The sequence below is a fragment of the Puniceicoccus vermicola genome, from assembly GCF_014230055.1.
Classification (GTDB): Bacteria; Verrucomicrobiota; Verrucomicrobiia; order Opitutales; family Puniceicoccaceae; genus Puniceicoccus; species Puniceicoccus vermicola.
This window is the reverse complement of record NZ_JACHVA010000080.1, coordinates 57,672-115,342: the sequence shown is the minus strand read 5'-3', so window position 1 is coordinate 115,342 and position 57,671 is coordinate 57,672. Positions and strand designations below refer to the sequence as shown.

At 56.5% G+C, this 57,671-nt stretch carries 44 protein-coding genes (1 of these 44 only partly in view); 21 read left to right on the top strand and 23 right to left on the bottom strand.

Going from position 1 to position 57,671, the window contains the following annotated elements; all coding sequences use genetic code 11:
• Positions 1 to 56 precede the first annotated feature (56 nt).
• The gene (locus tag H5P30_RS22465; protein ID WP_185692677.1) at positions 57 to 1,775 is read right to left on the bottom strand and encodes a mechanosensitive ion channel domain-containing protein; all 1,719 of its coding nucleotides are present in this window, start codon (positions 1,773 to 1,775) and stop codon (positions 57 to 59) included.
• 434 nt (positions 1,776 to 2,209) lie between these two features.
• Between H5P30_RS22465 and H5P30_RS09315 the strand changes: the two genes are divergently transcribed.
• The 3 genes from H5P30_RS09315 to H5P30_RS09305 all read left to right on the top strand — a co-directional run bounded on the left by H5P30_RS09315 (position 2,210) and on the right by H5P30_RS09305 (position 4,963).
• A complete protein-coding gene (locus H5P30_RS09315; protein ID WP_185692676.1) occupies positions 2,210 to 3,625 on the top strand; it encodes an SHD1 domain-containing protein in 1,416 nt (471 codons plus the stop codon).
• A gap of 274 nt (positions 3,626 to 3,899) precedes the next feature.
• Positions 3,900 to 4,427, top strand: coding sequence for a peroxiredoxin (locus H5P30_RS09310; RefSeq protein ID WP_185692675.1), 528 nt, complete (start codon positions 3,900 to 3,902; stop codon positions 4,425 to 4,427).
• Between the two features lie 5 nt (positions 4,428 to 4,432).
• Entirely contained in the window at positions 4,433 to 4,963 is a 531-nt protein-coding gene (locus H5P30_RS09305; protein ID WP_185692674.1) for a carboxymuconolactone decarboxylase family protein, read from the top strand.
• 668 nt (positions 4,964 to 5,631) lie between these two features.
• On the opposite strand, the gene H5P30_RS09300 is transcribed toward H5P30_RS09305, so the two are convergent.
• Positions 5,632 to 5,784, bottom strand: coding sequence for a hypothetical protein (locus H5P30_RS09300; protein WP_185692673.1), 153 nt, complete (start codon positions 5,782 to 5,784; stop codon positions 5,632 to 5,634).
• A gap of 38 nt (positions 5,785 to 5,822) precedes the next feature.
• On the bottom strand, positions 5,823 to 5,975 hold the full coding sequence (locus H5P30_RS09295) for a hypothetical protein (protein ID WP_185692672.1): 153 nt from the start codon (positions 5,973 to 5,975) through the stop codon (positions 5,823 to 5,825).
• A 621-nt stretch (positions 5,976 to 6,596) separates the two neighbouring features.
• On the opposite strand from H5P30_RS09295, the gene H5P30_RS09290 reads away from it, so the two are divergent.
• Positions 6,597 to 7,550 (top strand): cation diffusion facilitator family transporter, encoded by a 954-nt coding sequence (locus H5P30_RS09290; RefSeq protein WP_185692671.1) that lies wholly within the window; start codon positions 6,597 to 6,599, stop codon positions 7,548 to 7,550.
• A gap of 181 nt (positions 7,551 to 7,731) precedes the next feature.
• On the opposite strand, the gene pheT is transcribed toward H5P30_RS09290, so the two are convergent.
• The 4 genes from pheT to rpmI all read right to left on the bottom strand — a co-directional run bounded on the left by pheT (position 7,732) and on the right by rpmI (position 11,982).
• Positions 7,732 to 10,170 (bottom strand): phenylalanine--tRNA ligase subunit beta, encoded by a 2,439-nt coding sequence (gene pheT / locus H5P30_RS09285; protein WP_185692670.1) that lies wholly within the window; start codon positions 10,168 to 10,170, stop codon positions 7,732 to 7,734.
• A complete protein-coding gene (gene pheS, locus H5P30_RS09280; RefSeq protein ID WP_185692669.1) occupies positions 10,167 to 11,210 on the bottom strand; it encodes a phenylalanine--tRNA ligase subunit alpha in 1,044 nt (347 codons plus the stop codon). The genes pheT and pheS overlap by 4 nt, the downstream gene beginning before the upstream one ends.
• A gap of 136 nt (positions 11,211 to 11,346) precedes the next feature.
• Positions 11,347 to 11,718: a 50S ribosomal protein L20 gene (rplT, locus tag H5P30_RS09275; RefSeq protein ID WP_185692668.1), complete on the bottom strand. Its 372-nt coding sequence runs from the start codon at positions 11,716 to 11,718 to the stop codon at positions 11,347 to 11,349.
• 78 nt (positions 11,719 to 11,796) lie between these two features.
• Positions 11,797 to 11,982, bottom strand: a complete 186-nt coding sequence (gene rpmI / locus H5P30_RS09270; RefSeq protein WP_185692690.1) for a 50S ribosomal protein L35 — start codon at positions 11,980 to 11,982, stop codon at positions 11,797 to 11,799.
• Between the two features lie 1,142 nt (positions 11,983 to 13,124).
• On the opposite strand from rpmI, the gene H5P30_RS09265 reads away from it, so the two are divergent.
• The 5 genes from H5P30_RS09265 (at position 13,125) to H5P30_RS09245 (ending at position 18,504) form a co-directional block, all read left to right on the top strand.
• Positions 13,125 to 14,054: a cytochrome ubiquinol oxidase subunit II family protein gene (locus H5P30_RS09265; protein ID WP_185692667.1), complete on the top strand. Its 930-nt coding sequence runs from the start codon at positions 13,125 to 13,127 to the stop codon at positions 14,052 to 14,054.
• A gap of 1 nt (position 14,055) precedes the next feature.
• The gene (locus tag H5P30_RS09260) at positions 14,056 to 16,134 is read left to right on the top strand and encodes a cbb3-type cytochrome c oxidase subunit I (protein ID WP_185692666.1); all 2,079 of its coding nucleotides are present in this window, start codon (positions 14,056 to 14,058) and stop codon (positions 16,132 to 16,134) included.
• Positions 16,131 to 16,775, top strand: coding sequence for a cytochrome c oxidase subunit 3 (locus tag H5P30_RS09255; RefSeq protein ID WP_185692665.1), 645 nt, complete (start codon positions 16,131 to 16,133; stop codon positions 16,773 to 16,775). Before H5P30_RS09260 ends, H5P30_RS09255 begins: the two co-directional genes overlap by 4 nt.
• On the top strand, positions 16,775 to 17,065 hold the full coding sequence (gene cyoD, locus H5P30_RS09250) for a cytochrome o ubiquinol oxidase subunit IV (RefSeq protein ID WP_185692664.1): 291 nt from the start codon (positions 16,775 to 16,777) through the stop codon (positions 17,063 to 17,065). The genes H5P30_RS09255 and cyoD overlap by 1 nt, the downstream gene beginning before the upstream one ends.
• A 173-nt stretch (positions 17,066 to 17,238) precedes the next feature.
• Positions 17,239 to 18,504 carry an MFS transporter gene (locus H5P30_RS09245; protein ID WP_185692663.1) on the top strand — a complete coding sequence of 422 codons (1,266 nt, stop codon included), beginning with the start codon at positions 17,239 to 17,241 and terminating at the stop codon, positions 18,502 to 18,504.
• An 81-nt stretch (positions 18,505 to 18,585) separates the two neighbouring features.
• On the opposite strand, the gene H5P30_RS09240 is transcribed toward H5P30_RS09245, so the two are convergent.
• The 12 genes from H5P30_RS09240 to H5P30_RS09185 form a co-directional block, all read right to left on the bottom strand.
• Positions 18,586 to 19,323: a phosphatase PAP2 family protein gene (locus H5P30_RS09240; protein ID WP_185692662.1), complete on the bottom strand. Its 738-nt coding sequence runs from the start codon at positions 19,321 to 19,323 to the stop codon at positions 18,586 to 18,588.
• Between the two features lie 158 nt (positions 19,324 to 19,481).
• Entirely contained in the window at positions 19,482 to 21,110 is a 1,629-nt protein-coding gene (locus H5P30_RS09235) for an FAD-dependent oxidoreductase (RefSeq protein ID WP_185692661.1), read from the bottom strand.
• Positions 21,111 to 21,495: 385 nt separating this feature from the next.
• Positions 21,496 to 28,017 (bottom strand): SdrD B-like domain-containing protein, encoded by a 6,522-nt coding sequence (locus H5P30_RS09230; protein ID WP_185692660.1) that lies wholly within the window; start codon positions 28,015 to 28,017, stop codon positions 21,496 to 21,498.
• Between the two features lie 215 nt (positions 28,018 to 28,232).
• Complete coding sequence (locus tag H5P30_RS09225; RefSeq protein ID WP_185692659.1) at positions 28,233 to 28,751, bottom strand: hypothetical protein; 519 nt, start codon at positions 28,749 to 28,751, stop codon at positions 28,233 to 28,235.
• Positions 28,752 to 28,895: 144 nt separating this feature from the next.
• Positions 28,896 to 30,554 carry a 30S ribosomal protein S1 gene (rpsA, locus tag H5P30_RS09220; protein ID WP_185692658.1) on the bottom strand — a complete coding sequence of 553 codons (1,659 nt, stop codon included), beginning with the start codon at positions 30,552 to 30,554 and terminating at the stop codon, positions 28,896 to 28,898.
• A 357-nt stretch (positions 30,555 to 30,911) separates the two neighbouring features.
• Positions 30,912 to 32,924 carry a thioredoxin domain-containing protein gene (locus H5P30_RS09215; protein ID WP_185692657.1) on the bottom strand — a complete coding sequence of 671 codons (2,013 nt, stop codon included), beginning with the start codon at positions 32,922 to 32,924 and terminating at the stop codon, positions 30,912 to 30,914.
• Between the two features lie 112 nt (positions 32,925 to 33,036).
• Positions 33,037 to 34,128 (bottom strand): hypothetical protein, encoded by a 1,092-nt coding sequence (locus H5P30_RS09210; RefSeq protein ID WP_185692656.1) that lies wholly within the window; start codon positions 34,126 to 34,128, stop codon positions 33,037 to 33,039.
• A gap of 266 nt (positions 34,129 to 34,394) precedes the next feature.
• Positions 34,395 to 34,847, bottom strand: a complete 453-nt coding sequence (locus H5P30_RS09205) for a flavodoxin domain-containing protein (protein ID WP_185692655.1) — start codon at positions 34,845 to 34,847, stop codon at positions 34,395 to 34,397.
• A 60-nt stretch (positions 34,848 to 34,907) separates the two neighbouring features.
• Positions 34,908 to 35,450: a DUF5069 domain-containing protein gene (locus H5P30_RS09200; protein WP_185692654.1), complete on the bottom strand. Its 543-nt coding sequence runs from the start codon at positions 35,448 to 35,450 to the stop codon at positions 34,908 to 34,910.
• Between the two features lie 75 nt (positions 35,451 to 35,525).
• Positions 35,526 to 37,847 (bottom strand): carboxy terminal-processing peptidase, encoded by a 2,322-nt coding sequence (locus H5P30_RS09195; RefSeq protein WP_185692653.1) that lies wholly within the window; start codon positions 37,845 to 37,847, stop codon positions 35,526 to 35,528.
• A gap of 157 nt (positions 37,848 to 38,004) precedes the next feature.
• The gene (hisS, locus tag H5P30_RS09190; protein WP_185692652.1) at positions 38,005 to 39,333 is read right to left on the bottom strand and encodes a histidine--tRNA ligase; all 1,329 of its coding nucleotides are present in this window, start codon (positions 39,331 to 39,333) and stop codon (positions 38,005 to 38,007) included.
• Positions 39,333 to 39,662 (bottom strand): HU family DNA-binding protein, encoded by a 330-nt coding sequence (locus H5P30_RS09185; RefSeq protein ID WP_185692651.1) that lies wholly within the window; start codon positions 39,660 to 39,662, stop codon positions 39,333 to 39,335. The genes hisS and H5P30_RS09185 overlap by 1 nt, the downstream gene beginning before the upstream one ends.
• Before the next feature lie 242 nt (positions 39,663 to 39,904).
• Between H5P30_RS09185 and H5P30_RS09180 the strand changes: the two genes are divergently transcribed.
• From H5P30_RS09180 to ubiE, 3 genes are all read left to right on the top strand, one after another.
• On the top strand, positions 39,905 to 41,494 hold the full coding sequence (locus tag H5P30_RS09180) for an APC family permease (protein WP_221774332.1): 1,590 nt from the start codon (positions 39,905 to 39,907) through the stop codon (positions 41,492 to 41,494).
• 229 nt (positions 41,495 to 41,723) lie between these two features.
• Positions 41,724 to 43,337 carry an ATP-dependent Clp protease ATP-binding subunit ClpX gene (gene clpX / locus H5P30_RS09175; protein ID WP_185692650.1) on the top strand — a complete coding sequence of 538 codons (1,614 nt, stop codon included), beginning with the start codon at positions 41,724 to 41,726 and terminating at the stop codon, positions 43,335 to 43,337.
• A gap of 12 nt (positions 43,338 to 43,349) precedes the next feature.
• Entirely contained in the window at positions 43,350 to 44,069 is a 720-nt protein-coding gene (gene ubiE, locus H5P30_RS09170; protein ID WP_185692649.1) for a bifunctional demethylmenaquinone methyltransferase/2-methoxy-6-polyprenyl-1,4-benzoquinol methylase UbiE, read from the top strand.
• Between the two features lie 397 nt (positions 44,070 to 44,466).
• Here ubiE and priA read toward each other — a convergent pair whose 3' ends face one another.
• Positions 44,467 to 46,692: a replication restart helicase PriA gene (gene priA / locus H5P30_RS09165; protein ID WP_185692648.1), complete on the bottom strand. Its 2,226-nt coding sequence runs from the start codon at positions 46,690 to 46,692 to the stop codon at positions 44,467 to 44,469.
• A 223-nt stretch (positions 46,693 to 46,915) separates the two neighbouring features.
• Here priA and H5P30_RS09160 point away from each other — a divergent pair, with 223 nt between their 5' ends.
• From H5P30_RS09160 to H5P30_RS09140, 5 genes are read left to right on the top strand one after another with little or no spacing between them, the layout of a single operon-like run.
• Positions 46,916 to 47,434: a Fur family transcriptional regulator gene (locus tag H5P30_RS09160; RefSeq protein WP_185692647.1), complete on the top strand. Its 519-nt coding sequence runs from the start codon at positions 46,916 to 46,918 to the stop codon at positions 47,432 to 47,434.
• 9 nt (positions 47,435 to 47,443) lie between these two features.
• A complete protein-coding gene (locus H5P30_RS09155) occupies positions 47,444 to 47,854 on the top strand; it encodes a tetratricopeptide repeat protein (protein WP_185692646.1) in 411 nt (136 codons plus the stop codon).
• Complete coding sequence (locus tag H5P30_RS09150; RefSeq protein ID WP_185692645.1) at positions 47,829 to 48,845, top strand: lipoate--protein ligase family protein; 1,017 nt, start codon at positions 47,829 to 47,831, stop codon at positions 48,843 to 48,845. Before H5P30_RS09155 ends, H5P30_RS09150 begins: the two co-directional genes overlap by 26 nt.
• A gap of 13 nt (positions 48,846 to 48,858) precedes the next feature.
• Positions 48,859 to 49,686, top strand: coding sequence for an ABC transporter ATP-binding protein (locus H5P30_RS09145; protein WP_185692644.1), 828 nt, complete (start codon positions 48,859 to 48,861; stop codon positions 49,684 to 49,686).
• Positions 49,683 to 50,471 carry an ATP-binding cassette domain-containing protein gene (locus tag H5P30_RS09140; protein WP_185692643.1) on the top strand — a complete coding sequence of 263 codons (789 nt, stop codon included), beginning with the start codon at positions 49,683 to 49,685 and terminating at the stop codon, positions 50,469 to 50,471. The genes H5P30_RS09145 and H5P30_RS09140 overlap by 4 nt, the downstream gene beginning before the upstream one ends.
• A 13-nt stretch (positions 50,472 to 50,484) precedes the next feature.
• Here the strand turns inward: H5P30_RS09140 and H5P30_RS09135 are convergent, their stop codons facing one another.
• Both H5P30_RS09135 and H5P30_RS09130 read right to left on the bottom strand, forming a co-directional pair.
• A complete protein-coding gene (locus H5P30_RS09135) occupies positions 50,485 to 51,561 on the bottom strand; it encodes a substrate-binding domain-containing protein (protein WP_185692642.1) in 1,077 nt (358 codons plus the stop codon).
• Positions 51,562 to 51,583: 22 nt separating this feature from the next.
• A complete protein-coding gene (locus tag H5P30_RS09130; protein WP_185692641.1) occupies positions 51,584 to 52,309 on the bottom strand; it encodes a class II aldolase/adducin family protein in 726 nt (241 codons plus the stop codon).
• Between H5P30_RS09130 and H5P30_RS09125 the strand changes: the two genes are divergently transcribed.
• Entirely contained in the window at positions 52,308 to 53,273 is a 966-nt protein-coding gene (locus H5P30_RS09125) for an amidohydrolase family protein (RefSeq protein WP_185692640.1), read from the top strand. The genes H5P30_RS09130 and H5P30_RS09125 overlap by 2 nt on opposite strands.
• A gap of 16 nt (positions 53,274 to 53,289) precedes the next feature.
• Here the strand turns inward: H5P30_RS09125 and xerD are convergent, their stop codons facing one another.
• Positions 53,290 to 54,216 (bottom strand): site-specific tyrosine recombinase XerD, encoded by a 927-nt coding sequence (gene xerD, locus H5P30_RS09120; RefSeq protein ID WP_185692639.1) that lies wholly within the window; start codon positions 54,214 to 54,216, stop codon positions 53,290 to 53,292.
• Between the two features lie 165 nt (positions 54,217 to 54,381).
• On the opposite strand from xerD, the gene H5P30_RS09115 reads away from it, so the two are divergent.
• The 3 genes in view from H5P30_RS09115 to H5P30_RS09105 are tightly spaced (at most 47 nt apart) and all read left to right on the top strand, a layout consistent with a single transcriptional unit that may run on beyond the window.
• Complete coding sequence (locus H5P30_RS09115) at positions 54,382 to 55,212, top strand: NAD(+)/NADH kinase (protein ID WP_185692638.1); 831 nt, start codon at positions 54,382 to 54,384, stop codon at positions 55,210 to 55,212.
• A 13-nt stretch (positions 55,213 to 55,225) separates the two neighbouring features.
• Entirely contained in the window at positions 55,226 to 56,407 is a 1,182-nt protein-coding gene (locus H5P30_RS09110) for a DUF4339 domain-containing protein (RefSeq protein ID WP_185692637.1), read from the top strand.
• Between the two features lie 47 nt (positions 56,408 to 56,454).
• Positions 56,455 to 57,671, top strand: partial view of a YihY/virulence factor BrkB family protein gene (locus tag H5P30_RS09105; RefSeq protein ID WP_185692636.1) — the 5' portion only. The gene runs 313 nt beyond the window's last position; only the first 1,217 of its 1,530 coding nucleotides appear in the window; the start codon lies at positions 56,455 to 56,457; its stop codon lies off the right edge, out of view.

Genomic DNA, 57,671 nt, shown 5'->3' with positions numbered 1-57,671 from the left:
CTGCAGTTCTTTTTCGATTGGCTAATTATGCAATGACATTGGGCTGAAGCCCTCGCCTACTTCTCCTCGCCCTCGATCTGGGGAAAGGGCGTCGCCTTCGTCCCGGCGATGTGGACCGTCCGGGTCGGGAAGGCGAATTCGATCTCCTCTTCGCGGAACTTCTCCAAGATCTCCTCATTGATCCGTTGGCTGAATTCGAGGAAATTCCAGTACTCCGGCGGGTGGTACCAATAGATCATCAAGATATTGAGCGAATCCCGGTTGAACTCATTGAAAAAGACCCGCGGGGGGAAATCCGCGTAGTTGATCGGCGCGTTTGGGTCGTCCGAAGCATGAATGCCCCCCTCCGAAACTTCATGCGGCTCGAGAAGTTTCCGAATGATCTCCACCGCCCGATTCACTTTCTCGATCGGCATTCCGTGAGCCAGATGAATGCTCGAAACCCGGCGAATGTAGGGCCGCAGCCCCACGTTCTCAATCTCGGCATCGGCCATCCGCTCGTTCGGGATGCTGGTGACATGCCCATTGAGGAGGCGGATGCGCGTCGACCGCAGGCCGATTTCCTCGACCGTCCCGTCGTGACCACTGACGATAATCCGCTGACCAACCCGGAAGGGTCGGTCGATGAGGATCATCAAGCTTCCGAAAATGTTCCGCAACGTGCTCTGGGCCGCCAGAGCGACCGCCAAACCGGTTACCCCGGCCCCGGCGATCACCGTCGCCAGCGAAAATCCGATCTGCTGCAACCCCTGGATCAATACGCCCAAGCAAACGATGATACTTCCGATCCGGATCCCGATTCGTGCCAGATGGGAGTCGAAAGTCCTCCCCTCGAACCGCTCGGAGCGCGTCACCAAATCACAAATCACCGTCCCCAGCACAAACGTAACGATAATGCCACTGGCGAGAAGCACCAAATATAAGAGATAGGTCACCACCTGGAAGACCTCACCCGTAATGAAGATCTTATCGTCGATCAGATTGTAGCCCAAGAGGCTCACCCCGATCGCAGAAGAGGGCACGATGAGCATGCACAGATGGCGGAAAAGAGCCGATCGCTCCCGGGAAATCCGCTTCAACACCTTTCTCAGCAACCAAACGGAAAAGGCCGCGATCAAAATGACCGCGAACATGGAGAACCACTGCCAGACGGTCTGCTCGTAAAAATCTCTCAACATCCAATCGGGCAGAGCATCGATCCATTCGGCAGGGATGATCGGGTTCGGAGTCAGGAAGAAATAATAGTAGAAGTCTTTGGCGGCCTCACTGACGTAGGGCATCTCTCGCACGCGCTGGAAGACGGCCTTCGCCTCGAGAAGCGTATTCTCCGTAAACAGATACCGGCCCTCCTCCGGACCACTGTTCACCCGGGCGATCTCAAAGGGCAGACCTGGAATCTGCCAACGAGCCGGCTGCCCCTCGGCGATCGCGGCCCGCATCGCGATTTCCCCGGGAATGTGATCGAGATCCGGCAGTCCGACCCGGTCAATGATCTCCCTCAGGTAAATACCAGCGGCCGACGCATAATCCGCCCGCAACGAAGGCGGCACGTTCCTCATGTCAAAGAAGTCTTGGATCTCGCCAAAAAGATGCATCACCTCGATCCGGTCCTCCGGCGAATAATCCTCGGAGGAGATGAGGTCATGAAACCGCTGGGTGAGCTTGATGAAACTCACGATCGTATCCCGGGGGCTGCTCGTGTTCGCCGGGTGAAGAAGATAGCGCTCGTCCTCCTCCAGTTCGTGAGAGGCCAATTCGTCTAAGATTCCCTGCACCTCTTCCGGATCCTCCGATGGTGTGATTAGGTCTCCAGGATTTTCGATAGCACCCCATAAAAAAGATGACCCGAGGAAAAATGAGTAAAAGAGTGCAAACAAACGCATGGCTTCCTTAGAGGAGATTCTCAGTGAATCGATATCGAGAGAGGATTGGAAGCACTCAGTTCCAGATCCGATTCGCCCCTTTCCTCTATCATAGTCGCCCCCCTACTATCAAACTGGCCAATCCGCTCCAATTTTGCAGAATCCCACTCTTACTCGTTTAGAAACCCCAGCCTCTAAACCCTAGAGCTCACCCAGAATGCCAGACTGAAAAAGAATTTCACCTACCAATCCCCGATAGCCACGAATAGCCCGACTCGGATCCATTCGCACCGGATCCCTCCTGTATCATTCCGCACTCTCAAAGTAGCTCTCTCTTGCGAAAAACCATGAGCATCAGATCGTTTCGCTTTTTCATACTTCCTCTCGTTTTGGTGAGTATGCATCCGCCGACGCTGGATGCTCGCACCTTTACAGACACCCAGAACCGCACGCTCGAGGCTGAGGTGGTCTCCGTCCAGGAAAGATCAATCACAATTCGGCGAAGCGACGGACGTCGGTTCACAATCCCGATCAGTCAGCTCAGCGATGAAGACCAAGCCTACATCGAGGAATACAAACGCCAGAAAAGGGCCGCCGAACCCTCTGCGCTCGAAGGCCCTGACGTGAAACAACTCAACGATAGCTTCGGAGTGCCTCTTTTCGGCGAGACCGTTCTCTGGGAAGAGTCCGCGAAGGCGATCGCCAAACGCCTGAACTGGCCACGAGAATCCCAAACCGAATCGCTTTCCAGCTACCGGTTATACCCCGATGACTCCTACACCATTCTCAAGTCAAGGCCCTACTCAGCCGTTCTCTATGGCGAAAATGACAAGGCAACGAGCCTCTCCATGGTTTTTGCGAACAAAGGCGATCTTCCAACCCGAAACCCCGAGATCATCGAGGATGCCGTCGAGCTGGATGGCGAAACCATCGAGAACCAGCTCGTCAACCTATTGGGAAAACCAGATCGGATGAATCTCGGCCGATACGACATGAAGGAACGCGTGAGCCGCTGGGACTGGAGAGACCACGCCATCCTCCTCAGCCAGCAGGATGGCGAATATGTGAGCCTCAGGATCATGCCTCCAGACATCGCCGACAACCGAGGCTTCAACGACCGCATCACTAAGGCCGAAATGCGCGAACGCCTTCTGGAGCACGTCGTGCGGTATCCGAACGGCGACGTTCTCATTCAAGGCATTCCCATGGTCGATCAAGGACCCAAAGGCTACTGCGTCCCTGCCACTTTCGAACGATATCTCCGCTTTCTCAGTATCCCCGCCGACATGTATGTTTTGGCGATGGCCGGGCAGACCGGAATCGGCGGAGGCACCGACATCCGCAAGATCGTCGAAAACGCGCAATCCTACGTCTCCTATTCCGGGCGCGATCTCGAGGAAGAAAGGATGGAAGCCAACATTAAAGACGTTTCCGACTTCATTGAGGAGGGGGTCCCCATCATGTGGACCCTCCTCTCTGGAAGAGACTTCAATGAGATCGCAAATAAACGCACCCGGGAACGCGAGAAGCAAAAAGACTGGGAAGCATGGAAGGAGCGCTGCGAGAAAGAAAACGAAGTCGTCAGAGCGACCATTCCCCGTGACCGCGAAGCTGCCCACATGTGCATGATCGTTGGTTACAATGAGGGAACTGGAGAATTGGCCATTTCCGATTCATGGGGAAAATTCTTTGAACTACGATGGATCACGGTGGGCCAAGCAGAGCAAGTCTCCCTCGGCAATTTCTACATCATCGATCTCTAATACCGTCAGACAGCCCCCGAAGGACTTCTTATTGCCAACGGCTTTAGGCTTTCTTTGGAAAGCCCCCCCGACTCTTTCTGAGTGAACTCTCGCCCAATTTTTAGGCACCTGAACTGCTCCGCGTAGGCTTCCGACTCCACAGTAGTCGACCTAATTTCTACAATCGCCCAAATCTCTTTTCTCCAAAATTCTGGCTCACTCCCTTGACTCACTGCGAACACCTACCAGCCTTACGAATTCTTAACTTCAAATCGAAAACTAACCAGATACATCCATGATTACTGTAGGCGACAAGTTCCCTGAATTCAAAGTCAAGGCCTGTAACGGCCTCACCAATGACGACCTCATCGACCTCACCGACAAGAGCTACGAGGGCAAATGGAAGGTCTACTTCTTCTACCCGAAGGACTTCACCTTCGTCTGCCCGACCGAGATCGTCGAGTTCAACAAGAACGTCGATGAGTTCGAAGACCGCGACGCCGTGGTCCTCGGCGGCAGCGCCGACAACGAGTTCTGCCACCTGGCCTGGCGCAACGACCACGAAGACCTCAAGGGTCTGAAGTTCCCGCTCATCGCCGCACCCAAGCTGGCCCGCGAGCTCGGCATCCTCGATCGCGAAGAAAGCGTCTGCCTCCGCGCGACCTTCATCGTCGATCCGCACGGTGTCGTCCAATACTCGGCTGCCAACAACCTGAGCGTCGGTCGCAATGTGAAGGAAATCATCCGCATTCTCGACGCCATTCAATCCGACGAGCTCTGCCCTTGTAACTGGAACAAAGGCGAAGAAACCATTAAGGTCTAAGACCTATGGACCAAATTAAAGAACTCCTGACGGAGCTTCCCGAGGAAGCCAAGGACCTTCGGATCAACCTCAAGCGCGTGCTTGAGGGCGAATCGCTGACCAGCGATCAGACTTGGGGCACCGCTCTGGCCGCGGCCTACTACATCCGCCATCCCGAGCTCACCGCCGCCGTTCTGGCCGATGCCAAGGCCGCCGGGGTTGCCGAGGCCACCCTCGAAGACGCCCGCGCCGCCGCCGCCATCATGGGCATGAACACGATCTACTATCGGTTCCGCCACCTGATGAAGTCCGAAGCCTACAACCAGCGCCCGGCCAACCTCCGCATGATGCGGATGCAGCAGGTCGCCAGCACCAAGGAAGACTTCGAACTGTTCTCCATCGGCCCCGCCGCCCTCGCCGGCTGCGAAATGTGCCTCAAGGCCCACGAAGCCGCCGTCAAAAAAGGCGGCATGAACGAGGACAACGTCCACGACGCCGTTCGGATCGCCTCGATCCTCCACGGAGTCGCCGTCGCCCTCGACTCGGCAGACGCCTAAGGACACGGAACTCAGGTTTTCAACCAACGTCTTTCAGAGGCGCTGCTCCCAAGCAGCGCCTCTTTTTTTTGGCCATTTCCCATCTCAACATGGGGAAGCCTTCAGCCCAGCTAGAAAATCGAGAAAGTGGCGGCAAAACAGATAATTTCCATCTACATCCCTCTCGGCAAATCAGCGATGATCCAATGCAGATCAAACCACGCGCTCACGCGGGAGAAGCAGAGTATCGTACCCGCTCGGCTTTCGCTGCGCGGTCGGAAGAAGACGGAATGACTTTATCCATCACGAAGCCGCGGAAAGGTGGCAGTTGAAGCTGAGCGAGCACGCCACGATCCAACGTCTTCCAGTAGGACAGCAGCTTCAGCTGCGTCCCGGCGGGGACGCATCACAGATCCACGCATCCGCACGGTGCCCAAGACTTCGAAATGGCTATCGCCATTCCGCTCCAAATTCATTCCTGAACCGAGAGAAGACACCTCATCCTGCTATACCGCGCAGCTGAAGCTGAGCGAGCACGCCACGATCCAACGTCTTCCCGTAGGACAGCAGCTTCAGCTGCGTCCCGGCGGGAACGCATCAGAAATCAACGCATCCGCACGGTGCCCAAGGCTTCGAAATGGCTATCGCCATTCCGCTCCAAATTCCTTCCTGAACCGAGAAAAGGCACTTCACCCTGCTATACCTTGCAGCTGAAGCTGAGTAGGCACATCCCGATCCAGCGTCTTCCCGTAGGACAGCAGCTTCAGCTGCGTCTCGGCGGGGACGCATCGGAAATCAACGCAGCCGAGCGGTGCCCAAGGCTTCGAAATGGCTATCGCCATTCCGCTCCAAATTCCTTCCTGAACCGAGAAAAGGCACTTCACCCTGCTATACCTTGCAGCTGAAGCTGAACGGGCACATCCCGATCCAGCGTCTTCCCGTAGGACAGCAGCTTCAGCTGCGTCCCGGCGGGGACGCATCGGAAATCAACGCAGCCGAGCGGTGCCCAAGGCTTCGAAATGGCTATCGCCATTCCGCTCCAAATTCATTCCTGAACCGGGAGAAGACACTTCACACTGCTATAACGCGCAACTGATGCTGAGTAGGTCCGTCACGATCCAGCGTCTTCCAGTAGGACAGCAGCTTCAGCTGCGTCCCGGCGGGGACGCATCCGAGATCAACGCACCCGCGCGAAGCCGAAGACTTCGAAATGGCGATCGCCATTCCGCTCCAAATTCTTTCCTGAACCGAGAGAAGACTACTTCGCCCTGCTATACCGCGCAGCTGAAGCTGAGCGGGTATGCCACGATCCAGCGTCTTCCCGTAGGACAGCAGCTTCAGCTGCGTCCCGGCGGGAACGCATCGGAGATCAACGCACCCGCACGGTGCCCAAGACTTCGAAATGGCTATCACCATTCCGCTCCAGATTTCCTTCCTGAACCGAGAGAAGACACTTCACCCTTCTGTAACGCGCAGCAAAAAAGAGGAAAAAGGGTCTGCCGAAACAGCGAAAGTCGAGATATCTCCAAATGCAAAAATTAATAGATTCCGCCGAGGTTCTTGCCATTCTCCCTCTGCGCCCGATCCTTGACCCAGTGCGGAAGCCGCATTGAATTCAGAAACCCACAAAGAGACAAAATCCATCCATAGTCAGATGCCCGACCCCACCCATCAGCCCCGGCAGAAGGCCGAACGGAATGCCATTCTGATCACCGTATTCGGAAATCTGATCATGGCCGGAGCCGGCATTGGATTCGCGATCGCGACCCGGGCTCAAGCCATTCTTCTCGACGGAGTATACTCCTTGATCGGATTCGGTCTGGCTCTCCTGGCCATCCGAGTCTCCTCCCTGGTTCTTCGTCCCGATGACGAGCGATATCCCTTCGGGTATGTTGCCTATGAACCCATCCTCAATTTTACCAAGGGGCTTCTCATCGGCTCCGTCTCCATCTTCGCTTTGGTTGCGGCGATCATTTCTCTGGCCACCGGAGGACGCGAAATCGCGGAGGGCTCGGCTTTCGTCTACGCTTGCGGAGCGACCCTCGGCTGCTTCGGGGTTGCCGGAGCGCTCCACCTCTGGCTGCGAAAGAACCAGTCGCCTCTAGTGCGCATCGACCTCCACAACTGGATTATCGACGGATGCGTCAGTTTTGCCGTTGCCCTCGCCTTTCTATTGGCAGTTCTTCTGCCCCGCTTCGGACTCCAGGATTGGGTTCCCTATGTCGATCCGACGGTGACCGGTTTGGTCTGTTTGATTCTTCTCCCAGTTCCCTTCCAAATCATTCGCGAGAATTGGGCGCAGATTGTCGCGCGTTCGGCTCCAGCCGAGCGAATTGCCGAAATCGATGCCATCCTTGACCACTGGCTTCCCCGCGAACGATTCCACCAGCGCGAACTCCGCGTCGTTGAATCCGGCCGGGTGCTTCTCGTCCATCTATACGTAAGAATCAATGACCTCTCGGTCGCCGAGTGCGATGAAATCCGCGACCGGGTCTGGGAGGAACTTCAGCAAAAGTATGCCCATCCGGCTCTCGACATCTCCTTTACGGCAAACCCGAAGTGGTTTCGCCATGCCTCGGGAGATATCGAGGAGAGCCTTCCACTGTAAGCGAAGATTGAACTGCCTACTACTAGGCGCAGGCGGAAACACTGCGCTCCGGGCGGGGACGACTGTTTTTTGGAATAGCCCATACATCAGCGTAGCCGATTTGGTTTCGGCTGGGCGGTTTTTGGGACCGATGTGCCGGAGAAGGCGCAGGAGGGGGCAGCTGAAGCTACTCCCCTACTTTTTACCGCATCGCCATCGACTTCTCTTCCGCGATGCGCTTCTGAAGATCGTCGAAGGCTTTGCCAACTTCCTTTTCAGTCAGAGTGCGATCGGGGGAGCCATATTCTACGGAGAAGGCGATGCTCTTGTGTCCTTCCGGCAATCCCTTGCCCTCATAGACGTCGAAGATGTTCACCGACTCGACCGTAAAGCCCTTGGCGCCCTTGTTCGCGAAAGAAGCCACTTTGCTGCGTACACTCTCGGCCAGTTCACTCTGCGGAACGACGACGGCAATGTCCTTAATCGAACGCGGGAAGGAACTGGGGGCGACGAAGGAGGCTTTCTTCTTCGCGGAAGGATCCAGACGTGCGGGATTGACGATCAGCTCTCCGGCGAAAACGGGATCGGAAATCTCGTGCGCTTCTAGAATCGAACGACTCAAAGCACCCCAGGAGACTGACCAACCGGCCGGATGCACCAACTCTGCGGAACGCTTTTCGGTCCAAGCCGCATCATTCTGAGCAGGACGAATACGCCCGGCCTGCCATTGCAAGCCAGCCATTCCGACTAGGTCCTCCAAGAGACCACGAGCGGAGAAGAAATCAAACGGTTCGCGGGCGAGCCAATCAGTCTTCTCCGGTGCCGCGCAAACGGCAAAAGCCACCGAAAGACACTCATTCACTCGGCCCTTTTCCTCACGGAAAACGCGACCGCATTCGAAGAAGCGGAATTCCTTGCGCGCCCGGCCGCGGTTGAAGCGAATGACGTCAAGCAGTCCACTCAACAGAGAAGGGCGCAAATGGCTCTGATCCTGCGAAAGCGGATTCTCCATCTCCAGAGCTTGCCGACCGGCAGAACCCTGCCAGCACTGTGCAGAATCCCCAGAGACGAGGGTGTAATTGAACGCTTCGTTAAAGCCATTGGCGACCAGATGACTTCGGAAGGCGCGGCTGGCCAAGTCACCCGGGGCTTCCGGCAGCGAAGAGACCGTTTCGCATCCAACACTGGATTCAGGAATCCGGTCCGTGCCGTACATCCTTAAGAACTCTTCGGTCAAATCGGCAACGCGACCCAGATCTCCCCGGAACGACGGCACGCGGACCCGCCATGGTTCAGAAGCATCATCGGGGCGACTGACCTCAAACTCCAATCGTTCCCAAGCCGCAGCGATGTCATCTTCGGGCACTTCGAAGCCGATGCGCTTCGTAATTTGCTCTGGAGTCACTTCAATCTCGGAAAAGGTATCGAGGAGGGTTCCCGCCATTTGCGGGGCTCCGCCCACTTGCCCTCCGGCAGTTTTGAGAATGAGGTCGATGCAGCGAGCGGCCGCAAACTCGATTCCCCGAGGGTCGACGCCCCGTTCAAAACGATAGGAGCTGTCAGTGCTCAGACCAAGGCGACGGGAAGTGGCCCGGGTCGCGGTTGATTCAAAGGCAGCCACTTCCAGGACAATGTCCACCGAGCTGCCGTCAACTTCCGCATCGACTGAACCCATGATCCCAGCAATGACCAAAGGACGTTCGGCATCGGCAACGACCAGATCGTCCGCGGAAAGATTCCGCTTCTTCTCGTCGAGAGTGGTAATTGATTCGCCTGAACGCGCTTTGCGGATTTCGAGGCGACCGCCCTTGATCTTGGCAAAGTCAAAGGCGTGCAGCGGTTGCCCCGTCTCAAGGAGGACAAAATTCGTGCAATCGACGACGTTGTTGATTGGACGCAGTCCGGCGGCCCGAAGCTTCTGCTTCATCCAGTCCGGGCTCTCCCCCATCTTCACGCCCCGAATCGACCAGGCCGTGTAGCGTGGGCAAGCCTCCGAATCGAGCACTTTGATCGACTCCAAGAGATGATCGGATGAATCACCATCCGAAATTGCCTGTTCGATCTCCGGATACTTCAAGTCCTCACGGAACCAGGCCGCGAGTTCGCGGGCGATGCCGATAACGCTCAGGCAATCCGGGCGGTTTGGCGTCACCTCGACATCAAAAACGGTATCGGGCTCGGGAAAGATCTCATTGATCGGTGTGCCGATAGCCGGACGGTCCTCCAGGATCAATAGCCCAGAGTGGTCGTCCCCGAGATTCAGCTCTTTCGCCGAGCACATCATTCCCGCGGAGGGAACCCCGCGCAGCTTCGACTTCTTGATCTTAAAGTCTCCGGGCAATACTGCCCCCGGCAAGGCAACCGGGACACGGTCCCCTACTTTGTAATTCTGGGCACCACAAACGATGCCGACCGGTTCCTCCGTCTCAGACACTTTGACTGAGCAAACGCTGAGGCGATCCGCATCGGGATGCTGATCCCGCACGAGAACCTCGCCAACGACGACGTTTTCAAGGCGAGGAACACCGAAGGACTCGATTCCCTCGACCTCAAAACCGATGAGGGTCAACGCCTCCTCGATCTCGGCCACCGAGTGGTCGAGTTTCACATAATCCGAGAGCCACTGATAACTGATCTTCATGAGAACTGGCGCAGGAAACGTTCGTCGTTCTGGTAGAAATAGCGAATGTCGTCGATACCGTACAGGTTCATCGCCACTCGCTCTATCCCCATTCCAAAGGCAAAACCGGAATACTCTTCCGGATCATAGCCCACTTCTTCAAAAACGGAAGGATCCACCATCCCGCAGCCCATGATCTCGATCCAATCGGATCCGACCTTCCCCAAATGCCCGCTGGGGAAATCGACCTCAAAGCTCGGTTCGGTATACGGGAAAAAGTGCGGGCGAAATCGAGTCTTCGCGTCCGAGCCCAAAAGCTCGCGGACGAAGTAGTCGAGGACGGCCTTCAAGTCGCGGACGGAAACATTCCGATCCACATAAAGCCCCTCGATTTGGTGAAAATTGGCACTGTGCGTCGCATCGGCCGTATCGCGGCGGAAGCAACGCCCCGGCGAAATGATCCGGATCGGCGGCTCGTTCTTGAGCATGGTCCGAATCTGGGTGCTCGAAGTGTGAGGGCGGAGAAGATAGCGCTCCTCATCGACCTTTTTCTTCACATTCCCCATCTTGGACTCCGATTTCAGGTAATAGGTATCCTGAACGTTCCGGGCGGGGTGATCCGGTGGAGTATTGAGGGCGTCGAAACAGAAATACTCCGACTCGACGTCGGTACCCTCGACCACGGAAAAGCCGATCCGGCGAAAGATCTCGACGATGCGATTGCGCACCAAAGTCAGCGGATGCTCACACCCACGACCCAAATCAGGACTCGGCAACGAAGGATCGACCTCCGGCCCGAGACGCTTGCGGAATTCCGCTTCTTCACTCTGAAGAACCGCTTCGGCGAATACCGCCTCCAGCCCCGTCTTGAGCTCATTGACCTTTTTCCCGAAGGCAGGCTTTTCCTCCTTCGGCAGGTCGGCAATTTTTTTGCGAAACGCGGTGAAGGATCCAGACCCGCCGAAAAAGCGAGCCTTTACCTCATCCAGTTCCGCCCGGGAACTGACAGCGGCCACGGCCGCCTCCGCCTCGTGAATGATACTCGAAATATCTTCGTCCATTGGAAAAGGAGTAACCGTACGGTCAGATAGGATGAATCAGCTCCCGACTGAACTCTCCTTCGGGAGAGAATACGACTTCTAACCGCTCGGGCTGGACGTTACCCGCCCAGCCCGGCGGGGAAGTTAAAAATGATCCTCAACCAGCCTTCTCGGCAGATGAGCCGAACTTGACCTGATCGACCAAACCTTGAAAAGCGGCTGGGTCATTGATCGCGAGTTCGGAAAGAACCTTGCGGTTCATCTCGATGCCGGCCGTGCGGAGGCCCGACATGAAACGGCTGTAATTAATACCGTTCGCGCGACAGGCAGCGTTGATCCGGACGATCCAGAGCTGACGCATCTCGGACTTCTTCTTCCGGCGGTCGCGGTAAGCAAATTTTTCTCCGCGATCGACGGCGTCTTTCGCGTAACGGAAAAGGCGTGATTTGTTACCGAAGTAACCTTGGGCCTTCTTGATGACCTTCTTGCGACGTGCGCGTGAAGCGGGTTTGTTGGTTGCTCTTGGCATGTTTTGGTTTCTCTTAGGTTTTGGGCGATCCCGGGTCGCCTGAAATTGTCACCCGGGGAATCGCAGATTCATCTTGGATCAGAGGATCGCCTTTTCCAAACGCTTCTGGAAGCCTTTGGAAACCGACTGATCCTGGCGCATGGCCCGACGCTGCTTCGTGGATTTCTTACGGAGCAGGTGGCGCTTGCCCGCTTTGCGGCGCATGAGACGTCCCGTCCCAGTCACCTTAAAACGCTTAGCGATGGATTTCTTGGTCTTTTGCATGGTGGAAAAACGGAAGAGAAAAACGAGTTCCGTCCGGGGTGTAAAGAGTATTCCGGAGGAATTCGACATGGGTGGTTCATTCGTTGTGCGAGGGTGACGCCCCTTCAGGGCTCCCAATGACCAAACCTCTCATCCCCAGGGCGTTGCCCTGGACTAACAGGTGATGCGCCTTTGGCGCGAAAGATTCGGGAACCTACAGAGAGCCACGCCAAACAAGGAGCAGCGAGTCGTCGGACGAACAAATTTGACGAACGCGTATCCCGGAACACAGAAGAGGGGTTACGCCCCTTCAGGGCTAATTCTTGATCGATCCTTTCATACCCAGGGCGTTGCCCTGGGCTGGCGAGTCAATGCGCCTTTGGCGCGGGACTACGCAAGAGGTTACGCCCTTTCAGGGCTACTGATTTTACAACCCTCAAACCCAGGGCGTTGCCCCGGGCTCAAGGGTTGATGCGCCTTTGGCGCGAAGGATTCGAGAATGCCCAAGGCGCACCCGCACAGCACAAACACCGCACCTACGCCATCCCGTAAGCCCGTCATTCCGTAAGCCCGTAGAAAAACGTCGGCCCGCTACTCTCCGCATCCCCGACACGAAATTTGTTGTCCCGTCCATCTCCGCACCATCGATGCAAGACTCACCCTATCGACCGTCTCTGCACCAACGGTGCAAAACCCATCAGCCCAGGGCAACGCCCTGGGTTTCGGAGATCCCGCGAAATTTCCTAGCCCTGAAAGGGCGCAACTCCTCAGACGCACCCCAACGCCCCCCCCAGGATACACTCCAATGAATCAATCCTGACGCGTCTCAAGAGCTCGCAATTTTCACGGCGATGATTCACTCGTGAACATACTTTCAGAGCAATGGGAAAGACCCCCGCCTCAGTCTCCCATTGGCGGCGAGACACGGAAATCGAGAAACATGATCGATGAATGAACGCGACTTTCCATTTTCATGAGGAGCACGAACAACGGGGCCAGATGTGAATTCCAGAGGTCGACCACGAGCACTCCCTACCCTGCAATCGATCCGTGCTTATCCGAAGAAACGAATTTATTGCCGACCTTTTTCAATCCAACGCCACTTTCTTCTAGCTATTTTGCCCGGACGCCTAAAGATGATCCCATCTGGCAGGGACTTATCGATGACTGAACTTCCTCTAATTCTCGCGGTGGCCGACAGCTTCCTGGATCCTACCGGTCCGGCGGCAGAGGCGCAGCTCAAGCATTTGAACTTGGTCATGCTCCTCACGTTCATCGCCATCATCCCTCCGTTGTTGGCGACTCCGTGGATTCTCTGGAGATTCCGGCGGAGCAAGCCCAAGGGCAAATATCGTCCGAACTGGGACTCCAATCCGATCTTGGAAATTCTAATGTGGGGGGTTCCGCTCTTGGTGGTCACTCTCATGGGAGTCAGTCTTTGGAATATTACCCATCGACTGGATCCCTACAAGCCGCTCGGGAAAGATCCACTGGAAATCAAAGTCATCGGTTTGGACTGGAAGTGGATTTTCATCTATCCCGACGAGGGCATTGCCCTGGTTGACGAATTGATCGTTCCGGAGGGCTACCCCGTTGAGCTTGAACTGACCACCGACACGGTCATGCAGAGCCTGCGCATTTCGGCAGTCGTTGGGCAGATCTACGCCATGCCAGCGATGACCACCAAACTCAATTTCATGGCGTCGGACGAGGGCGAAGACCGGGGCATGAACACCCAGTTCACCGGTGAGGGTTTTTGGAAGCAGAAATTTGATTTGTATGCCGTCTCCGAGGAGAAATATCGAGAACGCATGGAGAAGGCGAAGCAGAGCGAACTCCAATTCACGGCCGAGAATTATGCGATCCTGGCCGAACAAGGCACCTCCGAGGAGGCCAAAAAGCGTCTGGGAATCGAAGGACAAAAAGGCGCGATCGAGATGGTGCTGGATGGCACAAATATTTTCGAACGGGTTTTGGCCCGTTACTGGTCCGGCAAGCCAATGACTCCGGAGAGCCAACCGGGAAGCCCTCTTTACGATCCGAAGAAGTCTCTCCTTCCTCCGGCTCCCGAAAAACCTTTGATGCAGATGTAGCATGGTAGACCCGATTTTTGGAAAACTCACCTGGGACTCGGTCATCCTCGTTCAAGAGGTTGAAGACCCGAACCTAAACACCTTTATCACCTCCGGGGCTGCGGGCATGATCCCGGTCGGGGCGGTTCTGATCGTCGTCCTCCTGACCTGGCTCAAATGGTGGAAACCCTTCTTCGGATGGATCACGAGCGTCGACCACAAGAAGATCGGGATCATGTACATCCTCTTCGCGGTGATCATGCTTTTCCGCGGAGTGGTCGAAGGAACGCTGATGCGCGTCCACCAAGCCACAGCGCTGAATGGCGGATTCCTCTCGTCTGACCATTTCAATCAGCTTTTCACGACCCACGGGACGAACATGATCTTCTTCGTGGCCATGCCGTTCTTGATCGGGCTGATCAACATTGCGGTGCCCTTGCAGATCGGAGCCCGCGATGTCGCCTTCCCGAGGCTGAATCAGATCAGTCTCGGCCTCACCGGCGCCGGCGGATTTCTCATCACCATTTCACTCCTGATCGGCGAATTCGCAACCGGAGGATGGACAGGATATCCGTCTTACAATGGAAGCTTGGTTAATCCCGGGGTCGGACCGGACTACTGGATTCTCTCCATCGGGCTTTCCGGAATCGGCTCGACCCTGACCGGAGTCAATTTCGCCGTGACGATCTACAAGATGCGGACGAAAGGGATGGAGTATATGCGGATGCCGCTCTTCACCTGGACGGCGCTCTGCACCTCGATTCTGCTCATCCTCGCCATGCCGCCCTTGACCGCCTGCTGCGTGATGCTCGGACTCGACCGCTATCTCGGCTTCCATTTCTTCACGAATGACATGGGCGGGAACCTGATGAATTTCATCAACCTGTTCTGGATGTTCGGTCACCCCGAGGTCTACATCCTGATCCTCCCAGCCTTCGGGGTGATGTCGGAGATCGCCTCAACCTTTTCGGCCAAGCGACTTTATGGCTACACGGGAATCGTGGCGGCCACCATGTGCATTTCTGTCCTCTCGTTCATGGTGTGGCTGCACCACTTTTTCACGATGGGCCAATCGACGACGGTCAATGCCGCTTTCGGGATCGCAACCCTCCTGATTTCGATTCCGACCGGGGTGAAAGTCTACGACTGGCTCGCCACTCTCTGGGGCGGAAGAATCCGTTTCACGACACCGATGATTTATCTCTCCGGATTCTTCATTCTCTTCGTGATGGGCGGCCTGAGCGGCGTGATTCTCGCCAACCCGACCCTGGACTACCAGATTCACAACAGCCTCTTCCTCGTAGCCCACTTCCATAACGTAATCCTTCCGGGGACGCTCTTCGGGATCCTCGCGGCCATCCACTACTGGTTTCCCAAGATGTTCGGCTTCCGCCTGCTAGAAAATTATGGCCGGGCAACCGCCTTCTGCTGGATCTTTGGTTTCTGTCTCACCTTCCTCCCCCTGTATCCGTTGGGACTGATGGGGATGACCCGGCGAACCGTTGATTATTCCGATCCGGCCTATGTTCCTCTCATGGTCATCTCTGGAGTCGGGGCGCTCTTCCTGAGTCTGGCCTTCATCCTTCTCCTCCTCACTTTCTGGAGGAGCATCGTGCACCGCAAGAAACAGCAGAATCCGATCGGCGATCCCTGGGATGGCCGCACCCTCGAGTGGTGGACCCCTTCCCCCGCCCCGGAATGGAACTTTGCCGTTTTACCTGAGGTCGATTCCCGAGATGCCTTTACCACCGCCAAACAAAACGGGACGGCCTACCAACCGATTGAAAAATACGAGGACATTGAAATGCCCGCCAACACCTTCTACGGCGTGATCCTCGCGGTGTTCGTCTGCGGTCTCGGATTCGGACTCGTCTGGTATATCTGGTGGATGGCCATCGCCAGTTTCCTCGGGTGCATCGTAACGATGATCGTTTACGCTTTCATTCCTTCCAAGGAGAACATTATTCCGGCTGAAGAGGTCCGGCGGGTCGATGAGGCCTGGAGACGCGAAGCACGTGAGGGTCGCGGCATTACCCGCGACGATGAAACCACCGTGGCAAACAAGGGTCTAGCCCGACCCGACGAACTTCCTGCGATATGAGTACCACGACAGAAGAATCGCTGCATCCCGGACTCAATCTGGGTGAGGAGCATGGGGAAGACCACCTCGAAGCGGAAACCTCCGTCTTCGGTTTCTGGGTCTTCATGATGAGTGACCTCGTCACCTTCGGAATGTTCTTTGCCGTCTTCGCCTCCAGCACGACGGCCCTCGCCGGTGGCCCTGGGCCGAAAGAACTCTTCGATCTGGGCAGCGTCGCCTGGCAGACCGCCTTCCTCCTCCTCTCCAGCCTGACCAGCGGAATGGCCGTCCTCTGCTTGAAGCAGGAACACGCCGATCGAGTCTTTCCCCGCAAACAGTTGGTCTTCTGGTTGCTCCTAACGGTTCTTCTCGGGTGCGGTTTTCTCTATCGTGAGGTTTCCGACTTTATCGACATGGCGGCCAAGGGAGGACCTCCGACCCGGAGTGGCTATCTCTCCTCACTCTGGTCTCTCGTCGGGCTCCATGGGGTGCACGTCACCTCCGGCATCCTTTGGTGCTTGGTGATCGTCGCAGGGATCTTGGCACAGGGAGTCAATCAGGCATGGAAGCTGACGATTCTTCGCTGGGCGGTTTTTTGGCACTTCCTCGATATTGTCTGGATCGCAATCTTTAGCTTCGTCTTCTTGGGAGGGTTGCTCTGATGGAACGCACAAGTGAATTTCGCCACTATCTGATCGGCTTCGTCCTCGCGACAATCCTGACGATCGTCCCCTTCACCCTGGTCGCAACCGTCGGAGGAATCGCTTCCTATGTCACCCTGGTCATTTGCGCGATTCTCCAATTAATCGTCCACCTCCGGTTCTTCCTCCACCTCAGCTTCAAGGGACAACAGAAGGAAGATCTTCAACTCGTTCTCTTCACCGGCTTTATTCTTTTGATCATGATCGGAGGATCGGTCTGGGTGCTCGGGAGCCTCTATTCCCGGATGTAGGAAGCCTTCCGGGAGACTGACCGAGAGAGCGTCTTCCAGACCATCCTCGTCCAAATCGCAACTCTCTCCAGACGCCTGCTCGCCGGTCTTTTCGACCAAGCTCATCCCCTCCTCCTCGAACGCAAAAAACACCCCGATCCCATGGACGCCATTGCATTTGGCACAGAATCCAAATGAATTCTTCCATCACCCTCGCAAGGTCGCGCGCCACCGTCATTACGCTCTGCTTCCTCCTCGGGCTATTAAACTACCTCGATCGGGTCGTGATCTCCTTTTCCGTCTCCCCGATTCAAAAGGAGTTTGGGATCAACAACACGGAGTTCGGCTTTCTCATGTCGGCGTTTGCGCTGGGGACTCTGTCGATCAACGGCGTCTCGGGCTGGATTCTGGACAAGTCCAATGTCCGCCTGGTCTGGACCGTCGCGGTGCTGGCTTGGTCGGCCACGATGATTTTTCAGGGATTTGCCCCCACCCTCCTGATTTTTATCGGACTTCGGTATTTCATGGGGTTGGGCGAAGGGGTCAACTTTCCCGCGATGGATCGGGCCATGGCCGACTGGATGGACCCTAAAAAACTCAGCCGTCAGATCTCTCTTTGCCTTCTCGGCGTTCCACTCGCCCTCCTGATCGGTGGGCCTTTGCTCTCCAATCTAATTCAATCCATTGGGTGGAGATCATCCTTCATCGTGCTGGGCATTGCCGGAATCATTTTGGGAATTTGCTGGCTGGCGTTTTACCGAAATGCGCCGCGGGAAATCATTCATCAGAAGACCGACGCCGACGCCCCGGCTCCCCGGTGGCGGGACCTCCTCCGGAATCCCACGCTACTGGCCACCAGCTGGTCCTTTTTCGCTTTTGGCTATGTTCTCTTCTTCGGGGTGACTTGGCTACCGGGCTACCTGGGACAGACTTACGAAATGGATGTGACCAAAGTCGGCTGGTTTTCCGTCCTCCCCTGGGCCCTCGCCCTGACCCTCATGCCCGTTGCCGGATGGATATCGGACCGGATCATGATGCGAACCGGAAGCGTCAGAGCGTCCCGCGTTCATCTGATCTGGATCTGCCAGACCATTGCCGTCCTGTTTTTCGCGGCCCTGATCCTGGCCCCTTCAGCAAACTCTGCCCTCATTTGCCTCTCCCTCGCCATTGGCTTCGCCATGATGCCCAACGCCCCCTACTACTCCATCTGCTCAGATCTATTCCCACGACAGGCTGGCTCAGCAACGGGGATCCTCGTCACCTTTTTCTCCGCTTCGGGGATTGTCTCCCCCTTACTCACCGGATGGCTGAGTGACGTTTTCGGAGGCTTTGACGCCGCGATTGGCGCTCTCATCATCATCGTCGGTTCGGCAGTAGTCGGGATGATCGTCTTAGCCCGACATGAACCACCTCTTCTCTCGCATCAGACAAAGGGAGATACGGCTGAGTCCCGGCCCTGATTGTTCCTGCTGGATGAGGACAGTCCACCCGGCTTCCTCATCGAAAACCAGGGACACCTGGTCTAGCCCACCTGCAAAAAATTATTCGGAAGGAGGTCCGTCTGAACTTGAGGGAGGCTCCAACTGACGACGGCTTTGAAACCACCGGGCAATTCGCCAAGCCGTAAAGGCCCAAAGCGCTCCCGCCAACCAGCCCGCCACGACATCCGTTGGCCAGTGAACCCCGAGATAGACACGGCTGACCCCAATCAAGATCGTGAGGAGAAACGCGATCGAGAGGAGATACATCTTGATCCGTCTCTCTGTATGGACCGCACAAAGCAAACTCGCCAGCGTGAGATAGCAAACCGCCGCCATCATCGAATGTCCGCTGGGGAAACTGGAGGTGTAGGTGTGCGAACCATGGGGAACGAGATCCGGACGGGGGCGATCAAAACCGCCTTTGAGCAATGAACTCATGACCAGCCCCAAGACCACCGAGAGAATCAAAAACCCCGCGACCCTCTTTTTTCCAATGAGCACGAGATAGCCGGTGACGGCGAAGGTTACCAAAGTGAGCACGCCCGTCCCCCCGAGCGCAGTGAAATCCCGCCCCAGTTCTTCCAGCCACTCGGGGCCCGCCGGATCCGAGGCATCTGCGGAAGACCGCATCGACAATAGAATCTTACGATCAATCGCGTGCGAATCACCTCCCATCGCGTATTCAGCGATCTCAGTGAATCCCCAAATCCCCGCACAGAGGAGAATCGCCCAGACAAAAAAGCCATAGGTCCAGCTGCGCCTGGCAGTTCGATCAGAGGATTGAGAGTCGGCAGTCATCGTACAGGGAAAAGAGAAGAAGGAGGACGAAGGCCATCGGAAAACGCACGATTATACACAGCGCATCGGAGAATTCCCGCGGGAGTCAGCTACGATTAGTAGAGGTGGATAGTCGCTCCCCCCTTTTCCTCAAAGGCTTAAGAATCCGCACGCGCCTCTCAGGCAAAGCGAATCGGCAATTCTTCACTCCCGACACCATGGTGGACGCGAAAGAGATTTCCCGGATCCACCTGTTTCTTGATTTCCAGCAATCGCGGATAATTCGGTCCCCACTGAGCTTCCTGCCAATTCTCAAGGAAGTAGTCCGACTCGGTTGAATATGAACCGGCTCCCGGAGTCACCTTGGCCAACTCTCCCATCGCCCTCTTCAATGAATCCGCATCCTTGCGAGCTCTTTTCTCATCCGGCTCCTTTCCCACCACGTCGGGATAGCGGTACTGTTGACCGGACGCCATGATGACCAGAGCAGCAGCCCCGAAGACCTGAGGGTGCACCGCCGTTTCCCGGTCCCGCATTGCCGCCTCCGGATGCTCTCCGGAAAGCCCCTTGTTCAACTGGAAGACAAAACCGGCATGGCGAGAGGCCGCGAAGAAAGCATCGGCCGCCGCCGCAGGATCCTCGCGAAGAAGCTGAGTGGGGATCCACCGGGATTTGTAGGTGTCCCAGAACATCGAGACCTCGCCTTGATTCCCGGCCCACCAGAACTGGCTCGGCGGCGCCTTCGGGCGCGGGTCATGGATGATGAAGTCTGGATTGGCCCGTTCCCAATAGTCCGGATTCCAAAGGTCGCGAAACGGAAGAAACTGCACCTCCGGCTTCACGTCAAAATCATCCGATCGATCCCTCAATGGCTTAAGAAAAGGCTCGAGGGCGGCCATTCCCTCCTCTTCGGACAGATCGAGGAAGGTTAAGCGGAACCCGAACTGGTTATCCGAACCAAAATGAACACTCTCGCCCCAATGAGGATTGTCGAGAGTCTTCGGATACAGCCGCAAGAAGGCTTCGATCAACTCCCGATAGGCAGAATCGCTCTTCGCTTGAATGGATCCCGTCACGACTCCCAACGTGCTGGGGATCGGATGGGTAAGCAGTGTCACCTTTGTTGCGATGCCAAAGGTGCCGCCTCCTCCGCCCCGCAACGCATAGAAGAGATCTTCATTCTGATAAGGATTGGCCCGAACAATCGAGCCATCGGCGGTGACAACCTCAACCTCCAATATCCCGCCCGATCCCGTGCCATAGCGTTTGGAAAAACTACCGTATCCGCTGCCGAAGGTGAATCCACCGCAAGCCCCAACGCTCGTGCAGCCACCTCCCTGTACATAGCGACCGGCCGCTGTCGCCGCAGTATAGGCCTCCAACCAGCGAGCTCCCGCTTCGACCGTCATCGCTGGGAGAGGCTTTGCATCCTCCGGAGCACCCTCAGGAACAAAATCGTCGTGAACCGTCACTTTCCGCATCCGATGAGTCCAGACCAGCAAGGAATCGGGCGCACAGCTTCGCCCCAGATAGTCGTGTCCCGTGCCCTTCACCACTAGCCGGACACGCTTCTTTCTGGCAAATCGAACGGCAGCAGCAACGTCCTCCGGAGCCTCCACAGCCACCGCATAGGGACTCGCCACTGAATCCCAGGCATCCAACCAACCGGTCGACTGAGTCGCACCGGGATTCTCTTCGTGATAGAAAGGATTCTTCAGCTTCTCAAAAACCTCGCGGGGCGCACCGGGGCCCAAGCGAGCTGCGGGCGAATGAGGCGGCCATTCACCTCTTTCTCCAGCTGACTCCATTCGGCCAGGCTCGGCCAAGCCGACTTCCCCGCGATTGGAATTCCATTTCCAGACGCTCCTTTCGCCGCCGCCCCCGAGAGCCTTGAACCGGAAAACAATAGCGAGGCGCCCGCCGTAGCCTTGCCAATGAAAGAGAGGAAATTGCGACGGCTCAGAGGGCTGGCCGCAGAATCTGAAGAAGGGGTAGGAACATCACTCATGAGAAAGAGGGGAAACTGGAGAAGGGTGAGAGGTAATGGATAAAATTACCTTACCAGTTAATCCCGACCCTCCAGCCGAGACAAGCCCCCAGAAGGAAGGAGGTGCCTCCGCTCGGATCCCGTTCCTGCGGCGAGAGGCAGAAAGCTCTCTGCCCCTCGCCAGTCTCTTTCTCCTCAGAGCTTTCTCAGCGTTCGCCCCAAACGCGGTAGAAGACTACCCCGCCTGCTGGCACCTCATCATCGACGAATACATTCTCGGATGGAGTGGCATTGATCGGTCCAGAGATATCCGTAAACCCACCGGTCAGGCTAGTCGAACGTTCGACGTAGTAGGTGTACCCTACGGCACTGTTCCAGGAGATCTGCATTCCTTCGGGATGCACTTCGATTTCGGCTCGGAGTGGGAATACAGTGTAGGTCGCCCCACCCTGATTATTGCCCGTGCTGTATTCGTCCGTTTGATCGTCTGCGTCAACGACGACACGGACATGATAGGTTCCCTGATCATCCGGCGCGCGGAGTCCGGGGAAGGTCAGCTCCACGACTTCGCCCGGATTGATCGACCCGGCCGAGGTGGTCTCGTCGGGCGAAGCCGATAGGTCACCATAGGAAGGTGCCGAAGCCCAGAACTCGACTGTCCCGGCGTTGCCAGCAATATGGCCCTGATTCAAAATCCGAACGACCACATCAAACTCAGCCGAAGTCACCGTTGGGCTCGGATCGAGCTCCACGGACTGAACGACAAAGTCGGGCTTCATCCACGCGGGTGGATTGGTCGAAGCTTCGTCAAAGATGGTGTAGGTTCCGGTCAGCTGGTTATTGCCTTCCGACTGCTCCTCAACAGTACCTTCCGCATCCACGAAAGCGCGCAGGTGATAGGTACCCGCAGCATTTGGAGTGGTGAATCCATCTACAGTCACCGTGCGCACTTCGTCGACTTCCATGGTGCCGAGGTGAACTTCCGCTTCACCGGGCTCACCCACACTGACCCATCCGGATTCGTTACTCCAGAATCGCAGGACAGCGCCTTCGGCCTTCCAAAGACCAAGGTTTTCCACTTCCACGACTGCGGTGAAGGTATCACCCACGGCGGATGGTTTCGGAGTCAAAGTCACCGAGTTCACCTGAAGGTCAGGCTTCTCGCCGTTCGAAGCGGTATCGGTCGGTGTTCCCGGAGTCCCTCCCGAACCAGCCGATGGAGCGCCTCCGCTACCTGCGGTGCCTCCCGAACCGATTCCCGGGATGGTGAAGGTCTGGGTATCCGAATCCGAAGCCGTAACCCGTGCACCGAATGGAGGAAGCCCACTGGCAGTCGCCGTATTGGTGAAAGATCCGTTGATCACATCGGACGCTTTCAGGCGATAGCGCGCGGTGAAGGTGGTCGAATCGCTTTCACCTGGATCAAGCGAGATGGGGCCGCCTTCGACATCAACAACCGGATCGTCGATCTGAATGTCGGTCACGGTCACGTTGCCGGTATTGGCGACCGTGAACTCGTAGACGATCTCCGTGCAGATTCCGCCGTTGAAGGGGAAGTTGTGAAACTCGAATCCCCCAGAGGTGATTACGTTTCCTCCGAAAATAGCGATCCCGTCAATCGATCCCCCGACAAATTCCCCATCTGCGTAGGTTGCGAGGACTGAACCCAGCCAAGCAAAGCCACTGGTGGAAACCGAGGTGGCATCCACCAAGTTGAAAAGAACATCCCGAACATCCGCGCCATGAAGAGTCATGCCGACATTGTGGATCGAAACCGCATCCCCATAGACGTTAACGAGAACGGTCGAACCATCCGGCACGGTAATATCGATCGCCGCGGACGAGAGACTGATCTGGTCGGCGGGGATATGGAAAATGTTCAACTCGGGATCGTCGCCGACGAGCGAGAGACCGACCACGCCCGAACCTCCAGTGGTTTCGGAAACATCAACAACTCCCCTCTCCTCGAAAGCACCAAGAAGTGCCGAGCGAACTTCCATTTCATCCCGAAGGTCTGCAAAGGAAATCCCGCCACCGTTGCCGGGGACGTTTCCGTCTCCGTCAAAAGTCACTGGAACCACTTGGCGAGTCAGATTCCCGTTGATCATCACCCGAACCGGTCCGGTGCGAACGCCACCGTGAACGACGTTGCCATTCACCCCAAAGTTTCCGTCGGAAAGATTGCCAGCGACAATGAACATGTCCTCGGTTCCTCCATAGTAGGTGGGAATCGGGTATCCTTTGATCGGAAAGCCTACGCTGTATCCGGCGCTAAAGGTTCCGTTTCCGCCGACTGCCAAGCGTCCGTCCGTATCTCCGCCAGATGCGTTCAGATCTCCGAAGATCAAGGCATTGAACTCGCCAGCCAAGCCAAGCGGATTGCAGTCCCCTGCGGTCGAAACGTAGGTCCCGGTCTTTGTAACCGTGATCGAGGGGAGCTGGAGGGCAGTTGCCACCGCACTGCTCGTATCCGTGACCACTTCATCCGTCCGTGGATCTTTTGCCGAAACCGAAGCCGTGTTCGGGCGACTTCCGGCATTCAGATCTCCGAGGCCCACAGCGTAGGAACCAGTGAAGGTCGTCGAATCGATTTCGCCGACAGCAAGGTTGATCGGACCACCACTCACCGTGAGCAGAGGATCGCTGACAGTCACGTCAATCAGCGGAACATTTCCGGTATTCTCGACAATGAAGGCGTAGGTAAGAACTTCGCCGTCAACGCTGTATTCCGTCGGAGTGACGCTCTTGGTGAGGGCGATCTCCGGGTTAGCCGGAATCAATCCCGCATCGAGCCGAGGGTTGTGTTCGCCGTTTCCAAGAACGACAGTTGCGGTCAAGCCTGTGGTCTCGTCGGCGTCCGAGTTATCGGTTCCGTTGATCCCGTTGGCGTCCGCATCCTGCGGTGAGAAGATGTAATCGGTCGGGAGGACAAACTGGACCCCGTAGGTTCCGGGAATCAGACCCTCAAATTCATAAGATCCGTCTCCGGCAGTCGTCGTCGTCACGGGGTTCCCGCCTACGAGAACCGGATTCCCCGAGCCGTCGAGAAGATTGACGGTAATGCCTCCGATGCCGGATTCCGAACCGTCCTGAATTCCGTCGGCATCAAGATCGATCCAGACGTAGTCGCCGAGCGAAGACGGCTTCCAAAGCCCGGCATCCCAGCTACGATCCTGCTCGCTCGCCACCAGCGTCGTGACAACCGTGCGACCGGTCTCCTGGTCGACGTCGCTATCCTTCGCGTCGTTGCCTCCGAGATCTTTCCCGCTGATCACGTAGTCCGCCGGGGGATCAAAACCGAGGGAGTAATCCCCGGGCATAAGACCCGTGAAGAGGTAGCGACCATTCGCATTGGTCGTCTTCGTCGCAATCGGATCCCCAGCCGCATCATAGAGAGTGACCTTGGTGCCAGGGACGGGACTTTCGCCGGAATCCTGAACGCCGTTCAGGTTTATGTCATACCAGACGTAATCGCCAATCGAAGCCAGAACCGAAACCGTCGCCGGATCATCGGATTCAACTGCAGGCGCTCCCGGGATTTCGTTTCCGGAAGGGTCGGCAGGATGCCCCACCACTTTCCCGATGTTAACGACTCCGTCGGAAAGAGCACCAGAGGTCTTTGTCACCGTGACGCTGTCGCCCGGCTCCAATGGTCCATCAATGATGTCGACGAGGCCGAGAACGTCGTCGGTTACACGAAGGCGAACCAACGGCATCTCTCCGGTGTTGGTAACCGTATAGGAATAGGTAACGGGAGTCCCGGGGAGAACCCAGAGATCATCACCGTCAGCCGCGTCCCCAGCGACCTTGACAATGCTCACGCTCGAGGGAGGCAACCAGAGGCCGAGATCCCAAGTGCGATCCACTTCCGCGGCCGCGAGATCCGTGATGGGTGTAAATCCAGTGGCTTCATCCACGTCGGAATCGACAGCGTCGTCTCCTCCTTCGTGAGAAGGGCTCACCCCGTATCCATCGGGAATGTCGAAGACCGCATAATAGTTTCCTCGATCAAGATCCGGGAAGAGGTAGTACCCGGGATTGCCCTCGTAATCGTCCGAAGTGATGGTAAAGCCAACAAAGCGATCCACGGATGGATCGCGGACACCATCCCCGATCAAGCCGACGCCATTGTCTTCATAGAGAGAAACGCGAATGCCATTGAGCCCAATTTCTCCAGCGTCCTGAATTCCGTCGCGATTCACATCGAGCCAAACGCGATCCCCATAGGAAGCGTTGTTGTCCGGCTCGACCGAGATCCCCACCTTGATCGGCTCGGAGGCGAGCAGCTGGGAGTTGTTGTCGACACGGGTGCCGAGGTAACCGAATGAATTCCAGGCAATCGGACCATCGGTCGGCGTGCCTACCGGAGCCCGCATCGGCCAAGTTAACTCGAAGGACTCACCTGGCTGGATGGTTACGCCATTGAAGACAAAAAGGAGAGAACGGGCTTCGACTAAAGTCGCGGGAGGCGTGGCGCTCCACTCGGCAGGGATGGGTCCGACCACTCCGTCTACATATTTCGGACGTTCGGGGTTTTCCGTGCGGCTGTAGTAAACCGTCACTCCCGGAGGCGCGACCACCGGACCCGCCAAGGCGGCGATCCACTGGGTATCACGGGCGTTAAGATCGATGACACCCGTATCGCCCACAACCGGGAGGATGTCCAAAATCTCGGCATCCCGGATCGGAACATTTCCTGTGTTTTCGACGATGAGGCGATAGTCCGCCTGCCCCCCTGGAACCGTGAAACCGGAATTCGGATACTTACTCCAGCCGTTGTCCAGCTGGCCTTTCACCCACTTCACGGATTCCATCGAAGCTCTACCCCGCACGTTGGTATTCTGGCCCCTGAAAAGTATTTTCTCCGCAGTATCTCCGTCTCCGTCGAGGTCATCCGAATCGGGGGTCGAACCTACGCCGTTGTATGTATCGATTTCAGAATTCCCCCAGTCGATGAGGGTGACACGGTTTTGAATATTTCCAAAGATCGTCCCCCGCGGAATCTCAACGTCGAAGGCGATTCGGATTTTCTCGTTGATGGGAAGGTCGTAGTCGGCAGCACCCGTCCAGGACCAACGCAAGAGCGTGCGACCCGACCCATTGTAATTCGGAATTTCCTCAAACACCGGATCCGGGGCTCCGGCAGGTTTTTCGACGACGCTCCAACTTCCCGGGACGTAAACCAACTTGTCGTCGAGGAGATCGGCAATAACCGGACTCTGGAGGGCTTCGGCCGCTTCGGTTCGGTTCTCCAGCGCAAGGGTATAGGTAGTCGACCCTCCGTCATTCACTGTCGATGGAGAGGAAGACTTCGTCAATTTTACGACCGGGCGAACACTCTTCACCGGAATGCTCGCATCGCTCGAGGAGCTCTTGGGTCCTTCGAAATCTTCGTATTCGACGGTCGCAGAATTGACGGCGTCAAAACCGACTGCAAGAGGCACTCCCGAACGGTTCGTCGACATCACCGTTCCCCGAATCGAAAAATCGGAGGTCGAATAACCAACTGGGATCGTCCCAAACTCCCATCGGACCCCGGTAACGTATTCGTTCGGAGCCAGACCAAGTTCTCCGACGCCGACCCACTGCGAAGAAACCCCATCATAAGGATTATCGGGGAACCCGGTCCAGGAAGCATTCAAGTTCGTCTGATAGAACACGGAGACCTGATCCTGTAAATCGCTGGGGGTTCCGCTTAGGCGCGGCACGCGGATTTTGTCCAACTCGATATGATCCGGGATCATATCCGTCACCACTACCGAATTTTCCGGAACATTGCCCTTATTCTCGAGTTTAAAGTTCCAGGTCTTGGAAGCATCCTTCCCTTCGTAAACGAAACGGCTGTTCACCGACTTCGAAAAGAAGAGGTTACTCTTGGGCAGCTCGATCGTGTGAATGACCGAATCCTCCAAGGATTCCTCCGCGCCGCCCAAGGGGGTAACTCTGGCGGAAACGCGGTTCTCAACATCATCGTCGACCGCAAATTCTGTCGCCGGATAGCGAACCGTCACCGTGCGAGAGATCGTCTTCCCCGCGTCGACATCCCCAAGAGTCCAGGTCACAGTGCTGTCGATCGCTGAATAAACGCCGCTGCCGGAAGCATCGACGAAAACGACTCCTGCCGGAAGCTCATCGACCATCGACACTCCAGAGAGGTCGAGGCCCCCCGTCGTGTCCTGATTGTTCAGACGGACGCGGTAGGTGACGTCCTGATCAAGAGGAATACTCGATCCCAAAAGAGTTTTCTCGAGAGAGGCTTGGTTACTGGCCGTTGCCTTGATCAAAACCGGACTTGAGGTGTCCGCGGGCGAATTGTCCGCATCAATGGTCGCCTTGTTGACTGCGACCGCACCGTCGAGGGTTTCTCCTGGAGTGAAACGTGTCTTGAGCTCAAGCTCACCGGTGCTTCCCGCCGGCAGCGGATCGACGAACTGCACAGTCAACGTACGGCTCGATTCGTCAAAATCGTAGCTATCCACATGAACCGTTCCCACAAAGGAGATGAACTCTAGGCCTTCGGGGAGAACATCCGTCAACGTGGTATTGAAAAAGTCGGTCGTGGTGCTTGCGGCGCGATACTGCAGCTGGTAGGTGAAGGGTTCTCCCGCTTCCACTTGCGTCAAATCGCCCTTGATTGACTTAAATACCTCCACATCCGCCCGGAGAGAAAGCCCTAGGGCCAGGGATACTGCGGAAAGCAGTAGAAAAGAAATTGGTTTCTGAAACATTAGATTGCGTAGCGAGCTCCGCCAATGAAGCGGTATTAATTAAAATTTTTGTAAAAACTTATAACCCCTTTCCCTCTATACAAGGGAAAAAGGGGCTTTGGGGCGATTTTTAATGACGACTTTTTTACATTTACGCGCAAAATCGCCCCTTCCCCAGAGGGTTTACTCCTTGCTCCAAAGCCAAAGAGCCAAATGCCTCTCCCCGACGCGCTTCCTTATTCCTGACGGAGACTATCGAAAATGACCAAGACCAGGCCGCTGCAGTCTTTTTCAAAGCGATAGAAGTCGGCCCACAATCCGGCGACGATGAAGGCAAAGACGGTTTCGCGGTCTTCTTCGATACGACCGGAACCGATCCACCTGGCGGCCTTCAAGTCGAAGACGCGGAAGCGAGCTCCGATCGAGGGGAGTTCATCCCCGATGAGGGTCCACTCCACCAAGGCTTGGCCCGCGTGCTGGGGGCGCTCATAGTCAAAAACACTGGTCCTCGCCTCCACCGGAGGGCTCGCAGCCAAACGGAAGGGAACCCTCTCGAAGAAAGACTGCTCCGTACCCCAGTGCCAGTAGACGCGGGGAGACTTCTTCCCTTCCGGATCCTCACCGCTGCTTCGGCGGGCCGCATTTTTGCGTAAAAATTGGACGATCTCCTGATTGGAGATCTCGTCGGCGGAAGGGATTGGCTTTTCTTCACGAAACAGTGAGGGCTGCGTGTAATCTGATCCATCCTTCGACATCGTGCATACCAGTGAATCTCTTCCAGCCCGACTCTCAAGCCGTGAATGACTCGCTTGCGATTTCGTTCCGCCCCCCACCATCCAGGCACAAAAAAGCCGGGCGGAAATCCGCCCGGCTTGAAAGGGAATGCGGTTCGCGAACGATTAGCGACCGGCCTTGTCGAGGATATCCCCGAGGCTGGCGAGATCTTCGTCGTTCGAGAGCGAATCGTAAGCTGCAGCTTCGGCGGCCACTTCCTCATCGGAGTATTCGGCAGCCTTGATGCTGAGACCGATACGACGGTCGTTGCGGTCGATCTTGATCACACGTGCGGTGACCGACTGACCCACTTCGACAGCGTCCTTGACGTTCTCGATGCGATCTTCGCTGATCTGGCTGATGTGAACCAGGCCATCGATGTCGTGCTCGAGCTGAACGAAGGCACCGTAGTTGGTGAGCTTGATCACCGTTCCGCTGACCACGTCGCCCATCTTGAAGTACTGGTCGATCGCTTCCCACGGATCGTTGCTGAGCTGCTTCATCCCGAGGGAGATACGGCGGTTTTCCGTATCGACGTCGAGGACGATGGCGTCCACTTCGTCGCCCTTCTTGACCACTTCGGTCGGGTTGTTGACCTTGCGGGTCCAGCTCATGTCCGAAACGTGAACCATACCGTCGATACCCTCTTCGAGTTCGATGAAGGCACCGTAGTTGGTGAGGTTGCGCACCTTGCCGCGGACGTGTGCACCGACCGGGTAGTTGTGGCGGACCATATCCCATGGGTTCTCGTCGAGCTGACGGGTTCCGAGGGAGATCTTCTGCTCGTCCTTCTGGATTCCCAGAACCACGGCGTCGACTTCCTGACCAATGCGGAGAACCTCGGAAGGTTTGTTGATCCGCTTCGTCCAGGACAGCTCGGTGACGTGCACGAGACCTTCGACACCTTCTTCGATTTCGACGAAGGCACCATAGGCAACCAGGTTGACCACGCGGCCCTTGACCACTGCGCCGACCGGGTACTTCTGCTCGATCATGTCCCAAGGGTTCGGAGTCAGCTGCTTGGTGCCGAGAGAGACACGTTCGCGCTCGCGATCCACCTCGAGGATCTGGATGTCGATCTCTTCACCAGCCTTGAGCATTTCGCTCGGGTGAGAGACACGGCCCCAGCTCATGTCGGTAATGTGGAGGAGGCCGTCGAGACCGTCGAGGTCCACGAAGGCACCGTAATCGGTGATGTTCTTAACCACCCCGCGACGAACGTCACCGGGCTTCACTTCTTCGAGGAGCTTGCGACGCTTCTCAGCGCGTTGCTCTTCGATCAGCTCACGACGGGAAACAACGATGTTCTTCCGGTCGGGGTTAATCTTGATCACCTTAAAGTCGTAAGTCTGGCCAACATATTGGTCCAGGTTCTTCGGCGGTTGGATATCGATCTGAGAAGCTGGGAGGAAAGAATCGACGCCGATGCTGATGATCAGGCCGCCCTTTACCTTGGACTTCACTCGGCCCTGGACGACAGATCCTTCGTCACAGTTTTCGAGAATATGCTCCCAGTTCTTCTTTTGCTCAGCCTTGTCGAAGGACACGACCGGATTTCCATCGCGGTCTTCGAGGCGGTCGAGGTAAACTTCGATTTCGCCTCCGACGTCCAGTTCGCCGAGGTCGCCGAATTCAACGGAGGGAATCGCCGCTTCCGACTTGCCGCCGATATCGACGATCACTTCGGTTGGGCGGATCTCCATGATCCGGCCTTTGATGATTTCACCCTCCTCGAGCTTATCGATGCTGCTCTCGGAGAGAAGGTCTTCCATTAAGGAACTCATGTGGTTTTTTTGTAGGCCCACGGATTGAATCCGCAGTCCGGTTGTTGGGTTGATGGTTATCGGTTATTGGTTCGTATTCCGCTTCCTCCCGAAGAGCCTATCTGGCACCCCCGGAATTCGGCGAAAGGGGATCAAAATGCCCAGAATTGGCACAACGGGCAAGCCTTAATCGCGAGGGCAAAACGAGGCAAAAACAGTCGAATCATTCAGCATGCCTGAGGTTTCATCGGAGCGCGGACTTCAGTCCGCCCCGCCTGCCTCTCCGCTCGTTTGCAATCGAGCCGAGAAAGCGCCTCTCCCACGCAGCCAATCCATCGGGACGGAATGAATTCCGCGCTCCACCATGCGATCATTCCGCTACTCGCGCGGCATACTCGCCATCGCCGCGGTTTCCGCCGCTTCCGAGGAAGTGGAAAAATCCGGGAGGCAGGTCGTTCCCACACAGATTCGCCACTTTCCAGCGGGGACCTCCGGGTCCACGGTCAGGGCATGGGGACGCCAGCAGCGGTCTTCGAGCTTTTCAGCCATTTCCTGAAGGGCGTCGGAGTTGGGGGCCTTGATGTTGACGATTCCCGAGGCGTCCTGACACCAGGCAGTCAGGGCGAAAGCCACTCCGTTCGGCACCCGCTCAATGAGACTTGCATAGGAAGGCCGTAGTCGGTCCCGCGCCTCTTGAAACTCTGGATCTTCCGAAATTGCCGCGAGGCCGACGAAGAGGTGGGCCAGCGTTGAATTCCCAGAGGGAGTCGCGTTGTCATACCACTCGACCTGTCGCAGGATCGGGCTCTGGGCATCGGCCGCGGTAAAGAAATAGGCCGAACCGGTCGGGTTCGCGAATTTTTCCAGGATCCCGCGCGCCAGAGTTTCCGCTCTCTCGAGATAGACCGCAGTTTTCTCCGAACCGAATACTTCTCCGTGCCCCGAAGCGATCAGCAAGGCGTGAGCCGTGGTACCGCAATCGTCAAGGAATCCAGCGGGAGAATCCTCGCCGGCAAGGGAATAAAGTCGACCCTCGCGGAAGCGCTGCTCCCAGAGGAGGTCAAGGATCTCCCCTCCCCGCTCGATCCAGGACTGGCGTCCGAAAATGGCTCCCGCCTGTATCAAGGCGCGGGCGGTCAATGCATTCCAGAAGGTCAGTTCCTTTTCGTCACGCACGGGAGCCGGGCGCTCCTTGCGTTTCTCACGAAGGATCTTCCGGGCCTCGGCCAAGGCCTCGCGGTCCTCCAGCGTCCCCTCGAATTGCGGATAGCTGAGGCCTCCCTCGAAGTTACCGTCCTCCGTGACAGCATAGGCTTGGGCAAAGCGCTCGCCCGTCTCTTCGCCGAGAATCTCCTTCAACTGCTTCGGCGTCCAGCAATAGAACTTGCCCTCGCCTTCCGGCGAATCCGCATCGACCGAAGCGGCATAGAGCCCCGAGGGGAGTTTCATTTCCCGCTCGAGCCAATCCACGGTCTCCTCGACCACTTTCACCATCAAGGGAACCCGATAGCGGGACCAAGCGATGGCGAAGGTTTCAATAAGAAGAGCGTTGTCATAGAGCATCTTCTCGAAATGCGGAATCGTCCAACTGGCATCCACGCAGTAGCGGCAAAATCCTCCGCCCACCTGATCGAACAACCCTCCGCGGGCAATCTTCTCGAGGGTCAGCGTCACGGCATCGTCGACCTTGTCTGCTAACTTCGGAAATTCATTCCCGCAGGCACGCGTTTGCCGCATCGCGAGAAGAAACTGCAACACCATTGTGGGCGGGAACTTGGGAGCGCCCCCAAATCCACCATTCTCCGGATCCCTGGTATCGACAATCCGCCGCACCGCGCCGAGAAGATCGCGCGGACTCCACTGACTGCCTTCTTCCTGTGCCGAGGCGGAGAGGTGCTCGAGATTGGCCACAATGTTGCCGGCATTCTCCTCCAGCTCCTCCCGCTTGGATTGAAAATACTCCGACACCCGCATGATCAACTGGGGCCACGGGACCAACCCCTGCCCACGATCTTCCGGGGGGAAATAGGTTCCGCCGTAAAAGGGTCGCCCATCCGGAAGGCAAAAGGCATTGAGCGGCCAACCACCGTGCTGGTTGATCATCTGAACCGCTTCCATATACACACGGTCCACATCCGGACGCTCCTCGCGGTCGACCTTGATGCAGACGAAGTGCTTATTCATGAGCCGAGCAATATAATCGCTCTCAAAGGACTCGTGCGCCATCACGTGGCACCAGTGGCAGGACGAATACCCGATCGAAACGAGGACCGGCTTATCCTCGGCCTTCGCCCGGGCAAAGGCCTCCTCGCCCCAAGGCATCCAATCGACCGGATTCTCGGCGTGCTGGCGGAGGTAAAGGCTGGACTCGTTCGCAAGTTGATTGCTCATGCATCACCCTTCGACGGATTCCGCGAAGGATGCAACCGTCTTTCCCAGACAAAAAGAAGGCCCGGATCCATCGGGACCCGGGCCTTCGCAAATTTGCTGCGCTCCTAGAGCCTTACTGAACCGCCGAAGGGGTCACTCCGGTGTTCCCCGTCGGAATCATGTTCACCAGTTGCTCTTGGAGGAGCTGAATATCCTTCAAGGTAACATTGATGGAAAGAACGGCCCGATCACCCGCGTGCGAGGCGGCGAGAGAGTCCAACAAAGGAAGTGGCTCGGGAGTTCCGGCACCCAGCATCATCTTCGCGAAGGAAATCACCTGGTTGTTAATGATGGCCTGGATCGCAGCCGCGTCCTCTTCAGAACCAAGATTGAGGCCCAGAGCGATGTCGAGTGATTCGCCAGCTTTCATTCCGACGCCGACACTCTGGAGGCTGTTAATCTTCGAAAGACCGCGAATCATTTGCTCACCTTGTGCGGACATTCCGGCGATCTGAGCGCGGAAGGATTCCGGAATAATGATTGAGATCCAGCCCTGCTGGCCTTCAACCAGCCCTTGGCTCGGAGCCTTGAGCGATTCGGGAACGGATCCGGATTTGCGAGCCAGAGAGGCTTCGACGCTAGCCCGGTCACCGAAAAATACGAGAGTCGAAGACTCTCCCGTGACCACTGCTGCATACATTTCGGGTGAACTGGGATCCTTCGGGAATTCAATGAAGTCCGCACCCTCACCCACTGAAATGGTGAGCTCGAGGGTTTCTCCGTTTTTCTCCGCGATCAGCTCGGCCGCGGCGACCACTTGGTCCGTGGTGACCGGCTTCGTCGCATAAATCGCCCCACTGAGTTTCAAGAGGCTAGGATCGGTCTGAACGTTTTCCAGTCCGGAGATCGCCAGAGCGAAATCGGTGACGTCATCGTCTTCGAGACCGGTGATCTCGGAAAATTCCTCCGAAAACTCTTCAGCTTGTTCTGCTTGAGGAGAATCCGGAAAGTTTTCCTTCATGTCCTGAACGGCCTCCGAAAAGGAAGATTGGGAGATCGCTCCTTGGTCAAAATACATCGCAACATCCGCCGACTCGGGAAATGCTCGGAGAACCTGTTCGGATCCATCCCCGTCAACGCCTCCCGAAGGCGAGCAACCTGCTCCCAAGAGGAGCATCAGTGAGGAGGATAGAGCGAGAGTAATTCTGGTTTTAGTAATTTTCATGGGTTTTCAGGCGGAGTAAAACAATCGCCCCAGATAAAGGGAAGCCAAGAAATAAAGCCACAGGACTGAATGACCCTAGGTCAGTGCGTCTCCCGCGAGTATACGCGAAGAACCTACCGGTGGCTTTAACGAAGGCGCTACGGCAATCTATTTCCGGAACGCAAGATCTGTTCCTCACTCGAATAAATCTCCCCGACACAAAAAAAGCGCCTCCCGGACATGGAGTCTCGGGAGGCGCGATCGTGAAAAAAATTTCGTAGGGAAGCTTATCCCTTCAGGACGTTGACGAATTTAACCGCCCACTCTTCGTAGCCCTCTTCGAAGTCTACGTCGAGGTCGACGCGGTCGAGAATCTTCTTCGCTCCCGCTTTCGTGAGCGATTCTTCGACCTTACGGCCGCAACCGCAGAAATCGTCGTAGGAGGAATCTCCCAACGAGCATACGGAAAATTCCATTTCCGGAAGTTCGCCTGCTTTGCCATCATAGAGATCGAAGCAAAAGTCTTCGGCATCATCGGGAGGATCTCCCTCGCCCCAGGTTGAGATGACGATCGCAACTTTTCTCTCATTTTTGAGATTCGTCACGTCGTACTCCGCGGCATCTGCCACTTCGGCGCTGAGGCCAGCTTCGCCTAGCTTGTCCGCCAGGTCGTTCGCCAGCTCTTCGGCATTGCCAGTCATTGTTCCAAAGATGATCTTGATTGGTTGGTCGTCACTCATGATGCAAACGTCTGTTTTGCATTGAACGATTAAAAGTGCAACCCCTTTACACCTAGGGGATTAAGATTTACTGCGGGCTGCGACCCAATCAATCACTTCACGATCGTCCGAGCTGCACCGCACTTTGCGCAAAAACTCTGCGAGATGAATGCCGTGAGTGCGAGCGAAGTTTCGGTCCCCTCCGCATCCGTACATGATTTCAGGAGGCAATTCTCCCCGGAGCTTCCCTTTCGCCTTCACCAAAATCCTTGGGAGCCAGACGATTCCGTCCACTTCCTCCTTCTTCGGCGGGAGGTCTTCCTCACTAATCCGATGACTGGAAAGCTTGCCGCCCAGCTCTTCGAAGAAATAAAAGATCTTTTCAGCAGAAACCATTACGAAGGAGGCATAGTCCGGCTCACCCGAGGTGACAAAATCTTCTACATAGTCATAGACATCCATGACATTGAGGCCGAGAGAAGTCAGCTCCCGCATTTCCTCCTCATCGAAATACTCATCAGGATTCCGATTTCCTTTGCGGTAGAGAGCTTCCGCTTTCGTCCAAAGGCGGAGAAGCTTTCCCGTCAGTCCATAAAGATCCGTGTGCGATGATGTGCTTTCCATAAGGGAAAGTAGATTGGGAGGAATTCCCCTCAGGGCAAATACGCGCCCCAGTTTGGCCTCAAGAGAAGCCGCCGATTAGGCGTCGACTTTCGCCAGATCGTTCTTCGCCTGAGACGACTGGGGCTCTGGGATTTCCGAAAGCCAGTCAGCCATGATGCGAATCCCCTCCCGTAGAACGATGTCGAACGAAGAGTCAGAATCATTTTCATCCTCATCAACCCCTTCTTCGGCGATCTCCTCGGTATCGAGAAGGATCGGCTCATAGCTATATTTGGATGCACTCAGCTCATCCCGACGTTCTCGGAAGGCGGTGCGGACGGTCCGATCACTATCCTGCTGTTTCTGGCGCTCGACCAAGTTGAGCGAGATTAACTTTTCGTCCTTCCGCTTCTTAAAGAACTCAATCGTCTCATCGAGGTAGGAGAATTCCTCAAGACTATCCATCCGGGACTGGCTCTGCTCGCGCAGGGATTCGATCAAAGAATCGTCCACCAAAACGAGATCCATGGCGTCATCCTTCTCGATCCCGAAAGAGACCGGCGTAATCGTGTCCCACTCCATCGAATGATCCAGATCCGCTTCTCCAATCGAGATCAGTGAATTCATGGAAGGAATGACCACATCCGATTTCACACCCTCAAGCTGAGTTGATTCTCCATTGGGCAAATAATACTTCTGAACCGTGACTTTGGTCGCCCCGACATCACTTCGGGAGGCGGAAAGGGAGTAAAACAACGGCGGGGTCATGCGAAAGATCCCTTGGACCGTGCCCTTCCCGTGCGTCGACTCGTCACCGACCACGATGGCCCGCCCGTAATTCTGAAGGGCTCCGGCGACAATCTCTGAGGCCGAAGCGGTAAATTTGGAAACAAGAACCATCAACGGACCGTTCCAAGCCACGCTCGGGTCACGATCATCGTGATGAAGCAGATCTCCTTGAACGGTCTTCACCTGCACCACCGGACCGGTCGGAATGAAAAGGCCTGCGAGCTCTACCGCCTCCGAAAGCAATCCGCCTCCGTTGTTGCGCAGATCCAGGATCATGCCCTCGACTCCATGCGTTTTCATCTTGGAGATCAGCTCGGCCACGTCGTCACTGGAATTCGGGTGATCCGGCAGATCCGATCCGTAGAAAGAGGGCAAATCAATGACTCCGATCGAAACCGTGCGGTCATCCATGGGAATCTGATAGAGTCGAGCCCGAGCGAGATTGGCGGTCAGTTGCACCTCATCGCGGACGAGAACCACTTCCTTTCGAGCCGACGGATCAGCCGCTTCGGCGGGGCGGATCTTCAGACGAACGATGCTTTCCTTCTCGCCCCGAATCATTTTAACGATCTTCCGGAGCTTCATGTCCACGACGTCCACATATTCGCCCTTCTTTCCCTGAGCCACCGCGAGAATCTGGTCATTCACGTCGATCTGCTCACTCAAACGAGCAGGGCCTCCCGGAATCAGCTCGCGGACGGTGCAATACCCATCCTCATCGGCGAGCACAGCTCCAATCCCGACCAAAGAGTTCTCGATCGCGATGGACAAATCTTCGAGCGAGTCTGAAGAAAGGAAAATCGAGTGCGGGTCATAGGAATTGGCGAGCGTCGTAAGAAAAATCTCCTGAACCTCGGCAGATTCGAACCGCTCCATTTCGGTTTCCAAGCGGTCGTAGCGCTTGGAGACGACTTCCTTCGCCTCAACGAGAGCGTCGTCAAAGCTCAACGGCTCCTCCGGCTCAATCTCCTCTTCGATCGCGGCAATCTCCCCGTCGGGTTCGGTCATTCCCTCCAAGCCGATTTCCAAATCTTGTTCTGGATCCGGAGGTGACATCTTGGCGATGACCTCATTCAGCAGTTCAAACTGGATCCTCCGCTTCCAGAGCTCATCCAATTCAGCTTCATTCTCTGCCCACGTGACCTCCTGGCGGTCGGCCTGATATTCCAGCTCTTCGTCGAACTTAAAATCATTCTCCAAGTATTCGCGCACCCAAGCGACCCGCTCCAGAGCGTTCTCTTGGAAGACAGAGAAAATCTGGAAAGCCGGATGCAAATTTCCGCTCCGAAGGTAGCGGGCCATCGGCGGAGCAAACCGGGAGCGGAAAGCTTTCTCGTCCGCTGCCGTGAAATAGAGGTGGTTGTAATCGAGATCCTCCATGTAGGAATCGATGACATCCGACATGTCGATATCCTCGAGAGCCATCTCCGAAAAGTGGAGCCGCTCCAGTGAATTGACCAACCAACGAGTCTCGGCCCGCATGAGGCCAGTGGCCTCAAATACCTCCTCCTCAGCCGCGGCAGAGGAAGATAAAACGGAAGTCAGACCGAGAGAGAGAGCAAAGAGTGGGAGAAAACGCACGCTCCAAGGAAAACCAATAATGCGACCGACGTCAAAACCGGAAGCCAATTCTTCTCAGACGATTTTTTGGAGGAATCCCCCATCTCCTCCCTAAGGCCAATCCTCTGTCTGCGATCGCACCTCCGGCCGCGAATAACCCGAAATGTCGTCAGAGGCCTCCGAATCACCGGGAACTGACCGATTTTCGGCCTCGCCCCGACAAATCCTACGACTCGCCGTAGATCAAAGAGCGGACATGATCGCCCAGCTCCGCCAGAGGCACGGAAACCTGTTCTCCAGATCCGAGGTCTTTGACGGTATATTCATCCGTCTCAATTTCGCGCTCTCCGACCGAAACCACTACTTTGGCCCCCGATCGGTTCGCCTCTTTGAATTGTTTTCCAAAGCCAGCAGACTTGAAAAGGTAAGAGGTGGAGATGCCATACTGACGGAGCATCTGAGTCAGCTGCAGTGCTCTTGGACGAGACTCTTCCCCGCCGATGGCCAGAAAACAGTCCGTCCCGGCAATCGTGTTCGTCAGCAAACCGCGGGAATCGAGCAGATCGAGCAAAGTCACATCCCCGAGTGCTCCTCCCGTCGCTTCCATCGAGACCCCGGCTACTTTTTCCACGAGATGGTCATAGCGACCTCCTCCGGCCAAGGCGCGGCCCTTTCCACTCGCTTCAAAAATCTCAAAAACCGGACCTGTATAATAGGCCAACCCCCGGACAATGCCCAAATCGAGGACTGTGCAGGCACCGAGCCCGAGCGCATCGACCGCAGAGCGGAAGTTTTTCCAAGACTCGATCAACTCGACCGACTTCTCATTCTCTTCCTGCCGAGAAGACAGGCTTTGGAAAAACGGCAGGAGCTCGTCTTCATCGCGGATCGAGCGCAGCTCATCCACTCGCCCGAGGAAATCACTGGTCGATTCGCCGAGGACCGGCTCCAGCCGCTCCGTCAATTTCTCCGCAGACGTCCGCTCCATCTTATCGATCGCCGAAAGGCAGTCGGGATGCTTGTCTTCGCCAATTCCCATCAACTCGAGGAAACGCGTCCAGATCCGGCGATCGCTCATCCGCACCCGAAAGTCGTCCTGCGTGAGGCCGCAACGCTCCAAGGCGGCGACAAAACAGGCAATCACTTCCGCATCCGCGCCCAGAGAGGGCTCGCCGAGAATATCCAAATTAAACTGGGTAAAAGCACGTTGCCTCCCCTTCTGCGGCCGCTCAAACCGATACTGCTCATTGAGCGTGAACCAGCGAACCGGCTTGCGAATTGAGTTACCCGCGGCACCCACCATCCGCGCCAAAGTCGGCGTCATCTCGGGCCGCAGCGCCACTTTCCGGCCGCCCCGGTCCTCAAACCAGAACAGCTGATCGACCACTTCGGCACCCGATTTGTCTACATAAAGATCGAGCGGCTCGAGGATGGGGCCATCGAATTCCTCAAATCCAAACAGATCCGCCGTGGAACGGAGAATCCGAAAGACACGATTCCGTTCACGGAAACGCTCCGGCGGAAACTCCCGAAAACCGGGAAGAGTCTGGTACATTAGTCCGAGGACTCCTCAAGCGAATCCAGATCCAGCTCCTTGAGCTTCTCCTTCATCTCCTTACCCGCCTTGAACTTGATCACAGCGCGCGTAGGAATCATCACGTCCTTCTCGGGGCGATTTGGATTCCGCCCGACACGGGCTTTCCGCACCTGAATCTGGAAGACTCCAAAATTCCGGAGCTCGACGTTCCGTCCCTCACAAATCGCTTCGCCGATTACATCCAGAGTCTGCTGGACGATTTCTTTGACGTCTTTCTGTGGGAAATTGTTGCGAGAATCCTCATAAATTTTGAGGACGATGTCTCGTTTTGTCAGATTATTGGACATGAAGCCGATTGCGGAAAGTAAACTGCGATGTGGGGAGTGAAAATCTAAGATACCCAACTAGCTGTCAACGTTTTAGAGAGCATCCGTTTTCACCACGATGCATTCTGTTTTCGTCCAAGCCGCCTTTCAGGCAAGCATAATTCGCGAATTCCCCCATTCGCGGCACCTTTTCCCGATCAAATTCGCTCCTCCTGCGGTTCGAAGCTTGCTATAGCGGAAGCCAAGAAAATACTCCGAGACCTATGGGAACTTCTAACCGCGAAATGAAGCGGGACGTCGGATTGATTTCACTCACATTTGTCGGCGTCAGCGGAGTCATTGGTTCCGGTTGGTTGTTTGCCCCGATGCTCGCGGCCCAGACCGCAGGACCCGCTTCCCTAATCGCTTGGGGAATCGGCGGCATCGCCATCATGCTCCTAGCTCTCTCCTTTGCCGAGATCTCAGCAATGCTGCCCGTCTCCGGCGGGATCGCCCGGGTCCCCCACTTCAGCCATGGCAACGTCGTCAGCACCGCCATGGGCTGGAGCGCCTGGATCGGCTACAACACCACCGCGCCTATTGAGGTCGAGGCGATGCTGCGCTATCTCGCCCCGCACTTTCCCAGCCTCTACACGCGTGACGGGCCTGCGGGATCCACTTTCGGCGACCTGACAACCGAAGGGGTGATTGTCGCCACCCTCACCCTCCTCGTCTTCACGGTTCTCAACCTTTTCGGCGTCCGCCTCTTCACCCGCTTCAACGCCTCCATCACCTGGTTCAAAGTAGCCATCCCCCTCGTCGTCTCGGCGGTGCTCCTCATCGACAACTTCGAGATCGGTAATTTTACCGCCTCTGGAGGATTCAGCCCTATGGGCATGAAAGGGATCCTCGGATCCATCGCCAGCGGCGGCATTATCTTCGCCTACATCGGCTTCCGCCATACGATTGATATGGCCGGCGAAGCCAAAAATCCGAAGATCACGGTGCCCCTCTCCATCGTTCTTTCTTTGGTCATTTGCTTCCTCATCTACGGGACCTTGCAGCTCGCATTCATCGGAGCTCTCCCGGAATCCGCCCTGACGAACGGGTGGGCCCAAATCAATTTCACGGGAGACTTCGGCCCCGTCTCCGGCCTCGCCACAGCCGTCGGCCTTCTCTGGCTCGTCAGCGTCATCAATGTGGGCGCGGTCCTCTCTCCCCTCGGCGGAGGCCTGGTGGCCGTCGGCTCCATGGGCCGCTTGGCTCACGCCCTGGCCCGGAATGGTTTCTTCCCCAGTTATCTGGAAAAGCTGAACCGGTTCGCCGTTCCCGCCCGCGCCCTGCTCATCAACTTTGCGGTTTCTACCTCCGTCTTCGTCCTCCTTCCCTTTGACGAGGTGGTCAGCCTCAACGGAGCGGCCATCATCCTCTCCTTTGTCGCCGGACCCATCGCCGTGGCCGCCCTCCGCAAACTGGATCCCGACCGCGAGCGCTCTTTCAAGCTGCCGGTGATTTTCCTGACAGGCCCCTCAGCCTTCGTCATTGCCACTCTGATCATCTACTGGAGCGGCTGGAACACCTACATCATCCTCGCCGGATGTCTCCTCGTCGGAAGTATCCTCTTCATCGCCCGCATGAGCAAAGCCGGTCTCTCCGAAATGGACATCAAACCAGCCCTGTGGATGATCCCCTACCTCGGTGGGATGGCCCTGATTTCATGGCTTGGCAGCTTTGGAGGAGGCTCTGGGAAACTCCCCTTTGGCTGGGACATCGTCGTCATCGCCATTTTCAGCACAGCAATCTATATCATTGCCGTGAAAGGCTGCCTCAGCACAAAGGAATACGAAACCTACCTCGCCGAAGAGGATATTTAGGTGTCTCGGGAGGTGCGCCGTTCCGGTGCTCCACCCCAATGGCAAACCCGCGGGGAAGGCTCAAGCCATACCCTAGCGCCCCGAAAAATGTAGTTGGATTGCTTCAGCGCCCACCTCCCGACCACCCCGTCGTGCGTTGCCTACAGAGCGATCGGACCCGCAATCGATTCCGCGAGTCCTCATTGCAATCCCCTCCGACCCCGTCTAACGTTGACCGAATAATTTTCTTATGAGTGATAAAGACAAAGATTCCGACAACCCCTTCGAAGAGCTGCAAAAGCACATCCAGTCCATCATGGGCGATCCACGGGTGAGAATGCAAGGCGTCCACGCCAAACCTGCCCAGCCTGCCCAAGGATCCGGCGACGGCGGCGATGGGGGTGAAGATGACGAAGAGAAGACTGCCAAAGAACGTCTGAAACGCATCCGCCATTTCAAGTTGAAGCCCCGCGAGGTGTTCAACCAACTCGATCGGTACGTCATCGGCCAAAAAGATGCCAAAAAGGTTCTCTCGGTTGCGGTCTGCGATCACTACAACCACATTCGGCACCAGTTCGAGAATCCCGACGAAGCCAAATCCTTCGAGTACCAGAAGCAGAACATTCTCCTACTCGGGCCGACAGGAGTCGGGAAAACCTATTTGATGAAGAATCTCGCCAAGCTGATCGGCGTACCTTTCGTCAAAGCCGATGCCACCAAGTTCTCCGAAACCGGTTACGTGGGCTCCGACGTCGAAGACCTCGTCCGCGACTTGGTCAAAGCAGCCGATGGCGATGTTGACCTTGCCGAAAAAGGAATCATCTACATCGACGAGATCGATAAAATCGCCAGCGAATCGACATCGGGGGCCAAAGACGTATCCGGGCGAGGCGTACAGATCAATCTTCTCAAGCTCATGGAAGAGACCGAGGTCAACCCCTTTAGCCAGACGGACATGATGGGCCAGATGCAGGCAATGATGGGGGGCGGAGGCCGCGGCAAATCCCAGCGCCGGATCAACACTCGTAACATTCTCTTCATCGTCAGTGGAGCTTTCGACCAACTCGCCAAGAGCATTCAAAAGCGCATTGGCAAAAGTGGAATGGGCTTCGCCAGTGACGTCCCTGAAGACGACCAGGAGCTTCATCGCTACCTCGCCCATGCCGAAACCAACGATTTTATCGGTTACGGGTTTGAGCCGGAATTCGTCGGCCGTATTCCCGTCCGCGTCGCCTTCGAGTCTCTCTCCTCGCAGGATCTCGCCAAGATTCTTACGACCTCTGAGGGCAGTGTCCTGCGCCAATATATTCGTGACTTTGAGAACCACGGAATCCGTCTAGAAATCGACGAAGAAGCCATTCAGGCCATCGCCGAGAAGGCCCACAACGAACAGACGGGAGCCCGCGGGGTCATGTCCGTTCTCGAACGACTTTTCCGCAGTTCCAAATTCGAACTGCCCTCAACCAGAGTCACCGAGCTCAAGGTCGACCAGGAGTTCGTCAAGAACCCGGACGCCGTCCTTGAACAACTCTTGGAAGAATATGGATTTGACGCCTCGGAAGAGAGAAAGGCCATCGCTGGATTCTGTGAACAGTTCGAACAGGACCACGGACTCCGCATCCACTTCTCCGACGACGCCCTCTCCTATCTGGCCGAGCGAACAGCCGCCGAAGAAAAGGAACTGCCCGAGTTCTGCGAAACTCATTTCCAGGACCTGCCCTACGGCTTGAAAATCGTTTCTCGCAATACAGGAGAGAAGACTTTCCAGATCGACCGCGCCTGCGCCGAGAATCCCGATCGGGAAATCTCCAACTGGGTCATCCAGAGCTTTCAGGACGACAAGAAGTCCGAGAAGGACGCCTAATTGAACGGCATCATGGATAAAACGGCCTCTACGCCCCCAAAGATTGAATCGGAGGGAGTAAACCGCATGTTCGCTGGCATCGCGGACCGCTACGATCGCGCCAACCGATGCCTGAGCTTGGGGATCGATGTCTACTGGAGGTCGCGGACGGTCCGCCGTGTGCGAAAGGCCGCCCCCCAGCGAGTCATCGATCTTGCCACGGGCTCCGGGGATATCGCCTTAGCTCTGCGCAAAAAGCTCCCCGCGTCCACCGAAGTCATCGGGATGGATTTCTGCGAGGAGATGCTCGACGAGGCCCGCAAAAAGGCCAAGGGAATCGAGGGAGTCACCTTCCAAACCGGAGACTGCCTCAACCTCCCGCTTGAGGACAACTTCACCGACATTTGCACCATCGGCTTTGGGCTCCGCAACTTTGAAGACCGAGACGCCGGCCTCCGGGAAATGCTTCGGGTTCTCCGCCCAGGCGGCAGTCTTCTCGTCCTTGAGTTCTCGCAGCCCTACGCCATCCTGCGCCCGTTCTACTACTTCTACTTAAACAAGATCCTCCCCACCCTTGCCGCGAAAATCACCGGCGATGTCGATGCCTATCGCTACCTCGGCGGAACCATCGGAGCCTTCCCCAGCAGGGACGAACTGTCGCAGCAAATCCGCGACGCAGGCTACGCCAAAGTCAACTCCACCCCACTAACCGGAGGTATCGTGGCCCTGCACCAAGCTTGGAAGGCGGAGTAGGTCGAGGGAAGTAAAAAGGAGAATAGGCGGCTACCTCATACCGCCCCAACTGGGCAAGGCTGAAGCCATGCCCGATATAGTGGGTGGGTTGCTTCAGCGCCCACCACTGCCTCTCCGACCATGGATGAGCAGCTTCCCTTGCTAGGCTCCACCCGATACTTCGGGAAAGCTAAGCAGGTCGCCAACACCCTCCTTTAAAAACGAACTACACCGCACCGCTCATTCGCGGGCAAGGCTGAAGCCATGCCCCACAATCCCCACCAACTAAAAACCAGAAAACCGACAACCCATCACCGACGACCGGCCACCGACCACAGATCACCGACCACAGATCACCGACCACAGACCACAGATCACCGACCACCGACCACCGACCACCGACCACCGACCACCGAAACTACCGCAGCCCGACGGCATCGACGTCGAACATCATCTTAACCCCGTCCGGCAGTTCGAACTTCTGAGCCATACGCGCCAAGCGTTGTCCAGTTGAGCTCACTGCGGAGGTAAAATACCAAAGCTGCACACGATACTCGTCGGCGACTTTCTCAATCGGCGTGGGGGCGGGGCCGCGAATCTCCACATCGGCGCCCAGCGTTTTCTCGGCTTCCTCGGCCCACTTTTCGGCCACAAACCAAATTTTCTCCTCGTTCCGCCCCTGCAAGACCTGACGAATCAAATGGCGATAAGGAGGATAGCGAAACTCCTCGCGCAGGCTCAATTCTTCGTCGAGGAATCCGTCGAAATCCTGCCGACGCGCAAATTGGATCGGAGGCGCATGCGGGGTCAGGGTCTGGACGACAACTTCTCCGGCGCGATCTCCCCGACCGGAACGACCGGAGACCTGAACGATGAGCTGAAACGTTCGCTCAGCCGCTCGAAAATCTTCCTGGTGCAGGGAGAGGTCCGCGTCAATCAGGCCGACAAGAGTCACGTTTGGAAAGTCGAGTCCCTTGGCAATCATCTGCGTCCCGACGAGAACGTCGATTTTTCCCTTACGAAAGTTCTGCAGAACCGAGCGGAAATGGTTCCGCTTGCGGGCGGAATCGGCGTCGAGTCGAACCACCCGCGCCTTGGGCAACAGAGCCTGCACCGCGGCCTCGACTTTCTGCGTCCCCGAGCCTTTCCATTTGAAATCCGGAGATCGACAGGACGGGCAGTAGGTGGGCGCTTCCTTCTCGTAGCCACAGAGGTGACACCGCATTCGATTGTCGGTGCGGTGGAGGGTCAGGCCGACACTACAATGCGGACATTCCACGACATGCCCACAGGAGGGGCAGAGGGCCGTAGTCGAATACCCACGACGATTCAAAAAGAGAATCGTCTGCTCTCCCTTTTCCAGGCGGTCGATCATCTTGTCCCGCAAGAGAGGCGAAAACAATCCTCCGCCCTTACCGGCTGCCCGGGCCCGGCGCAGGTCCACCACGTGAAGCAAGGGCATTTGCCGGTCGTCGACGCGTTTGGTCAACTTGACCACACCGAACTTTTCGGCGCGGACATTGTAGAGAGTTTCCAAAGCGGGAGTCGCCGACCCCAGCAGACACATCACCTTGCGATCGAAAGCGCGCATGATGGCGACGTCCCTCCCGTGATAGCGAGGAGTCTCCTCCTGCTTGTAGGCGGGCTCATGCTCTTCGTCCACCAGGACCAAGCGCAAATCCGGGAACGGGGCAAACACTGCCGACCGAGCCCCGACAACCACGTTTGCCCGACCTTCTGCAACTTCCCGGAAGGCATCGGCCCGCTGACCCGCCGAGAGATTGCTGTGCCAGACGACGACGTTGGCCCCCGTCGACACAAGGCGCGAACGCACCCGGGCCACCGTCTGGGGAGCCAGAGCGATCTCCGGAACCAGAAAGAGAACCTGCCCGCCTTCTTCCAAAGTTTTCTCCATGAGGCGTAGATACACCTCCGTCTTCCCGGATCCCGTCACCCCGTGTAGCAACCAACAGGCAAAGCCGCCCTCTTTACGCACTTCTTCCAACCGGGTAAAGGCCGCCTCCTGCTCTTCGGTCAATGCCGGAGGCCCAGAAGCGGTCACCGCCTCGGCATCGAGCCCATCCTGATAAGACTCTCGCACCCGGCTCTCGCTGTGACACTTTGCCAAACCTTTCTCGACCAATCCCTCGGCCACACTCGCCGACATGTTCATGCGCTTCAGAACCAGGGATCGCGGTTGGGCTTTGGTCTGTTGGAGCAGAAATTGAAGCAACTCCCCTTGGCGGCGGGCCGCTTTGTTCAGAGCCTCCAAGGTCTCTTTCTCCACCGGGCGTATCGCCTCGATCATCGTCTCCCGCATCTGCCCCTTCCCCTCGCGCACCGGAGCCGGGACCATGGCTTCGACAACCGTCCGAAATGGGGCCATGTAATACCCGGCCATCCACGTCGCCAACTTGAGCAGGTCCGGGGGCAGAACCGACCCTTCCGATAGGAGGCCTGAGATGTTGAGCAATTTGTTCTGAGGGAAATCGCAGACGTCCGTGAGCTTGACCACCACCGCTTTCTCCCGACGCCGCTGCAAAGGCACGATAACCAAAGTACCCGGCAACAGAGGCTGCAGCGCCGAGGGGATCCGGTAGGTCAGCCGTAGGTCGCCCCGGCTCAACGGAACCACTTCAGCCATAGGCTTGGTTCCCAGCCCGGCCGTTTTCTCTACTCCCAACTCACTCTGCATCGCCTCTCCTTGTCCCCCAGAGCTCAGCCCGATTCAAATCAATTCCACCACCCCACTGAAAGCTCGGGTAAAATCCCGATAACAAGCAGAAGTTGACCTTATACAGAGTTCAATTTTCGCTCTATCCTCTTTACACAAGGTTCAATCAGTGTCAATTTAGTCTCAATAAGATATGACCACCCCTACAGCACAGACCGATAAAGAGGACCCTTGGACAACTTTCCGAGACTTCCTCTCCAGCCGTGGACTTCGGATCACGAATCAACGGCACGCTATCTTTGAGGCTGCCTACGAGTATCAGCAACACTTTACTGCTGAAGAACTTCTGGATCGCGCTAGGGAGATCGACAGCACCGTATCCCGGGCGACGATCTACCGCACACTTCCCATTCTCGTCGAGAGCGGCCTCATCCGCGAGGTCGATATCGGGAAGGATTACAAATACTACATGGCCCATCACTCGGCCGACAACTTCAAGGCTCAGGTCATCTGCATGGACGACGATCGCATCTATGAGATCGATGCCCCGTTTATGGAATGGTATGGCAAAGCCGTTGCCGCCAAGCTGGGCCTCGAGGTCGTTTCCCAGCGGCTCCAAGTTCAAGCAAAGCATCGCAAAGACAGTGCCTTGAGCCAAGCTGTCGAAGACGCCCGAAAGAACGCCCTGACCAGCGGGGCAAACAAGGCGTAGTTGGACGCAATGACTCAGCCGGCGCACTCAGCGAAAAGCTCCAAAAAAGAAGACCTTACTTTTGAAATCGAGTTCTTCGAGAATCTCTCTCGTCGTAACCCGAAAGACGTCCGCGTCCTTGAGGTCCTTGCTCACTATTACACGAAGAGTGGCAAAATAGCCGATGGTCTCCGCGTCGATCGTCGTATCGTTCGCCACGATCCTGAAAACCCGGTCGCTCATTACAATTTAGCCTGCAGCTTGGCCCTGAAAAACCGGAAAACAGAGGCCGTCGAGTCTCTCCGGGATGCCATCGCCCGCGGTTACAACGATGTGGCTTGGTTGATGCATGATGATGATCTGGAGAGCCTCCGTGAATTCATCCCCTTTCAGGAACTGATCAGAGAAGTGGCGAATGACTTCCCCGACAGCGCCGCCTGAACCGACAGAACGCCTCGCGTGGATCTCATGCGATGACGACCCGGCCCGATACTCAGCCATCGAGGAGGCCTGCCTCCGCGATAGCCAAGAGAGTTTTCTCATCCTCTGGATCAACCGACCCGCGCTCTTCGTCGGGAAAAACCAAAATCTCTGGGCCGAAGTCTCAGCCGCCGAAGCATTCCACACCGGGATTTCCCTCAACCGTAGACTCTCTGGCGGCGGAACGGTTTACCACGATCCCGGGAATCTGAATTTCACGATGGTCTCCCCCGGCGAACCCAAGATCGCCTTTCAAGAACACCTGAGCCTTCTCTTCCCCTATTTCGAGGCCCGGGGGATTGCGGTTGAGATTCGCAACCGAAGCGATCTGTTCCACGACGGACGTAAGTTTTCCGGCAACGCCGAATATTTCACCGGGGGCCGAGTCCTCCATCACGGCACGCTCCTCTTCAATACCGATCTCCCGCAGTTGGCACGATTCCTCACACCTGACTCCAACGCTTATACTGACCGAGCCGTCGATTCAAACCGAAGCCTAACGGTGAACCTCTGCTCGCTCCTCCCCGACATTCCCAACACCCGCACCTTCGCCGAAGACCTCCTCAACGTGCTCCTCGGCCACCACTCCAATCTGCGTCGCATTGAAGAGATGCCATCCACAATCCTCCGGAAAGCCGAAGACTACCTCCCCCACTTTCGCGATCCCGCCTGGATTTTTGGCCGATCCCCGCGATACGAGCTCGAGCGCACCGTATCCCGTGACTCGGAATCGATGAGTAGCCGCATCTCAGTCCAAGACGGCCAGATTCAGGAAATCCATTTGGAATCCCGCGCAAACGAATCCCCTGAAGAGCTCCAAACCATAGCGGACTCGTTCCGCGATTGTCTTCACTCCCCCGAAGCGATCCAAAGCAGAATCCAAAATAGTCGCTGGAAAGATTTCCCTTCAGGCGCATTCCTTTCCAAAGTTTGGCTCGAACTTTTTTTCTGATACCGTCTCCACCATGACCGCTTCTCCCGACACCCGTCCAGCCCTCCGTATTGAGGACTTATCGGTGTCATACTTGGGAGGTCGCAACGCGGGGCAGCCAAAAGAAACCACCGCCCTTTCCTCTTTTTCGGCCGAGGTTCTTCCGGGGGAGGTTTTCGCACTCGTCGGAGAAAGTGGGAGCGGAAAATCGACGGCCGGTTTCGCCGTTGGCGGACTTCTCCCTCCGGAGAATACCCGCGTTGCCGGGAAAGTCACCGTCGGTGGAAAGACGATTCCCGCCAAGGACTATGCGGCGCTCCAAAAACTTTGCGGTCGTCACATCGGATTTGTCTTTCAGGAGCCCTCGAGCGCCCTCCACCCTTCTATCAAAATTGAGACCCAAATCGGCGAGTCCCTTCACGGAAAGCTTTCCTCGCGACAGCGCAAAGAGCGAGTCGCCTCACTCTTACAATCCGTTCGTCTCACGCCCGACAAGCGTTTGCTAAAAGCCTACCCGCATCACCTCAGTGGAGGGATGCAACAACGAGTCGTCTTGGCGATCGCCATGGCCAATCGGCCTTCCGTCCTCATCGCGGATGAGCCGACCACCGCGCTCGATCCGACCATCCGCAAAGAAGTTCTTCAGCTCATACGGGATCTAGCCACGGACTCCCGCTCCGGCGTCCTTCTCATTACCCACGACTTCGGAATCGTCTCCCATTTCGCCGACCGGGTCGCCGTCCTCTATCATGGCGAAGTGGTTGAATCCGGGGTGACTCGCAATGTTCTTTCGTCTCCACAACATTCCTACACAAAATCTCTAATCGCCTCAGCCCGAGGCACAACGGAGGAACTCGCGTGAGCACACAGGCACCACCCGTCCTCCAATTGAATCAAGTCTCCGTCACCTATCCGGGAGGGCACCGGGCCGCTACCAAAGTCTCGTTTTCCCTCCAGCCCGGAGAGCGAGCGGGACTCGTCGGCGAGAGCGGTAGCGGCAAGTCGACGATCGCCCGAACGGTTCTCGGATTGGTCCCGCATTCGGAAGGCACTCTTCAGATTCTGGGCAAAATGGCCCAGGACTCCACCCGCGAGGCCCGACTCACGCGAGCGCGAATGGTGCAGATGGTTTTCCAGGATCCCTATCACTCCCTAAACCCGCGTCGGACCATCCGGCAGGCCTTAGTCGAAGCGCTTCAGGTTTCCGGCCGGATAACCGAAAAGGCGCAGTTGGAGAAGGAGTCGATCGCTCTGCTTGAAAAGGTTCATCTCGACGCCGGAGCCCTAAACCGCTTCCCGCACCAATTCAGCGGAGGCCAACGCCAGCGGATCTGTATCGCCCGGGCTCTCGCTCCCAACCCCCAACTCTTGGTCTGCGACGAAGCGGTCAGTGCCCTGGATGTCACCACCCAGCGTTCGATCGTTCATCTTCTCCGCAAGCTTAGTGAGGAAGAACACATTGCCCTGTTATTCATCACCCACGACATCCCGCTGATCGAACATCTCTGCGAGCGGGTCATGGTTCTCGACCAAGGGTCTCTCGTCGAAGACGGAACAGTCGAATCAGTCTTCCACAATCCGTCCGCCCCAAAAACCCGTCAACTTCTGGATTCGGTCCTCCGCATCGACCCTCCCCAGGAAGTCTGATCTTCCACTGACCTCAGGTGCTCGCCGCGACGTTTTGATGAGAGCCCCGGATTTTCAGCTCCGTCGGTAAGATCACCCGCCGTGGTGGCTTCTCGCCATCCTCGACCCATTCGATCAAGCCACTCGCCACCGTACTCATCAGTTCTCCAATTTTTTGATCCACGGTCGTCAGAGCGGGCTCAAAAAAGGAGGAAACTTCCAAATTATCGTGCCCCACGACCGCCAGGTCGCCCGGCATGGCATACCCCTTCCGTCGTAACTCTGCGATGACCCCAATCGCCACCCGATCATTTACGGCAAGAATGGCCGAAGGCATGGATCCCTCTGCCAAGATTTTCTCCGCAAGACGAGACCCGTAGGAAAAATCATGGCGGACGGTTCCCGGCTCAAAAAGAGACCACAACCGAGTCCCCTTCCGGCGTTCGAGAAAACGATCCGCCCCATCCAATCGGCGGGCACTGTAAGCGTAGTCCGGATCAAATCCAGCAAATCCGAAAGAGCGGTGACCCGAGGTCCACAAAAGATTCATCATCGATTCGGTTGCCCCCGATCGGTCGACCTCCACCGTTGGGAAGGGAAGAACCGTCTCCGGGTCGACGAGCATCACTGGAATCCCCGATGCTTTTAGCTCTTCGATGAGAGAAGACGCCGGAGAGAGACAGGTACCGATCCCGACGATCCCGTCCACCTTCAAATTCAAAAAATGCCGAAGCACCTGCTCCTCCAAGGAGTGGTTTCGATTGGTCAACTCGAGAAGGCAGTGATAGTCGCGATCTCGGAAGAGGGCTTGAAGGTTCCCCACCTTTTGGCTCAACGACGGCGAATCCATCTCCTGAATACAGACTCCTAGAGTACGAGTTCTTCCACCCCGCAAAGACCGGGCGTAAAGGTTCGGCTCGAAACCGCTCTTCTGCATCGCCTCGCGAACCCGCTCGACGGTCTTTTCGCTCACCCCACCGTGCCCATTCAGGACCCGGGAGACGGTCCACCGGGAAAGCCCTAAGTGCTTCGCGAGAGCCGCGGTGGAATCAATGTTCCGGATTTCCCGGGAGTCCGATGAGTTCGGATCTAATGATTCCGGCTTGGCCACGTGCTCACTGATTTAGGGGGGGCTACCGTTTCTCGATCTGGCGGCCCCGAATCCGATTCGAGGGAATGACGCCACGTTTTCTCATGATGGTGAAGTGGCGCTGAATATCGCCATCGCGCAAGGGCTCGCGAGTGGGGTTAAGAACGAGTGTCCCGTAGGCCAATTCGGCGAGCAATTCCACATAAACGGCATTGCGGGCCGCATCCATTGGAGATGCTCCCCAAGTCACTGGGCCAAGGCGATCAACCAAAATCGCCGGCACCAAGCTCGGATCCTCTTTGGTCCGCTCATAGTGATTTACGATCTGCTCACCGACCCGCTCGTAATAACTGCTTTCGTCAATTCCATCGCTGTTGGGAGCCGTAATCGGAATCTCACCCTGAAAGAAATCGGCATGAGCGACACCCAGGCAAGGAATCCGGCGGCCCGCCTGTGCCCACATAGTCGCATACTTGGAGTGCGTGCCGACAATCGAGCGAATGTCCGGCAGGTCCCGGTATAGCGTGAGATGCGCATCGATGCCCGTAGCAGGCATTCCAAGCCCTTCGACAACCTGCCCGGTGCGAGCTGAAACCACCAGATAACTCTCCGGAGTGAGTTTTCCATAATCGATCCCCCGGGGCTTGATCACTACGAGTCCTCGGCGGGGATCAAAAGCACTGATGTTTCCACGGAAGTAGTCCACCAAACCGTTTTCGACCAACTGAGTGGTCGCTTCGTGGACCTCGAACCGTAAATTTTCAAGCATGGCGAAAAGTGAAAACCCATGGACACAGGCAGCGCAACCCTGTAAATTTGCCCATAGATTGTCCGCACTGACTCCAGCTCCACTCATAATCGACGCCCACACCCACGCATTCCCCAAAACAGCCGTCGCCGACCCCGCTGGTTGGGCGGCCAAACAATGCGAACCTCACTGGCAGAAGCTGGTGGTCCCCGAGAAAGGACGCCCCTCTCTGCAGGGATGGGTCGACCAAGACGCCTTTCTCGAAACGATGGAGCGCGATGGCATCAACCAGGCCGTACTCCTCGGATGGTATTGGGAGAACCCTGAATCGTGCCAGATCCACAACGAAGAAATGGCCCAGTGGCTCCGCGACTTCCCCAACCGCTTCCGGGCAATGGCCTCCGTTCACCCCGAAGGCCCGTCTCCCTCGGAGTTGGTCGAGTGGGCCGTGAAGAATCAATTCTCCGGTTTTGGAGAACTTCTCCCCTCGATCCAGAATTCCCGGCTCTCCGAGCCGTTTTGGAGTGAGCTCGCCAAGCTATCCTCTGAGGCGGGGCTCCTCTTTAACTTTCACGTAACGGAACCAGTTGGTAGACCTCATCCGGGCAGGACTCCCACTCCGCTCGAGGATTTTGAGCAATTTATTGCCCAGAACCCTGATTTAAAGATCATTCTCTCGCACTGGGGAGGCGGACTCTTCCTCCACGAACTCAATCCCTACGTCCGCAAACTGTTCCGCAACGTCTATTACGACTGTTCCGCCAGCCCCCTTCTCTACGACTCAAAAATCTTTGCCACTGCCTGCGAAGTCGTCGGCCCCCATAAAATCCTTTTCGGCTCGGACTTCCCCCTGCGGCTCTACCCCCGCAAGGATCAAACTCCCGGATGGCTACGCTTTCTTCAGGAGATCCGGGACCAGAACCTCGGCAGTGAACAGGAAAATCAAATTTTTGCAGGGAACGCCGCCGACCTGTTTCACCTTTAGGGCACAACAGGGCGATTCAGTCTCCGCTGCGATTCCTCGGATGAAAACGAGCATGCTCGTCGAGCAACCGCTCGCCCTCCACCTTGGTGTAGATCTGGGTCGTCGCGATGTCCGCATGTCCGAGCATTTCCTGGATCGTCCGCAAATCGGCCCCTCCCTCCAGGAGATGCGTGGCAAATGAATGCCGCAACATGTGAGGTTTGACCGCCTTCGGGAGACCCGCACGTTCCGCGTGAGATTTCACCAGATGCCAGACCGTCTTTCGCGAAATCGAGACACCTCTTTGGCTGAGGAAAACTTCACTTCCTGTCTTCGCCTTGACCAGCGCCGGGCGCCCCGCATTGAGATAATCCCGAAAAGCTTTCAAGGCGCTGCCACCGACTGGCACTAGACGCTCTTTCGAACCTTTCCCAAAAACGCGGACAAACCGATTGTCCAGATCTACCGACTGCAAAAGCAGCCCCGTCAACTCGCTGACACGCAGGCCTGATCCGTAGAGAAGCTCAAGAATCGCGCGATCGCGCAAACCATGAGGAGTGGCCTGAGAGGGAGCCTCCAGGAGCCGGAGCGTCTCGTCGATCGTCAGACTTGTGGGAACTTTCCTCCCGGAACGCGGACCGCGAACGATTTCCGTGAGACTGGCCGCCCCCTGCTCACGCTCCCGAAAAGCGGAGAACCCCCGCAACGCCGATAGTTTGCGCGCCAATGTCGCCGTCTCATACTGCTCCTCGGTCAACAGCTCCAAAAATTTCCCGGTGGCACTTTCGTCCACATCCGACCACGAACGACATGAGCTCTTCACGAGAAAGTCGCCGAACTGTGACAGGTCGTTTTCATAGCTCGCCACCGTGTTCAGAGAAAGTCCACGCTCCAACTGGACCCAGGCGAGAAACTCGTCTACATCGTCCCGCCAGAATGCCGTATCTGTCTTCGTCGTTCCCATGGATTTGATCTCAGGGTATCGCCATCGATGATCCCGAAGTCGAATCTTTCCGCCCCCGCACTGATATGCGAGCTTGAAACCTGAGCAGTCGGCCCTTTCGCTCATCCTTCAATCCTCCCTAAATTTCCTTTCTCTCTCTCATCGCCAATGATAGGTTCGCCGAACGTGAAGCCCTTACGCACAGTCGCGCTGGTTGTGAACCGACAAAAATCGGGCGCCCGAGAGATCGGAGACCAGCTGAAACAACTTGGACAAGACCGCGGCGTGGAGATGCGAATCACCGAAGAGCACCCTTTGCCGAACGGCTATCTCCAAGGTTGCGACGCGGTTTGCGCGATCGGGGGCGACGGCACCTTTCTCGGGGTCGTCCCGCAGGCCGTCGAGTATGGCGTCAAAGTTCTCGGAGTAAATCTCGGTAAACTCGGCTTCCTCGTCACCTTTTCGCCCGATGGCATCGCCCGGGAGTTTGGCCGGATCCTCGACGGTGATTACGAGATCGAGGACCGTACCCTTCTCGAAGCCTGCGACCCGGAGGGCGAACGCCGTATCTGTCTAAACGATGTCGTCGTGAAGCAAACCGCCTCTTCGCGGATGATGATGCTCGAGGTCTTTGCGAACGGAGACTTTGTCAACGAGTTCGCCTGCGATGGGCTCATCTACTCTACCCCGACTGGCTCGACGGCTTACAACCTGTCCGCGGGAGGACCGATCGTCCACCCGGATGTGCAGGGCATCACCCTCACCCCGATTTGCCCTCACACACTGAGTAACCGTAGCGTCATTTTTTCGATGGGCACCGAGATTGAGGTCCGCACGGATCTCGAAGCCTGCTCGCCCCAAGTCACTTTGGATGGGCATCTCCGTTTCACCGAATCCATCGCCTTCCCCCTAAGGATTCGCGTCCCCTCCACAACCGTCACTCTCATCCACGGCAAGGACTACTCTCACTTCCTTACCGTGAGAACGAAACTGCACTGGCGGGAAAACACCCTCTAATTCACCCCCAATCATGGACGAATACTACGTACGCGCCCCACAAGCGGAACAAGCTGATGGCCCCTTTACGATCGAACAACTCCGAGAGCTGGCCAGTTCGGAGATCATCCAATCCGAAACCCTTTACTATGTGGAAGGGATGGACGATTTCGCCCCCTTCTCGGAGAACCCTGAACTTTGGAATCAGGTTTCCAGCACCTCTGCAGAAAAGCCCAAGGCCCTCAAATTAAGATCCAGCCAACCCGCTAGCCCCGAGCCTCCCCCAACTTCCGCGCCCTCGGAAGAAACAACTCCCGCAGCCCCCGAGGAGCCCCCACCCGCCGCGCATCAATATTTTGTCCGAGCCCCCGAGTCCGAAACCGCCGATGGGCCTTTCTCCTTAGGCCAATTACGAGAGCTGGCCGATTCCAAAGTGATCACCGACAGCACCCTCTATTTCTACGAAGGGATGGAGGACTTTGCCCCAATCGAGAGCAATCCGGCCCTTTGGGGAGAGATTAAACCCGCGGCCAAACCAGCTCTGAAGCTTCGCTCTGCCAATAAACCGAAAGCACCCCCTCCTGAGGACACGGTTGCCTCCGAAGAAACTTCAGTGGAATCCGGAAAGAGGAAGAGGGAGAAAGTCCCCTCCAAATCCGAGGCCGCCGAGCCGCAGGCCTCTCCCTATGACGAATCTGGAGACGTGGATCGGATGTTGGCTGCCGCCGAAGGAAAGACCGAGCAAACCCGTCACGTCCAACGCCTCAAAAAATCTCGCGAGCGCGCGGTCGCTGTACTGCTCCCCGGCATCGTTCTCTCCCTCTTGATGGGCATTTCCGTCATTGTCCAACCCTACTGGGAAACCATTTATGGAATGTTCCAGAGCGGGGACTACTCTCTGGACTTCCTCCTCGAGAATTGGATTTTCTTCTTTGCCATCGTCGACCTATTTCTCGCCATCGGAATAGGTCTCGGCCAAACGGGTCTTTTCCCCCTCCTGCGACTCCGAGCAGGAATTGGCCTCGGCTTCTTTTTCTATCTCTTTTACTCTCGGATGGAATGGGAAGCGATGGGTGCGATGTCCGCTCTACAAATCGGGCTATTGGGGGCGACTCTCTGTGCCCGTTTTTCCACCACGGCCTTCTTCTCTCTACTTGCACTCGGAGGAGCCGGAGTAATGATCTGGCTAGCTTGGTTCCAAGGAATCGCGTTTTAAGAATAATCCAAGCCACCGACGTTTCACCCACCTGAACCACCAAGAGATTGTCAAAAAAAGATCCAGACCAAGACGGAATCATCCAAAAGGCTAAGAAGCTCATCAAATCGGTAACGTCTTTGTTGGAGCGGGAAATCTGGTCACGCGGAGCTCTGGAGGAAACCGGTCGGCGAGCCCGTTCCTTCGCCTTGCTGCGGATTCTCACGATCGTCTCTCGGGGAATTAACGGAAACAAGCTGTTCAGTCAGGCTGCGGCGCTGAGCTACTATTCTCTCATCGGACTGGGTCCCCTACTCGCAATTGGGATCATGATCTCGAGCTTTCTTCTGCAAGGAGATGATCGCGACAACGTCATCGTCGATAAGCTGGGACAGGCTCTGGTCTTTGTCGCCCCCCCCGTATCCGAATGGGACCAGGAAGATTCCGATCCACCCGCAGTCGAGAAGTCTGAGGTCGACGCAATTGACCCCGATGAAGAAGCAGAACCGAAATCAACGGCCAGAAAAGCCGAAGAAGCCACGGAGGCCCTCAACCCAGCCGTCGTTCAGTTCATTGATCAAATTGTCAAAAGTGCGCGCTCGGGTGCGGTTGGAGTCATCGGCTCAATTGCATTGATCGTTATCGTGATTCAGCTCATCACCTCGATCGAAAAAGCCTTCAATGGCATTTGGGGAGTGCGACGAGGGCGATCGTGGGCGCAGAGAATCATCTCCTACTGGACGATCACCAGCCTCGGGGCGGTCTTGAGTATCACCGCGGTAACCGTTCTCTCGGCCTCGACGGTGATCAACCGCTTCAACCAGCTCATTCCCGGACTCGAATACGAGGACATCAATTGGTGGGCTGGACCGATCATCTCATTTACCTTGCTGACATTGGTCCTGGCAGTATTCAACCGGTTCTTCCCCCACACCTCCGTCCACTGGAAAGCTTCCCTCGTCGGAGGATTTATCGGAGCCTTCCTCATGGTGCTCAACCACTCGCTTTCCTTCCTGTATGTCCACAAGGTAATTCGAGATCAAAGCCTCTACGGGTCCGTTGGCATCATCCCCGTCCTCATGTTTGGGCTCTACCTTTTCTGGCTCATTGTTTTGGTTTCTTGCGAGGTGACCTACGCCGTTCAAAACGTTGACAACCTGACCAACGAAACGGCCTGGAGCGATATCAGCCCCCAAACCCGTGAATCCCTCGCGCTCGCCTGCTTCCTCTTCATCGCGCGGCGTTTCAACAACTGCGAAAGCCCGCCCACGACGACAGAAATTGC

Coding starts and splice junctions, on each gene's coding strand:
- H5P30_RS09315 (WP_185692676.1), top strand. CDS start 2,210: ATGAGCATCAGATCGTTTCGCTTTTTCATACTTCCTCTCGTTTTGGTG.
- H5P30_RS09310 (WP_185692675.1), top strand. CDS start 3,900: ATGATTACTGTAGGCGACAAGTTCCCTGAATTCAAAGTCAAGGCCTGT.
- H5P30_RS09305 (WP_185692674.1), top strand. CDS start 4,433: ATGGACCAAATTAAAGAACTCCTGACGGAGCTTCCCGAGGAAGCCAAG.
- H5P30_RS09300 (WP_185692673.1), bottom strand. CDS start 5,784: ATGGCGATAGCCATTTCGAAGCCTTGGGCACCGCTCGGCTGCGTTGAT.
- H5P30_RS09295 (WP_185692672.1), bottom strand. CDS start 5,975: ATGGCGATAGCCATTTCGAAGCCTTGGGCACCGCTCGGCTGCGTTGAT.
- H5P30_RS09290 (WP_185692671.1), top strand. CDS start 6,597: ATGCCCGACCCCACCCATCAGCCCCGGCAGAAGGCCGAACGGAATGCC.
- pheT (WP_185692670.1), bottom strand. CDS start 10,170: ATGAAGATCAGTTATCAGTGGCTCTCGGATTATGTGAAACTCGACCAC.
- pheS (WP_185692669.1), bottom strand. CDS start 11,210: ATGGACGAAGATATTTCGAGTATCATTCACGAGGCGGAGGCGGCCGTG.
- rplT (WP_185692668.1), bottom strand. CDS start 11,718: ATGCCAAGAGCAACCAACAAACCCGCTTCACGCGCACGTCGCAAGAAG.
- rpmI (WP_185692690.1), bottom strand. CDS start 11,982: ATGCAAAAGACCAAGAAATCCATCGCTAAGCGTTTTAAGGTGACTGGG.
- H5P30_RS09265 (WP_185692667.1), top strand. CDS start 13,125: ATGACTGAACTTCCTCTAATTCTCGCGGTGGCCGACAGCTTCCTGGAT.
- H5P30_RS09260 (WP_185692666.1), top strand. CDS start 14,056: ATGGTAGACCCGATTTTTGGAAAACTCACCTGGGACTCGGTCATCCTC.
- H5P30_RS09255 (WP_185692665.1), top strand. CDS start 16,131: ATGAGTACCACGACAGAAGAATCGCTGCATCCCGGACTCAATCTGGGT.
- cyoD (WP_185692664.1), top strand. CDS start 16,775: ATGGAACGCACAAGTGAATTTCGCCACTATCTGATCGGCTTCGTCCTC.
- H5P30_RS09245 (WP_185692663.1), top strand. CDS start 17,239: ATGAATTCTTCCATCACCCTCGCAAGGTCGCGCGCCACCGTCATTACG.
- H5P30_RS09240 (WP_185692662.1), bottom strand. CDS start 19,323: ATGACTGCCGACTCTCAATCCTCTGATCGAACTGCCAGGCGCAGCTGG.
- H5P30_RS09235 (WP_185692661.1), bottom strand. CDS start 21,110: ATGGAGTCAGCTGGAGAAAGAGGTGAATGGCCGCCTCATTCGCCCGCA.
- H5P30_RS09230 (WP_185692660.1), bottom strand. CDS start 28,017: ATGTTTCAGAAACCAATTTCTTTTCTACTGCTTTCCGCAGTATCCCTG.
- H5P30_RS09225 (WP_185692659.1), bottom strand. CDS start 28,751: ATGTCGAAGGATGGATCAGATTACACGCAGCCCTCACTGTTTCGTGAA.
- rpsA (WP_185692658.1), bottom strand. CDS start 30,554: ATGAGTTCCTTAATGGAAGACCTTCTCTCCGAGAGCAGCATCGATAAG.
- H5P30_RS09215 (WP_185692657.1), bottom strand. CDS start 32,924: ATGAGCAATCAACTTGCGAACGAGTCCAGCCTTTACCTCCGCCAGCAC.
- H5P30_RS09210 (WP_185692656.1), bottom strand. CDS start 34,128: ATGAAAATTACTAAAACCAGAATTACTCTCGCTCTATCCTCCTCACTG.
- H5P30_RS09205 (WP_185692655.1), bottom strand. CDS start 34,847: ATGAGTGACGACCAACCAATCAAGATCATCTTTGGAACAATGACTGGC.
- H5P30_RS09200 (WP_185692654.1), bottom strand. CDS start 35,450: ATGGAAAGCACATCATCGCACACGGATCTTTATGGACTGACGGGAAAG.
- hisS (WP_185692652.1), bottom strand. CDS start 39,333: ATGTACCAGACTCTTCCCGGTTTTCGGGAGTTTCCGCCGGAGCGTTTC.
- H5P30_RS09185 (WP_185692651.1), bottom strand. CDS start 39,662: ATGTCCAATAATCTGACAAAACGAGACATCGTCCTCAAAATTTATGAG.
- H5P30_RS09180 (WP_221774332.1), top strand. CDS start 39,905: ATGGGAACTTCTAACCGCGAAATGAAGCGGGACGTCGGATTGATTTCA.
- clpX (WP_185692650.1), top strand. CDS start 41,724: ATGAGTGATAAAGACAAAGATTCCGACAACCCCTTCGAAGAGCTGCAA.
- ubiE (WP_185692649.1), top strand. CDS start 43,350: ATGGATAAAACGGCCTCTACGCCCCCAAAGATTGAATCGGAGGGAGTA.
- priA (WP_185692648.1), bottom strand. CDS start 46,692: ATGGCTGAAGTGGTTCCGTTGAGCCGGGGCGACCTACGGCTGACCTAC.
- H5P30_RS09160 (WP_185692647.1), top strand. CDS start 46,916: ATGACCACCCCTACAGCACAGACCGATAAAGAGGACCCTTGGACAACT.
- H5P30_RS09155 (WP_185692646.1), top strand. CDS start 47,444: ATGACTCAGCCGGCGCACTCAGCGAAAAGCTCCAAAAAAGAAGACCTT.
- H5P30_RS09150 (WP_185692645.1), top strand. CDS start 47,829: ATGACTTCCCCGACAGCGCCGCCTGAACCGACAGAACGCCTCGCGTGG.
- H5P30_RS09145 (WP_185692644.1), top strand. CDS start 48,859: ATGACCGCTTCTCCCGACACCCGTCCAGCCCTCCGTATTGAGGACTTA.
- H5P30_RS09125 (WP_185692640.1), top strand. CDS start 52,308: ATGGCGAAAAGTGAAAACCCATGGACACAGGCAGCGCAACCCTGTAAA.
- H5P30_RS09130 (WP_185692641.1), bottom strand. CDS start 52,309: ATGCTTGAAAATTTACGGTTCGAGGTCCACGAAGCGACCACTCAGTTG.
- xerD (WP_185692639.1), bottom strand. CDS start 54,216: ATGGGAACGACGAAGACAGATACGGCATTCTGGCGGGACGATGTAGAC.
- H5P30_RS09110 (WP_185692637.1), top strand. CDS start 55,226: ATGGACGAATACTACGTACGCGCCCCACAAGCGGAACAAGCTGATGGC.